At 67.3% G+C, this 40,680-nt stretch carries 29 protein-coding genes, 1 tRNA gene and 6 pseudogenes; 20 read left to right on the top strand and 16 right to left on the bottom strand.

What is annotated here, in order from left to right:
* A pseudogene (locus tag A5712_RS24295) lies at positions 1 to 239 on the bottom strand (acyl-CoA dehydrogenase family protein); the annotation flags it as partial.
* Positions 236 to 1,294 carry an acyl-CoA dehydrogenase family protein gene (locus A5712_RS24290; RefSeq protein WP_068111052.1) on the bottom strand — a complete coding sequence of 353 codons (1,059 nt, stop codon included), beginning with the start codon at positions 1,292 to 1,294 and terminating at the stop codon, positions 236 to 238. The gene A5712_RS24290 and the pseudogene A5712_RS24295, both read right to left, overlap by 4 nt.
* A 70-nt stretch (positions 1,295 to 1,364) precedes the next feature.
* On the opposite strand from A5712_RS24290, the gene A5712_RS24285 reads away from it, so the two are divergent.
* Positions 1,365 to 2,231: an LLM class flavin-dependent oxidoreductase gene (locus tag A5712_RS24285; protein WP_068111049.1), complete on the top strand. Its 867-nt coding sequence runs from the start codon at positions 1,365 to 1,367 to the stop codon at positions 2,229 to 2,231.
* On the opposite strand, the gene A5712_RS24280 is transcribed toward A5712_RS24285, so the two are convergent.
* Together A5712_RS24280 and A5712_RS24275 are read right to left on the bottom strand one after the other, a co-directional pair.
* Positions 2,194 to 2,913: an SDR family oxidoreductase gene (locus A5712_RS24280; RefSeq protein WP_068111045.1), complete on the bottom strand. Its 720-nt coding sequence runs from the start codon at positions 2,911 to 2,913 to the stop codon at positions 2,194 to 2,196. The two genes, A5712_RS24285 and A5712_RS24280, sit on opposite strands and share 38 nt — an antisense overlap.
* A 5-nt stretch (positions 2,914 to 2,918) precedes the next feature.
* Positions 2,919 to 3,740 (bottom strand): FadR/GntR family transcriptional regulator, encoded by an 822-nt coding sequence (locus A5712_RS24275; protein ID WP_068111042.1) that lies wholly within the window; start codon positions 3,738 to 3,740, stop codon positions 2,919 to 2,921.
* A 61-nt stretch (positions 3,741 to 3,801) separates the two neighbouring features.
* Between A5712_RS24275 and A5712_RS24270 the strand changes: the two genes are divergently transcribed.
* Together A5712_RS24270 and A5712_RS24265 are read left to right on the top strand one after the other, a co-directional pair.
* Positions 3,802 to 6,192 (top strand): CaiB/BaiF CoA-transferase family protein, encoded by a 2,391-nt coding sequence (locus tag A5712_RS24270; RefSeq protein WP_068111038.1) that lies wholly within the window; start codon positions 3,802 to 3,804, stop codon positions 6,190 to 6,192.
* Between the two features lie 18 nt (positions 6,193 to 6,210).
* The gene (locus A5712_RS24265; protein WP_046185638.1) at positions 6,211 to 6,402 is read left to right on the top strand and encodes a ferredoxin; all 192 of its coding nucleotides are present in this window, start codon (positions 6,211 to 6,213) and stop codon (positions 6,400 to 6,402) included.
* Positions 6,403 to 6,672: 270 nt separating this feature from the next.
* Here the strand turns inward: A5712_RS24265 and A5712_RS24260 are convergent, their stop codons facing one another.
* The 3 genes from A5712_RS24260 to A5712_RS24250 form a co-directional block, all read right to left on the bottom strand.
* Complete coding sequence (locus A5712_RS24260) at positions 6,673 to 7,260, bottom strand: PE family protein (RefSeq protein ID WP_068111035.1); 588 nt, start codon at positions 7,258 to 7,260, stop codon at positions 6,673 to 6,675.
* A 332-nt stretch (positions 7,261 to 7,592) separates the two neighbouring features.
* Positions 7,593 to 8,117 (bottom strand): PE family protein, encoded by a 525-nt coding sequence (locus tag A5712_RS24255; RefSeq protein ID WP_068111032.1) that lies wholly within the window; start codon positions 8,115 to 8,117, stop codon positions 7,593 to 7,595.
* A 442-nt stretch (positions 8,118 to 8,559) separates the two neighbouring features.
* Positions 8,560 to 9,837 carry a cytochrome P450 gene (locus A5712_RS24250; protein WP_068111029.1) on the bottom strand — a complete coding sequence of 426 codons (1,278 nt, stop codon included), beginning with the start codon at positions 9,835 to 9,837 and terminating at the stop codon, positions 8,560 to 8,562.
* Between the two features lie 107 nt (positions 9,838 to 9,944).
* Between A5712_RS24250 and A5712_RS24245 the strand changes: the two genes are divergently transcribed.
* From A5712_RS24245 to A5712_RS24220, 6 genes are all read left to right on the top strand, one after another.
* Positions 9,945 to 11,072: a Rieske 2Fe-2S domain-containing protein gene (locus A5712_RS24245; protein ID WP_152531247.1), complete on the top strand. Its 1,128-nt coding sequence runs from the start codon at positions 9,945 to 9,947 to the stop codon at positions 11,070 to 11,072.
* Positions 11,072 to 12,637: an AMP-binding protein gene (locus tag A5712_RS24240; protein WP_068111024.1), complete on the top strand. Its 1,566-nt coding sequence runs from the start codon at positions 11,072 to 11,074 to the stop codon at positions 12,635 to 12,637. Before A5712_RS24245 ends, A5712_RS24240 begins: the two co-directional genes overlap by 1 nt.
* Before the next feature lie 91 nt (positions 12,638 to 12,728).
* Positions 12,729 to 13,154, top strand: a complete 426-nt coding sequence (locus tag A5712_RS24235; RefSeq protein WP_068111022.1) for a nuclear transport factor 2 family protein — start codon at positions 12,729 to 12,731, stop codon at positions 13,152 to 13,154.
* 59 nt (positions 13,155 to 13,213) lie between these two features.
* Positions 13,214 to 13,687: a MaoC family dehydratase N-terminal domain-containing protein gene (locus tag A5712_RS24230; RefSeq protein ID WP_068111058.1), complete on the top strand. Its 474-nt coding sequence runs from the start codon at positions 13,214 to 13,216 to the stop codon at positions 13,685 to 13,687.
* Positions 13,684 to 14,133, top strand: a complete 450-nt coding sequence (locus tag A5712_RS24225) for a MaoC family dehydratase (RefSeq protein ID WP_068111019.1) — start codon at positions 13,684 to 13,686, stop codon at positions 14,131 to 14,133. The genes A5712_RS24230 and A5712_RS24225 overlap by 4 nt, the downstream gene beginning before the upstream one ends.
* On the top strand, positions 14,120 to 14,656 hold the full coding sequence (locus A5712_RS24220; protein WP_231982225.1) for a maleylpyruvate isomerase family mycothiol-dependent enzyme: 537 nt from the start codon (positions 14,120 to 14,122) through the stop codon (positions 14,654 to 14,656). The genes A5712_RS24225 and A5712_RS24220 overlap by 14 nt, the downstream gene beginning before the upstream one ends.
* Here A5712_RS24220 and A5712_RS24215 read toward each other — a convergent pair.
* Positions 14,651 to 16,117 carry an aldehyde dehydrogenase gene (locus tag A5712_RS24215; RefSeq protein ID WP_068111017.1) on the bottom strand — a complete coding sequence of 489 codons (1,467 nt, stop codon included), beginning with the start codon at positions 16,115 to 16,117 and terminating at the stop codon, positions 14,651 to 14,653. The two genes, A5712_RS24220 and A5712_RS24215, sit on opposite strands and share 6 nt — an antisense overlap.
* Before the next feature lie 97 nt (positions 16,118 to 16,214).
* On the opposite strand from A5712_RS24215, the gene A5712_RS24210 reads away from it, so the two are divergent.
* Positions 16,215 to 17,561, top strand: coding sequence for a secreted hydrolase (locus A5712_RS24210; protein ID WP_068111055.1), 1,347 nt, complete (start codon positions 16,215 to 16,217; stop codon positions 17,559 to 17,561).
* 58 nt (positions 17,562 to 17,619) lie between these two features.
* On the opposite strand, the pseudogene A5712_RS32760 reads toward A5712_RS24210, so the two are convergent.
* Both A5712_RS32760 and A5712_RS32755 read right to left on the bottom strand, forming a co-directional pair.
* Positions 17,620 to 18,348 (bottom strand): annotated as a pseudogene (locus A5712_RS32760) (SRPBCC family protein); the annotation flags it as partial.
* A 114-nt stretch (positions 18,349 to 18,462) separates the two neighbouring features.
* A pseudogene (locus A5712_RS32755) lies at positions 18,463 to 18,876 on the bottom strand (aromatic ring-hydroxylating dioxygenase subunit alpha); the annotation flags it as partial.
* A 40-nt stretch (positions 18,877 to 18,916) separates the two neighbouring features.
* Between A5712_RS32755 and A5712_RS24200 the strand changes: the two are divergent.
* The 5 genes and pseudogenes from A5712_RS24200 to A5712_RS24180 all read left to right on the top strand — a co-directional run bounded on the left by A5712_RS24200 (position 18,917) and on the right by A5712_RS24180 (position 32,150).
* A complete protein-coding gene (locus A5712_RS24200; RefSeq protein WP_068111010.1) occupies positions 18,917 to 19,789 on the top strand; it encodes a MerR family transcriptional regulator in 873 nt (290 codons plus the stop codon).
* A 69-nt stretch (positions 19,790 to 19,858) separates the two neighbouring features.
* Entirely contained in the window at positions 19,859 to 20,578 is a 720-nt protein-coding gene (locus A5712_RS24195) for a DUF1906 domain-containing protein (RefSeq protein WP_068111007.1), read from the top strand.
* 496 nt (positions 20,579 to 21,074) lie between these two features.
* On the top strand, positions 21,075 to 30,302 hold the full coding sequence (locus A5712_RS24190; RefSeq protein ID WP_068111005.1) for a type I polyketide synthase: 9,228 nt from the start codon (positions 21,075 to 21,077) through the stop codon (positions 30,300 to 30,302).
* Between the two features lie 28 nt (positions 30,303 to 30,330).
* Positions 30,331 to 30,723, top strand: a complete 393-nt coding sequence (locus A5712_RS24185; RefSeq protein ID WP_068111001.1) for a holo-ACP synthase — start codon at positions 30,331 to 30,333, stop codon at positions 30,721 to 30,723.
* Between the two features lie 30 nt (positions 30,724 to 30,753).
* Positions 30,754 to 32,150, top strand: a pseudogene (locus tag A5712_RS24180) (dipeptidase).
* A gap of 3 nt (positions 32,151 to 32,153) precedes the next feature.
* Here A5712_RS24180 and A5712_RS24175 read toward each other — a convergent pair.
* Positions 32,154 to 32,681, bottom strand: coding sequence for a DUF3060 domain-containing protein (locus tag A5712_RS24175; protein ID WP_197519485.1), 528 nt, complete (start codon positions 32,679 to 32,681; stop codon positions 32,154 to 32,156).
* Positions 32,682 to 32,846: 165 nt separating this feature from the next.
* Between A5712_RS24175 and A5712_RS24170 the strand changes: the two genes are divergently transcribed.
* Positions 32,847 to 33,206 (top strand): MmpS family transport accessory protein, encoded by a 360-nt coding sequence (locus tag A5712_RS24170; RefSeq protein WP_082973637.1) that lies wholly within the window; start codon positions 32,847 to 32,849, stop codon positions 33,204 to 33,206.
* Between the two features lie 27 nt (positions 33,207 to 33,233).
* Here the strand turns inward: A5712_RS24170 and bcp are convergent, their stop codons facing one another.
* Entirely contained in the window at positions 33,234 to 33,713 is a 480-nt protein-coding gene (bcp, locus tag A5712_RS24165; protein ID WP_068110988.1) for a thioredoxin-dependent thiol peroxidase, read from the bottom strand.
* Between the two features lie 104 nt (positions 33,714 to 33,817).
* On the opposite strand from bcp, the gene A5712_RS24160 reads away from it, so the two are divergent.
* Positions 33,818 to 34,045 carry a DUF3618 domain-containing protein gene (locus A5712_RS24160; protein ID WP_068110985.1) on the top strand — a complete coding sequence of 76 codons (228 nt, stop codon included), beginning with the start codon at positions 33,818 to 33,820 and terminating at the stop codon, positions 34,043 to 34,045.
* A 41-nt stretch (positions 34,046 to 34,086) separates the two neighbouring features.
* Here A5712_RS24160 and A5712_RS30480 read toward each other — a convergent pair whose 3' ends face one another.
* On the bottom strand, positions 34,087 to 34,305 hold the full coding sequence (locus tag A5712_RS30480; RefSeq protein WP_082973636.1) for a ferric uptake regulation protein: 219 nt from the start codon (positions 34,303 to 34,305) through the stop codon (positions 34,087 to 34,089).
* A gap of 503 nt (positions 34,306 to 34,808) precedes the next feature.
* Here A5712_RS30480 and A5712_RS24155 point away from each other — a divergent pair.
* Positions 34,809 to 35,231, top strand: coding sequence for an MmpS family transport accessory protein (locus A5712_RS24155; protein ID WP_197519484.1), 423 nt, complete (start codon positions 34,809 to 34,811; stop codon positions 35,229 to 35,231).
* Positions 35,228 to 38,185, top strand: a complete 2,958-nt coding sequence (locus tag A5712_RS24150; protein WP_068110978.1) for an RND family transporter — start codon at positions 35,228 to 35,230, stop codon at positions 38,183 to 38,185. The genes A5712_RS24155 and A5712_RS24150 overlap by 4 nt, the downstream gene beginning before the upstream one ends.
* Before the next feature lie 28 nt (positions 38,186 to 38,213).
* Here the strand turns inward: A5712_RS24150 and A5712_RS24145 are convergent.
* Positions 38,214 to 38,286: transfer RNA gene (locus A5712_RS24145), tRNA-Lys, on the bottom strand.
* A 145-nt stretch (positions 38,287 to 38,431) separates the two neighbouring features.
* Positions 38,432 to 39,670: a GNAT family N-acetyltransferase gene (locus A5712_RS24140; RefSeq protein ID WP_068110974.1), complete on the bottom strand. Its 1,239-nt coding sequence runs from the start codon at positions 39,668 to 39,670 to the stop codon at positions 38,432 to 38,434.
* Between the two features lie 174 nt (positions 39,671 to 39,844).
* On the opposite strand from A5712_RS24140, the pseudogene A5712_RS24135 reads away from it, so the two are divergent.
* Positions 39,845 to 40,516, top strand: a pseudogene (locus A5712_RS24135) (MMPL family transporter); the annotation flags it as partial.
* 29 nt (positions 40,517 to 40,545) lie between these two features.
* Here the strand turns inward: A5712_RS24135 and A5712_RS32750 are convergent.
* Positions 40,546 to 40,623: pseudogene (locus tag A5712_RS32750) on the bottom strand (hypothetical protein); the annotation flags it as partial.
* Positions 40,624 to 40,680 lie beyond the last annotated feature (57 nt).

Here is a 40,680-nt window from a genome sequence, read left to right as displayed (position 1 = left end):
GCGGATCGCAGCGCCGCCTCGATCCGAACCTCCATCGCCTCACGCAAGCCGAGCGAGCGGCCACCGTGTTCGCGGGGCCAGGTCGGCTGTATCCAGCCGGCCTCGAAGGCGGCCCGCTGGTAGTCCCGCCGCAGCGGCAGGTCCCAGCGGTATGCGCGGTACTTCTCGTAGTAGTCCTTCGGCAGGAATTCCGAGAGCCACGCGCCGAATTCGTCGACTATGGATTCCACGGCGGTCATCCGCTGCTCCCCGCGAACCGGCGGCCCACCTCGTGGTAGAGCGCGCGGCTGTCGCCCAGCATCGCCGCCCCCTGCCAGGCGTGCCGGACGTAGAGGTGGATGTCGTGCTCCCAGGTCTGCCCGAGGGCGCCGTGCACCTGCACCGCGGTCCGCGCGCAATTGACCGCCGCTTCGCCGGCCGCCGCCTTGGCCAGCGCGGCGGCGGTCCAGGCGTCACCCGGGTCGGGATCGGCGAGCCGCGCCGCGGCGGCGTAGGTGAGGCTGCGCGCCCGCTCCAGGCCGACGTGGTTGTCGGCCAGCGCGTGTTTGATGCCTTGGAACGCACCGATCGGCGTGCCGAACTGCCGCCGCGTCTTCGCGTGCTCGACCGCGCGGTGCAGGGCGGCGCCGGCCACGCCGACCAGGTCGGCGGCCGCGGCCACCAGCGGCGTGGTCAGCGCGGATTCGAGGTCCACCGGGGCGGCGGCCAACGGCTCGGCGTCGACCTCGACGTCGGCCACCGGTTGCGCGGGGTCCGTCGACTCGCCCGCCAGCACGGTCACCCCGTCACCACAGCGCGCGACGACCGCCATGACCTCGTTGTCCGCGTGGGCCAGCGTGACGAGCAGTTCGGCGCGCGACAGGTTGGGGACCGCGACCGCCCGCCCGCGCAGCCGTCCCCCGCGCAACGTCATGGGTGCGCCGGGCAGCCGAGACCCTTTCGAGTGGACCGCCAGGGTGGCGACGGCGCCGCCGGCGATGTCGGCGAGCACCGAGTCGAGGCCGCTGGCCCGCAACGCGCCCGCGGCGAGCCCGACGCTGCTGAGCAAGGGGATCGGCGCGATCGCGGCGCCGCATTCCTCGAGGACGACGGCCAGCTCGACGGGCCCGTAGTCGGTAGCTTCGGGGGCCGCGAGCTCCGTCCAGCCGAGGTCGACCACCGTCTTCCACGGGGCGCGCCAGCGCTCGGGATCTACCATCGCCTGACGGGCGGCATCGGGCGGACACTCGGTGCGCAGGATGCCGCGCACGGTGTCGCGCAGCGACAGCTGCTCCGAAGTCAGACCGACATCCATAAGACCCCTAACATAATAAAAATAGTAAACTAGCGCCGCTGTTGCAATCGGCGCGAGCATAGGTGGGCGCATGGTCGACTGGTATCTGTTCCTGCCCCAAGTACGGTTGTCGGCCGCCGACATCACGGAGCGGACGCTTCATGCCGAGGCCTGCGGTTTCGACGGAGTGGCGTTCATCGATCACCTCGAGGCGCCCGGCTTGCCCGACGAAACCATTTGGGAGGCAATGGGCATAGCCACCTGGGTGGCCGCCAAGACGGAGCGGCTGCGGATCGGCCACCTGGTGCTGTGCGACGCGTTCCGGCATCCGGCCGTGCTCGCCAAACAAGCCGTCACCCTCTCGGACGCGTCGAACGGCAGGTTCGACCTCGGCCTCGGCGCGGGCTCCTGGCCCGCCGAATTCACCAGATTCGATGTGGGTGAGCCGGATTCGAAGGCCAGGGTCGCACAGCTCGGGCGCCATATCGAGCTGATCCGGCAGTACTGGGGCGACGTGCCGGGGGAGGCCGCGCAGGTCCCGCGCAGGTCCCACCCGATACCGCTGCTGCTGGGCGGCACCGGACCCCGGATGATGGAACTCGTTCGTAAATACGCGGATTGGTGGAATCTGCCGGCCAACCATCTCGACAAATTGCCCAAGCTGGCCCCCGCCGCGGGCACGGCGCGCGTGTCGATGCAGCAGATGGTGGGATTTGTCCGGACAGGCAGCGATCCGGACAAGGTGCGCGAGGTGAGCACCCGGCGATTCGGCAACCTGGGCTCGGGACTGGTCTGCGGTGATGCCGACGAGCTGATCGCGCACTTCGGCGGTCTGGCCGCCCAGGGCGTCGAGCGGTTCTACGTGTGGTTCGCCGATTTCGCCGCGCCGGAATCCCTGCGCGAGTTCGGCGAGTCGGTGATCAAGGGGTTCGTTGGCGCCGGCGGCGGGCTTCCGTAGGCACGACCGGCGGCCGCGCGTACGGACCGCGCTGCACGGCCGACAGCCGGATCTCCGGCAGGTCGACCGACGGGTCGACGGTGTCCAGCCAGGCGACCGCCTCGGCGACGTCGGACACCTGGATCGCGTACATCTCGAAGGGAACGTCCTGCAGCATCTCGGTTTCCACCGGGCCGGGCGTGACGATGTGCACGGCGATCCCGTCACGGTCCACCTCGAGCGCGAGGGCGCGGGCGAACGCGTTCATGCCGGCTTTCGACGCGGAGTAGGCGGTGCGGGCCATCATCGGCTCATGCGCCGCCGACGACGAGATGAACACGAACCGTGAGCCCGCGCGCATCCGGGGCAGGGCGGCGGCCGTCACCACGAAGCAGGAATCCAGGTTGGCCGAGATGATGTCGCGCCACTGATCGAATGTCTGCTTGCGGGCGTACGTTCCGCCGAGGGTGCCGGCCGCATGCACGACGAGGTCGATCCGCTCCAAACCGCTAATGGCAGAAGCGAATCCGTCGGGATCGGACGCGTCGGCGACGATGTGGCGCGCACCGAGCTCGTCAGCGGCCGCGCGGAGCGGGGCCTCGCGCCGCGCCGAAAGCACCACGTCGTAACCGAGCTCGCTGAGCTTGCGGGCGCATCCCTTCCCGATCCCGCCGCTGCCGCCGGTGACTAGTGCGGTTCGCATCGACGTCAGGGGCGCCGGACGTCCCGCGGGCGCGCCAATGCCTGCGGCGACAGCGCATGGATGCGTTGATCCGGCCGGCCCGACAGCACGTAGGTCTGCGCGTCGGCGAGATGGCGGCCCGCGATGCGGCGGGCGCGGTCGACGTCACCCTCCGCGATGGTGTCGGTCAGCTTGATGTGGGTGGCTAGCACGGCGCGGCGCTGCGTCAGCGAGGGGTAGGTGCCGCGCGCCGAGCTTTCGTCGGCCCACTGCTGCTCGTGGCTGGTCCACAGCGTCTCCAGGCTGCCGACCACCGCGATGATGGTGTGATTTCCGCAGCCGCGGACCACGAGATCGTGGAATTCACGGCCGATTTCGGTGAAGAGCCGCCCGTCGTCGAGGTTCTCCGCCATCGAGTCGTTGACCCGCTTGAGCTCCGGCACCAGCGTGTCCGCGCGGTCGGGGCGCTGGGCGGCCAGCGCGGCGCAGGCGGGTTCGAGTTCCCGCAGCGCGAAGCCCAGGTCGGCCACCTGGACGGACTCGCTCTGCAGCAACAGGCCGAGCATGTAGGCCGCGCTGGTCTTCGCGGGCGCGTGCACCACGGCGCCGCCGCGGTTGCCCCGCCGGACCGAAACCAGGCCCTCGGTTTCCAGGATCCGCAGCGCCTCGCGCAGCGAGACCAGGCTGACGTTGAACTGCTCGACGAGCACCTCCTGGCGCGGCAGCAGATCGCCGTCGGCGAGCTCACCGTCGATGATCTGACGGCGCAACTCGTCGGCTACGATTTCGGCGATCCGCGGCGCCGACAGTCGGCGACGGGCGTCTTGGCCAATTCCCAGGGCGGTCATCCAATCCTCGCGCGTGCTCGACTGGCTTAGCTATTTTAGCAGTAATGGTATAAATAGCCGCGTGAGGCGCGAGCCCGACAGCCGGCCGACCCCGCTCGACGGATTGCGTGTCGTCGAGGTCAGCGACCGGATAGCCGGCGACTACTGCGGCAAGCTGCTCGTCGACGCCGGGGCGCAGGTGCGCAAAATCGAACCGCCGCAAGGGGATTGGCTGCGGCGGTACTCGGCCAGCTGTTCGCCCGTGCCGGACGGCGAGCCGTCCCCGTTCTTCAGCTACCTCAACGCCGGCAAGCGCAGCCTGACCGTCGCGGCGGACTCCGAACGCTATCGCGCCGAGCTGGCCGGTGCCGACGTCGTGGTGGTCACCGCGGGCCGGTTAGGGGCCGCGGCGCTGGGCATCGACCCGCAGCGGCTACTGGCCGATTCGCCGCGGGCGATCGTCGTCACGATCTCCGACTTCGGTTGGACCGGACCCTATGCCGAACGCGCCGCGAGCGAATTCACGTTGCAGGCGTGGGCCGGCTCGCCCGGCTTTCGCGGCGACCCGGACGGGCCACCGATTGCGATCGGCGGTGACCTGGGGGAGTACATGGGCGGCGTCTACGCCGCGTTCGGCGCGCTGGCCCTGCGTCGGCGAGTCGAGCGTGGCGGCACTGGCGAGCATCTCGACCTGTCGATGCTCGAGGCGATGACCGCGATGCAGAGCAGCGAATGGTTGCATTCACAGCTGCTGCGCGTTCCGCCCGTCCGCCGCACGTTGGAAGTGCCCTCGATCGAACCGGCCAAGGACGGCTACGTCGGCATCACCATGGTCACCGGGCAGCAATGGCTGGACTTTTGCGCGATGGTGGAGTGCCCCCAGCTGGAGGAGATCGAACAGCTGCGGTTTCAGATCGGCCGGTGGGCCTACCGCGACCTGATCCGCGAACACATCGGACCGTGGCTGGCCGAACGCACCGTGGCGGAGATCGTCGAACTCGGTCAGCTGTTCCGGTTGCCGATCGCGGCGTTGGGCAACGGCTCCACCATTCGCGACCTGGAGTACGTGCGGGAGCGCGGGGTGTTTACGCCCAACCCGGCCGGCTTTCACCAGCCGCGCCCGCCGTGGCTGATGGCGGCGTGCGCGCCCGCGCCGCTGGGTGCCACCCCGGCGCCGGGTGAGGCCAACGACGAACCGGCCTGGGAGAGAAGCGAATCCGATCCCGTGCCCACTTCACGGGGTCTGCCGCTGGAGGGCCTGCGGATTGTCGACCTGACGGCGTTCTGGGCCGGGCCGGCCGCGACCCACCTGCTGGCCGCGTTCGGCGCCGACGTGGTCAAGGTGGAGTCGATCCAGCGGCCCGACGGCATTCGCTACTCGGGCGGGATGCGCACCGATGTGGACGACTGGTGGGAGTACGGCTGGGTGTTTCACGCGATGAACACCAACAAACGTTCCGTCACACTGGATTTGGGCTCGGATCGCGGACGCGAGCTGTTTCTGGATCTGGTAACCGGCGCCGACGTGGTGATCGAGAACTTCTCACCGCGGGTGATGGACCAGTTCGGCCTCACCTCGGACGTGCTGCTTAAGGTCAACTCGAAACTCGTCGTCGCCCGGATGCCGGCGTTCGGCCTGGACGGTCCGTGGCGTGAACGCGTCGGATTCGCCCCGACCATGGAGCAGATCGCCGGCCTGGCCTGGGTGACCGGGTTGCCGGAGGCCCCGCCGGTGACGCCGCGCGGGGCCTGCGATCCGCTGGCCGGCGTGCACGCCGCGTTCGCCGTGCTGGCCGCCCTGGATTTCGCCCAACGCACCGGCACCGGCCAGCTGCTCGAGCTGCCGATGCTGGAGACGGTGCTCAACGCCACCGCGATACAGGCGATCGAAGCCGAGGTGTTCGGGGTGACGCTGGGTCGGCGCGGCAATCGTGGTCACGGGGAGGCGATCCAGAACATCTACCGGTGCGCCGGCGACGACGACTGGATCGCCGTCACGGTGCGCGACGATCCGCAGTGGCAAGCCCTGGTCGACGTGATGGATCGTCCGGCCTGGTGCGACGAAAACCTGGCGACCGTGGCGGGGCGGCGGGAGCGGGCCGACGACATCGATCGCCGGCTGCGGGAGTGGTTCGCCGCGCAACCGCTGGAACCGACGGTGGAGCGGTTGGCCGGGGCGGGCGTTCCCGCCGCGCCAGTCGTATCGCCGTCGTTGGTGACCGAGAACCCCCAACTGCGCGACCGGGGATTCCTGGAGGCCCTGAACCATCCGAGCACCGGGCCGGGCCTGTATCCGTGTCCGCCGTTCGCGAAGCTGGCCGGCCAGGACAAGTGGCTGCTACGCCCGCCGCCGCGGCTAGGCGAGCACAATGGGGAGGTACTGCGCGATCTGTGTGGACTGACCGACGACGAGCTGGCAAACCTGGCCAGCGACAAAGTGATCGGGACCCGCCCGGCGGGCCTCAAAAGATAACGGTGAGGAGGTCGCCTGATGCGCGTTACGGTCGACGAGAACCTGTGTGAGGCCAACGGCTTTTGCGAATCGCTCGCCCCGGAGGTGTTCGAGCTGGGCGACGAGGACGTGGTGCAGATCGCGGACGGTCCGGTGCCGCCGCGGCTGGAGATCGATGTGCGCGCCGCGGTGGACCAGTGCCCCAAGGCCGCGCTGCGTCTGATCGACTGACGGGCTCGCCGCCGCGGCACTGAGCGGATTGGTCGACGGGACCGACTTCTTCGACATGCGCGCCGAGGATGTGGTGGTCGAGTACGTCATCACCGTCCCGGATTACCCGCGCCGCATCGGGTTTTCCATGTGAATACGCCTTTTTCCCGGCGCCCTCGCCCGACTGCCCCGCAAAGACACTTGGGCTCGCACCCTATTCATTTGCCCCTGTAAGGGCATTTTGAATGCTGGTCGGTCACGATCCGGGACAGCGTATCGAAAGACGTCCCGCTAGATGCCGAACGATGCCAATATCTGAGGAACGTAGGACAACAGTAGCTGAGGAACGAAGGGCAATATCTGAGGAAGGGCGTATAGGAAGATCAAAAATTCAAAAAATAGAATGAACCCGAGGAAGGCGCCGATGATCAGGAAGGGCGCGACAAATTGCACCACTGCGGCGCCCAGCATTGCCAACGACGGTGGGAGCGCCACGTTGATGGCCAGCACTAGCTGGTCGACGGCGTAAAGGCCGCTGCGCAGCAGGTGCAGACCCGTGGCGATGGCGGCATCGATGACGGGTCGCAAGGCCGCGGCGATAGCGCCCTCAATGTCGGCATAGGAGGACGCACCGGCAGTCAAGTGCTGCACAAACTGCTCCTGAAACGCCGCAGCCTGACCGGCCAGCGCCTGATAGTTCGCGGCGTGCTGGGAGAACAGGTGCGCGATACTCGTCGAGACCTCGTCGGCGGCGGCGGGTATCACCGCGACGGTCGGGGTCGCCGCGACCATGTGGGCCGCGTTGACGTTTGAGGCGATGGTTGCCAGGTCCCCTGCCGCCGCCGTCATTAGCTCCGGGTCCGCGATCACGTATGCCATCTCGCACCTCCTGGCCGCCCCCAGGATGCGCTCGACCTCAGAGATCGGTATCCGTAGTGAACTACTGCTTTTGGCATCTGGCGGTACTGCTTTTGGACGTGGACGCCTTCGGTGGGCCTGGTGAAAGCTGATCGCGCGCCTATTCATGCTGGGCGCAGCCCGGTCAGAAACGGTTCGTTTCGCCACTGGGTTAGCCCGTAGCGCCACGAACTCAGCCTCCGGGATATATGTCCATACAAATAAGTGCCGTGGCTCAACGCCCCGTCGCTTAGCCGAAGTTGGAGTCGCGGATCGACGTGTCGAAAGGTGGTCAGAAGTTCGCGGTGAGTCCCCTAAAGTCCCCACGCGGCGAGGGCGGAAAATATCATATTGTTAACGTACGGCAAATACTGGACCAGCAGGATTATCAGAATCAACCACGCGAGAAAGAAGAGGGCAAAGGATAAAAAGGCAACGGGAGTCAAACCGTTAATTATCAGCTGGGTCAAAAAGGCTATTGGCGAATTAAGGAATTGGCTGAGTAATGCGGTCGCATTGCTGGTAAACGAGCCCACGATCGGCTGCAACTCCACGGCATTGGCGGCCTCCGCGGCCACATACGCGCCCGCGCTTGCAATCAAGTGCTGCACGAACTGGTCGTTAAACGCCGCCGCCTGACCGGCCAGCGCCTGATACCGAGCAGCGTGCTCCGAGAAGGCGCGGGTGATTGCCGCCGACACCTCATCAGCCGCTGCGGGCACCAGGGCGGTGGTCGGAGCAGCCGCCACCATATGGGCCGCGTTGACGTTCGAGCCGAGGGCTGCCCAATCTGTTGCAGCCGCCGTCATCATCTCCGGCGCCGCGATCACATACGCCATGTCTGTCCTCCCACTTGGTCGTCTGCAGAAACCCTCGTGGCTAGGCGAAAGTATCGCGCCACTTCTCAGGTCACTCCTGAGTAGTCACCTACTCGATTAGCACTCGATTAGTGGGTTTCCTCCCGGCATCGCCGAGAACAGGCCGGCCCCGAGGAGAGCAGGGGCGGCCCGGTGATGGCGGAGGCCCACCTGGCCGGCAGGCTCCGCAATACCGCTCCGGTGATGAAGACGAGGTCAGGTGCAAATACCTGGACCCGCTGGCGGTGTTCGCCGCGTTCGGTGACGCGTCCGCGACTGAACGGGATGAGAAAGCCTCCAATTGATAGCGCATGCGCTATCAAATCCGGAGTAGGTCACATGCCCTGGACAGAGCCGCGCTCGATTTGGGGATGAGTGACTCACGAACCGATCGCGCCGGTGCTATCAAATCCGGCGTGGGCGATTATTCGCCTCGCGGCAGGCACTCCCGGCCGGAGCGCTCTCCCAGCGAGATCGCCATCTCGTCATAGATCGACATGTTGGTGAGCAGGTTCGGATGGGCCACCTTGGCCGGACCGAGGGCGATGTCGTCGCAGCGCAGCAGCAGTTCGTCGAAGACCGCGCGGAGTTCCGCGCGCGCCAGCATGGCGCCCAGGCAGTGGTGCGGTCCGCCGCCCCCGAACGCCACGTGCGGGTTGGGCTGACGCCCGATGTCGAAGGTGAACGGTGAGGGGAACGCCTCCTCGTCGCGGTTGGCCGAGCGCAGCATGGACACCACCCGCTCGCCCTTCGCGATGTGCTGGCCGTCCATCTCGACGTCGACCTTGGCGGTGCGCGTCCAGTAGGCAACCGGTGACGCCCAACGCAACACCTCCTCGACGGCGCTCGGCCGCAGCTCCTCCCGCGCCCGGTACCGCTCGATCTGCTCGGGGTTCTCGGCGAACGCCTGCAGCCCAAGCGCCAACGCGTTCTTGGTGGTGTCGCTGCCGGCGAATGTCAGCACGAAGAAAAAGAACTCGAGTTCGTTGGCGGGCAAGCTGAATTCCTCGCCGTCCTCGCCGGTGATCACGGCGGAGGCCAGTGTGCTCCAGATGTCATCGGTGGGATGGCGCCGCTTTTCCGCGGTGAGCTCCATCGCGTACCCGAAGATGGTGGCGTAGAGATCGGTGTAGTCCTGAAAGGTCGGCCGGGCCCCGGGCGCATTGGCTTTCAGGATGCCGTCCAGGCAATCGAAGATTCGCGGCCGGTCTTCTTCCGGTATGCCGATGATGTCGCCGATGACCGTCATCGGCAGCGCGTCGGCGACGTCCTCGATCCAATCGCCGCCGCCCTCGGCGAGTAGGCGGTCAATCATCCGCGCGGCGCGCGCCCGGATGCCGTCCTCGAGTTTGGCGATCGCCCGCGGGTTGAACGCGCCTGCGATCAGCTTGCGGCGCTTGTTCAGATCCGGCGGGTCCATGTTGATGATCGTCGGGTACGACGAGAACATTCCGACCGGCTGGATGAGCGGGCCGTCGACCGCGGTGAAGGAATCGGTATCACGATGCAGGCGCACCGCGTGCCGATGCTTGGTGGCCACCCAGAATTCACGGTGGACCGTCTTGGAAAAGAGCTGAGTGACGCCCGGGGTCATCTCGTGCCGGAACAGCGGACGGGAGCGTCGCAATTCGGCGAACAGCTCGTCGGGAAAACCGTTGCGCCACAAGGCAAGATCGGATAGATCCACCGCCGCAGCCGTCATCTGAACCCCGCTTCTAGCGCAATGCGGGACCTTAACGGCGCCGCGTTGACGTTCAATGCTTAAGATAGTAAAAATAGAGCCTATCGTCGAACCCGCTGGGAGGGGTCGTGACGGATACAATTTCGGACTCGGCATCAGAGTCGGCCGCAGATCCTTCGGAGCGTGAGTTCGGGCAGGCCGGCATCGCGCTGTCTACCTACCGGTTCCCGACGGGCTGGTTCATCGTCGCGTTCGGCTCGGACCTGCCTCCCGGGGAGGTCAAGCGCGCGCACTACTTCGGCGAGGAGTTGGTGCTCTTCCGCACCGAATCCGGCCAGGTGCACGTGATGGACGCTTACTGCCAGCACCTCGGCGCCAACCTCGGCGTCGGCGGCACCGTCGAGGGCGAGAACATCGTCTGTCCCTGGCACGGCTGGCGGTGGCGCGGCGACGGCACCAACGCCTTGATCCCCTACAGCAAGATCGGCTGCAAGAACAACGTCCGCATCCGCACCTACCCGAGCATGGAGTGGTACGGGTTCATCCTCGCGTGGCACGAGCGGCACGGGCGCGCGCCATATTGGCAGCCGCCGGTGCTGCCCGAGCTGGAGACCAACGAGTACTACCCGCTGCACCCGCACACGCAGATGCTCAACCGGGTCAAGGTGCACCCGCAGATGATCATCGAGAACGCCGCCGATCCCTACCACGTGCAGTACGTGCACAAGGCCGCCAATCCCGCCACCACCTCGTCGTTCGAGGTCTCCGGATACCACCTGCACGCCACCGTCAACGCCCATTTCGGCGGCGGCCGCGCCTCGACCTGGCTGACCCCGAACGGGCCGGTCGACGCCAAGATCATTTACGACAACTACTCGTTGGGATTGGGCCTGGTTCGCTTCCCCAGCGAGCTGGTGGCCACCGTGCAGGTGACCGGGCAGACGCCGGTCGACGAGGACTACACCGACTACTTCTACACGCAGGCTTCGATCCGCGAGCCCGGCGACACCGGCGACGCACCCACCGGCCGCGCCGCCAAGTTCCTGGCATTGCAGCAAGAGGTCATCAAGCAAGACTTCTTCACCTGGGAGAACATGAAATACCTCGAAAAGCCCAACCTGGCACCCGAAGAGGCGCACGACTATGCCGCCCTTCGCCGCTGGGCGCACCGCTTCTACCCGGGCCCGCAGCCCTCGCCGTCCGACTTCGGCTACACGGCCGACGGCGAACCCGACCCGGCGGCCGCGAAAGCCTGATGCCGGGACCGTCGGATTTCGGCGTCGACAGCTTCACCGTGCCGGCCGTCCTGGATCGGCGAGCGGAACAGCACCCCGACCGAGTGATGATGTCGATCGCCGGCGTGGACGTGACGTTCGAGCAGATGCGCCGGCGATCCCGCGCGGCGGCGCACGTGTTGGCCGGTTTAGGCGTCGGACCCGGCGATTGCGTGGCGCTGTTCACCGCCACCTGCCTGGAATGGGTGTACTTCTGGCTGGGCGCGGCGCGCATCGGCGCGGTCAGTGCCGCGGTGAACGCCGCGAACAAGGGCGATTTCCTGCTGCACACGCTGCGGTTGTCGCGGGCCAGGGTGATTCTCACCGACGCCGAGCGCCGGCCCCGGGTCGACGAGGTCGTCGGGCAGCTGGACACGGTGACCGGCGTTGTGGTGCAGGACGATTCGCTCACCGCCACGTTGCACCTCGACGCCGACGTTCCGGTGACCGAAAGCCCCCTCGGCCCGGCCGACGTGGGCGTGTTGTTTTTCACCTCCGGCACCACAGGGCCGTCGAAAGCGGTTGCCACGACGTGGCATTACCTGTTCTCGGTCGCCGCTACCGCCGCCGCCGCGTGGGAATTCGGCCCGGGGGAGGTGCTGTGGACGGCGATGCCGCTCTTCCACCTGAGCGCGGCGCCCAGCGTGCTGGCACCGATGCTGGTCGGCGGAACGACCGTGTTGGCCAAGGCGTTTCATCCCGGCGAGGTCTGGGACGACATCCGCGCCCGCGGGGCCAGCGGTTTCGCCGGTGCCGGCGCCATGGTGTCGATGCTGCAGAACCTGCCCCCGGATCCTCGTGACGCGCAGCTCCCGCTGCGGTTCATCTCCGCCGCACCCATCGACGCGGATGCCTACCACGAGATCGAAAAGCGTTACGGCTGCCGCATCGTCACGATGTACGGCATGACCGAGGCCTTTCCGGTCGCCGTCAAGGGCGTGTCCGACGAAGGCGTGCCCGGGACCTCGGGCCGGCCCAATCCGAATTTCGAGGTGCGCATCGTCGATGAGCGCGGCGACCCGCTGCCGCCCGGCGCAGTCGGAGAGATCACCTGCCGTCCCAGACACCCGCATGTGATGAGCGAGGGCTACGTGGGCGAGGGCTCGCGGGTGGAGCCGCACCCGGAGTGGTTTCGCACCGGCGATTTGGGCCGACTCGACGCCGACCGAAACCTGACATACGTCGACCGCATCAAAGACTCGTTGCGCCGGCGAGGCGAAAACATCTCCTCGGTCGAAGTGGAGGCCGTCGTCATGCGCCATCCCGCGGTGGCCGAAGCCGCAGCGGTCGGGGTGCCCAGCGACTTGGGCGAAGACGACATCCTGTTGATCGTGACGCTGCGCCCCGGGGCGGGCCTGGACTACGCGGAGTTGCTTGACTTCTGCACCACCCGGATGCCGTACTTCTGCGTCCCGCGATTCGTCGAGGCGGTGGATGAACTGCCCAAGAACGTCATCGGACGAGTGCGTAAAGACGTGTTGCGCGCTCGCGGACTGGGTCCGGGCGCCTGGGATCGTGAGAAAGCGGGGTATATCGTTCGCCGGTAAGTTACGTTAATGTTACGTAATCGTCGGTAAGTTAATTTATTGTTACGTAACTACCCCTTATTGGGCGTCGTCCAGAGAGGCTGCACAGCACATGACCATGACCTATCAGGAACAGCAGATGCTCCAGGCCGCCACAGCCCGCGCTGCCATCCTGGATCTGACCGCCCGGCACAACAGGGCCTACTCCGACGGTGACCGCGACCGCTGGATCGCCACGTTCCGCCACGCCGGCGCGAGCTACACCCGCGATGGCGACCTGTTCACCGACCTGCGCGCGGCCTTCGACGGCGGCGACGGGCAGCGCCTGGTCACCCTCGACCACGAGATCCGCGTCGACGGCATCAACGCGAGCATGCGTTGCGTCGCGGTGCTGTTCGCCGCGATGTACGGCGACACCACCCTGCGGGCCACCGGAACGTACCGGGACACGCTGATCTACGAGCGCGGCGCCTGGTACTTCACTTCCCGTGCGCTCGAATGGGATTCGGTGCCCAGCCGGCACCCGCTCGTCATGTGAGTGCGGATCACGACCTCAGCTACCAGCTAGCCTTTGGTAGCTACGAAGACGCGCTGCGCATGGTCGGCGCGACGAGCGAACCCCGCACCGCTGCGACCCCGGTCAGCGGCGCACGCATCCAGCTTTTTGCCGCGATGGTCCACGACGGGAACCGATCGTATTGGGATGCGGAGTTTGCCCGGGAGACGTGGGGCGGGCTGCTCGCCCCGCCGGCCCTCCTGATGGGTTGGCTGATCCCGCCGCCCTGGCAGCCGACGGGCAGGCCGCCCGCGGCCTCGGTGGTGCTGCGGGTGCCGCTGCCCGGCACCACGTTCATCAACGCGGCCAACGACGTTGAGTTCCTGCGGCCCATCGTCGAGGGGGACGTGCTCACCGCCGTCGAGGAGCTGGTGTCCGTGTCACCGGAGAAGCGGACCCGGCTGGGGGTCGGTCATTTCGTCGAGACGCTGGAGACCTATACCCGTCAGGACGGCGCCGTGGTGGCCACGTGCCGAAACACCTTGTTCCGGTTCACCCCGGATGGCGCGTCGTGACCGACCTGGACTGGAACACGATCGAGGTCCCCGTTGACTTGCCGGAGGTGGTCGATCACATCAGCTATCAGCGAGTGGTCGAGAACGCCGGGGCGACGTGGGACTATTTCCCGGGGCATTTCGACCCGAGTTACGCCCAAAATCAAAGCAACCCAACGATTTACGTCAACACCATGCACCTCGCGGGGTTCGCCGACCGGGTCGCCACCGACTGGGCGGGCGCGAGCAGCCGCGTGGTGCGCCGCTCGATGCGGCTGGTCGGCTCGGTGTACGCGGGTGACACGATGATCGGGCGCGGGCGGGCGCTGGCCAAGCGGCGGGATGCCTCGGTGGATCCGCCGCGCTGCCTTGTTGACATCGAGATCCAGGTGACCAATCAGCATGGCGCCCTGTGCTGTCCGGTCGAGCTCACGCTGCAGATGCCCGAACGCCGTGGCGATAGATGACGTGGCCGAACTGCACCTCGCGGCGTGCCGGCGGTTCAGCGAGGCGGTCGCCGCGGCGGAGGGCAGGTGGGATCGTCGCTCACCGTGCGATGCCTGGGACGCCCGAGGCGTGCTCGAGCACGTGATCGGCTTTCACGACGTGCTTCTCCTGCGGCCCCTCGGGCTGAAACCCGACCGGCCCCGGGACGATCCGCGGGCGCGTTGGCAATTGACCTATGACTCGCTGACCGGGGCGCTCGAATCCGGTAGCGCGACGCGGCTTGACGCCTACCGGCTGATGCCGAACCTGACCCGCGATGTCGTGGTGCACACCTGGGACCTCGCCCGCGCGGTGGGCGCCGACGATCGGCTGGATCCCGACTGGTGCCAAAGGTTTTACGCCGCCTTGCCGCCGGAGAGCCGGGAGCTGACCGCGTCGGGAATGTTCAAGGCGCCGGTGGCGGTGAATGGCGAAATCGACGTGCAGGCAAGGCTTCTCGCGCAACTGGGCCGCGACCCCGCGTGGCGACTGCCCGGGCTATAGCGGCGGCAGCTTGCCCTTGCACACCAGCGTCTGAAGCTCGACGTACTCGTGCAGGCCCTCGGGTCCGAACTCGCGTCCGATGCCCGATTGCTTGAAGCCGCCGAACGGGGCGCCGATGTCGAGGGTGTACATGTTGATGCCGTAGGTGCCGGTGCGGACCCCGGCCGCGACCTCCAAGCCGTGGGCGATGTCGGAGGTCCACACCGAACCGGCCAGACCGTAGTCGCTCTCGTTGGCGATCCGGATGGCGTCGTCCTCGTCGCGGTAGCGCAGCACGGTCAACACCGGTCCGAAGATCTCCTCCCGGGCGATGCGCATGTCGTTGGTGGCGTCGGCGAACAGCGTCGGCCGCACGTACCAGCCGCGCCCCGACGGACTGTCTTCGCCGCCGAGCACGACGCGGGCCCCCTCGGTCTTGCCGGAGCGGATGTACTCCTGCACCCGACGTTGTTGCCGTTGCGCCACAAGGGGTCCGATGTCCGTGGCCTCGTCGGCCGGATCGCCGACATTGAGCGCCGACATCATCTCGCCCAGCGCGTCGACGACCTCGTCGTGCCGCCGGTCGCTGACCAGGATGCGGGTTTGCGCGACACAGGCCTGGCCGTTGTTCATCAGGCCGGCGGTTTTCAGCCCGGCCACCGTCTTGCCCACGTCGGCGTCGTCGAGAATGATCGCCGCCGACTTGCCGCCCAGCTCCAGGCTGTAGCGCTTCAGCTGCTCGCCGCACAGCGCGGCGATCCGGCGCCCGACGGCGCTGGAACCCGTGAAAGCGATCTTGTCCACACCGGGATGGCGGACCAGCGCCTCGCCGATGTCGGGTCCGCCCGGCAGCACCGAGACCACCCCGTCGGGCAGGTCAAGTTGTTCGATCATCTCGGCCAACCACAAAGCGTCCAAGGGCGTTTCGGGCGCGGGCTTGATAATCACGGTGCAACCGGCGATCAGCGCCGGGATCAGCTTGGGCATGATCAGGAACTGCGGCACGTTCCACGGCACGATCGCCCCGACCACCCCGACGGGTGCCCGGCGCAGGTGCACTTCCCCGAGCACGCCCTGGCGGCGCTCCGTCCAGGGAAAGTCGCGCGCGGCGGCCAGGGAGAGATGGATCAGCGAGGCAGCGGCGGCGCCTTGACCCAGCCGGCTGAAACTGCGCGGAGAACCCATCTCGTCGGTGATCAGGTCGGCCATCTCCTCGATGTGGCCGCCGTAGATCCCGGCGAGCTGCTCGACTTTGGCCATCCGATCGGCGTGGGTCATGCGGGGCCAAGGGCCGCGGTCGAAAGCGCTTCGCGCGGCGGCGACGGCGGCATCGACGTCCTCGGGCCCGGCCACCTGGACGTGGCCGACCGGTTCTTCGGAGTGCGGCGAGATCACGGCAAGCTGCTGTGGGTTGGCGGGCTTGCGCCACTGCCCCCCGATGAAGAGTTCGTTGTAGGAACGATGGCCGGGATTGTCTGTCATCGGGGCACTTCCTCGGGGAATGGGACCGCGACCGCAATTTCGCTATTGACGCTAACATAGTGAAAAAAGCAGGATGGCGCCGTGGCAAGGAAGCGACATGGATAGCGACTGGCGCACTTACCCGTTCCGGTTGGTTCCGGGCGATCCCCAGCTGGACTTCCCCGCCGCCGAAGGCGAACACGCCGATCAGGAGTCGGACACCTGGTTCATCGCCGGGCAGCTCGATGCCGCCGAAAGCGGCCGCTCGTTTGCCTTCCTGACCATCTTCAACAAGAACCGGCCGGGTGGAACGGTCGTCGCGGATTTCTACACGATGGCGCTGTTCGACCTGGACACCGGTGACTACGGCACCTACACGGACTACGACATGCCGCCGGCGAACATGGAGCCGGGGGCCCAGCGCAAGCTGAGCATGGCGCCGGGTTACCTCGACCTGAGCTACCACAGCGGCGCGGGAACCGCGTCGTGGGGCGCCTGCCGCAACGGCGACGGGGAACTGCTGCCGTTCACGTACCGCGTCAGCCTGGTGGGCGAGGACCACGCCGGCCGGCCGATGCGCCTCGACCTTGCCGTAACCCCAACGCGCGCACCGACACCGGTGGGTGCGTCGACCTACAACGGGAAGATCGTGTGCTTCGGCCAAAGCGACACGTACTCGTACTTCCAGACCGGAATGGCGATGACGGGAACGCTGCGCTGGGGAGACGTCGTCGAGCAGGTCTCCGGCAGCGGCGGGCACGTCGACCGGCAGTGGTTCCCGAAGTACGCCGGCGGCGGGGGGAGCGGGGGAGACCCCCGGGCGAGGTCACACGAGTGGCGGACCATCAACTTCGACAATGGCGTGGACCTGAGCATCTGGCGGCAGTTCGACCGCACGAACGGCAATGCGCTGCAACCGTTTACCGGTGTCACGACCAGCTACCCCGACCCGGCCGCGCCGCCCGACTGCGCGGAGGACGTCGAGATCACGATCCACAGCTACGTCCGGTGGCCGAACGTGGTGCGTCCGCTGGTGCGGCCCGTCGCGTCGGCTCGGTACATGCCGGACCGCCACCGGATCCGCTGCGCCACACTGCAACTCGACATTGTCGGGGAGCCGCTGGTGGCGGCTCCGGCGCACGGCCTGCCGATCGAGTACATGGAAGGTCCCTACCGTTACCACGGGACGCTGTGGGGCAAACCGGTGACCGGGTTCGCCTTCAACGAGCGCTCGCTAGCGCTGTATCGCGATTGGGAGTTGGTCGAGGTGCTGGCGACGACCGTCGCGAACGTGGAACCGACCGCCCCGGAGCTGCAGGCGATCGTCGACCGGGTGGTTCCACTGGTCGCCGCCGGCCGTCGCGGCGAGGCGGTCGAACTGCTGAGTGGCGCGGCTCTCGTCGAAAATGACCTGCTGGCAACGATTCTCGAAGATCTGATCGCCGTCTTGTCCGAGCAGAACTGAGGGATTCCACGTCGAGCCTGTAAATTCGCAGGCGTTCACTCGCGCTTTCGCTGCAAATTTACAGGCTGGTCGCGAGCGCTTGTGCCCAAGTGATGTGGCGGTGCTGCAGCCCCGGTTCGTTGCGGCCGAACACCAGGTGATCCCGGGCGCCCGACTCGAGGTTGGCCTGCAGGCCCTCGGCCAGCCGGTAGTCCTCGTCGCGGACCGTGGCGTGGGCGTATTCGAAGACGGCTCGAGCGCCGGCGGCGACGGACTCGTCGGACAGGTCCAGCGGTGTCGAGTTCTGGTGCACGGTGATCGACCGACCGGGCCGGTCGCCCGGATAGATGCGGAAGAGCTCGCCGTTGGCGATCGTCACGGACAGCACGATGTTCGGGAACAGCGCGTAGATCACGACCATGTTGTGGAACGGGTCCCATTGGTCTTCGGGAATATCGTCGAGGCCCAGGATCGTGTTCAGCGGGAAGATCAACCGGTGATGGGGGCCGTAGGAGTCGAACACCGTGCAGTTGCTGCGGGCGATGGTGGCAAAGGTTTGTCGGTGCACGGTGGCGAAATGGTAGTTCTCCGCGAAGGTGTCGGCCGCCAGCTTCCAGTTGATCGGAAAGTCGAGCACCTTCTCGCCCAACGGCGACCACCGGCCGATGCCCCAGGAATCGAGCTCTTCGGCCAGCGGCCCCAGATGCGCGGCGACGTCCAAGGTCGCGCCGGGATCCAAAGCGAGCCAAAGGAATCCGGCATATTCGGCGGCCGGCAGCTCCGTCAAACCATCGGACTTGACGGTCGCCGTCTCCGATGGGCGCCGACCCGCTGCGCCCGGCTTCGCCGCGCTTGCGATCGACGCCTCCGCTGACGGGCGCCGACCCGCTGCGCCCGGCTTCGCCGCGCTTGCGATCGACGCCTCCGGGAACCCCTCATGTCCCGGAAGCGCCACCAAGCGCCCCGTGTTGTCGTACGTCCACGCGTGGTAGGGACACGTGAACCGCTTCGCCATGCCGCACCCCGTTGCGACCTGCGATTGACGGTGCAGGCAGACGTTGTCGAACGCCTTGACCGCACCCGCCGACGTGCGCGTCAGCAGGATCGATCGACCCATCACCGTCTTGGTGCAGTACGCGCCCGGAGCCGGCAGCTCCGAGACGTAGCCGACCAACTGCGGGCTGGCCAGCAGCATGGCCCGATCCCGTTCGTGCCGCTCGACCGACGTGTAATCCCGTGCGTCCACCCGATGCTGCGACGGCGCGAGGTCGGTCGTCTTGTCACGCGCCAGCTTCAACGCACGCCGCGTCAGGTCGACGAGCTGGTCACGCTCCATATGCCCAGTACAGACCTTGTGACAGTTGTAAGGTCAAGCCGTGGCTGAGCAGTTGCTGATCGGCGACGTTGCGGCCCTGACCGGAATCGCAGCGGGCCGCATCCGCCACTACGAGAAAATTGGGTTGCTGCACGCCGAATACCTGAGCAACGGCTACCGCGTCTTCGACGTCGACCAGGTGCTCGAGCTGCTGCGCATCGACCTGATGAGAAGCCTCGGCGTCGGCATCAACGACATCCAGCGCTTGCTCGACGGGGGCCAGACCACCCTGGCCGAGCTGCTCGACGAGCACCGCACCCTGCTGGTGCGCGAGCGCGATCGGCTCGATCAGCTGATCGCGGCGATCGATGCCGCGACCGATACCGGCCCGTCCGGCCTCAACGAAGACATCCTGCGCAGGCTGGCGACGAGGCATCGTGACAGCATCGGCGTCATCGGCAGGCTCACCGCCCCGCTTTCCCCGTCCGTCACCGAGATGTACGCCCAGCTCTTTGACGGGTGGGAGCTGCCGGTTCCTGCTTTGTTCGGGCAGATGGCGTTGCCCCCGGCGGCCAGCACGCTGCTGGAGCAACTGGCCGAGACGCCGGGACATCAAGTGCTCTTCGACCGGCTGCGCAAACTCGCCAACGACGTGGTTGCGTTAGACGAAAGCGATTCCGCGGCAACAGAACTCGCGCGCACCTGGATCGACGCGCAAGTAGCCGATCCGTTGCCCGAAGACGTGGTCGGCGTGCTGCGGCGGGTGCAACCGTTGCTGGTGAACGACCCGGTGATGGTGCAGGGATTCCGGGCCTGGGCCGGATCCATAAGCCCGGCGGCCGCCCATTTCCTTGATGAGATCTCGCGGCAGACCGCCCGCCGCGGCCTGGAGGCCATCATCGTCATCGTGCTGCCTGGCGATGCGCCGAAGTGATGCATATGTGATCTTTGATGCTCAAGTGGTTGATGTGACAAGTGATATTCCTGTCGTACCCTGTGGCATGTGTCGGTCTCGCGCCGTGACGTGCTCAAATTCGCGGCCGCGACCCCGGGCCTGGTCGGGCTGGGCGTCGCGGCGGCATCGTTGCGGGCCGCACCGGCCTCAGCGTCACTGGGCACCCTGCTGGATTACGCGGCGGGGGTGATCCCAGCGAGCCAGATCCGGGCCGCCGGAGCGGTCGGATCCATTCGCTACGTCTCCGACCGCCGGCCGGGCGGCAACTGGATGCTGGGCAAGCCGATCCAGGTGGGTGAAGCCCGTGACCTGAGCAGCAACGGGCTCAAGATCGTCTCGTGCTACCAGTACGGCAAGGGGTCCACCGCCGACTGGCTAGGCGGGGCGGCCGCGGGGCTGCAACACGCGCAGCGCGGGATGCAGTTGCACGCCGCCGCCGGCGGTCCGGCGAACGCCCCGATCTACGCGTCGATCGACGACGACCCGTCGTACGAGCAGTACAAGCAGCAGATAGTCCCGTATCTGCGTTCCTGGGAGTCGGTGATCGGGCACGACCGCACCGGCGTGTACGCCAATTCAAAAACCATCGACTGGGCGCTGCACGACGGCCTCGGCTCGTACTTCTGGCAGCACAACTGGGGCTCGCCGAAGGGCTTCGCCCATCCGGCCGCGAGCCTGCATCAGGTGGAGATCGACAAACGAAGCGTCGGCGGGGTGGGGGTCGACGTCAACGAAATCCTCAAACCGCAATTCGGTCAGTGGGCCTAGGGTCCCCGCGGTCCAACTTCCAGCAAACACTCGTTCGCTCATTTTCAGCCGTCACGGGTCGGGCCGACGGGACTGACGCGGCGTCAACGGCGGTTAAGCGAGCCGATTTTTTTAACATAACGATTACATAACAATCGTGCCTTGATCAGGGCAGTTATAGCTACTCGACCGTAACCACCTGCATGCAGCAGGTTTGTTCGCCGCGCCCGCGCGGCCGGTTCAACCCGGTGTTACCCACGACACGGTTACCCGTGCGTAGAACTCACCAGTAACCGATCAACATGCAAAAAGGGCACTGATCCTTATGACACTCTTAGTACAGCCGATGCCGTCCGCCGCCCCGCTCGACCATTGGGGTGGCCCGCGACAGCACACCGGCCAGCCGTCCTCCGGCTGTGATTCGACGGGGAATCGACGTTATGACAACAGGCCCCCACCGTCGGGAACGGCCGAACGAAACCGAGACGTAAAGACGCATACAGGGGAGAGATAGAAGGTGACGATCCACGAGCACGACCGGGTGTCCGCCGACCGCGACGGGAACAGCCCGCACAGCGCCCATGCTCTGGTCGACCGCCTGACGGCCGGCGAGCCGTACGCCATCGCCTTCGGCGGCCAAGGCAGCGCCTGGCTGGAGACCCTCGAAGAGCTGGTGTCGTCGGCGGGGATCGAGTCCGATCTGGCAACGCTGGTCGGCGAGGTGGAACTGCTGCTCGAGCCGGTGGCCAAAGAGCTGGTCGTAGTACGTCCGATCGGTTTCGAGCCGCTGCGGTGGGTGCGCGCGCTGGCCGCCGAGGACCCGGTCCCGTCGGACAAGCATCTGACGTCGGCCGCGGTGTCGATCCCCGGCGTGCTGCTCACTCAGATCGCGGCGGCGCGTGCGCTGGCCCGGCAGGGCATGGATTGGACCGCCACGCCGCCGGTGGCCGTCGTCGGGCATTCGCAGGGCGTGCTCGCCGTCGAGGCGTTCAACGCCGGGGGCGCCCGTGACATCGAGCTACTGGCGCTGGCCCAGCTGATCGGCGCGGCCGGGACGCTGGTCGCCCGCCGCCGCGGGATCTCCGTGCTGGGGGACCGCCCGCCGATGGTCTCGGTGACCAACGCCGACCCCGAACGCATTCGCCGGCTGCTCGACGAGTTCGCCCAGGATGTGCGGACCGTGCTGCCCCCGGTCCTGTCCATCCGCAACGGCCGCCGCTCGGTCGTCATCACCGGCACCCCCGAGCAGCTCTCGCGCTTCGAACTGTATTGCCAGCAGATCTCCGATAAGGAAGAGGCCGACCGCAAGAACAAGGTCCGCGGCGGCGACGTCTTCGCGCCGGTCTTCGACCCGGTCCGGGTCGAGGTGGGCTTCCACACGCCGCGGCTGGCCGACGGCATCGACATTGTCGGGAGCTGGGCCGAGAAGGTCGGCCTAGACGTCGCGCTGGCCCGGAAACTGACCGAGGCCATCCTGGTGAGCGGCGTCGACTGGGTGGATGAGATCACGAGCGTTCACCAAGCCGGCGCCCGCTGGATTCTCGACCTCGGGCCCGGGGACATCCTGACCCGGCTGACCGCACCGGTGATCCGCGGCCTCGGCGTCGGCATCGTGCCCGCGGCGACCCGCGGCGGCCAGCGCAACCTCTTCACCGTCGGGGCGACCCCCGAGGTCGCCCGGGCCTGGTCGACCTACGCCCCCGGCGTGGTCCGCCTTCCCGACGGCCGGGTCAAGCTCTCGACGAAGTTCACCCGGCTGACCGGACGTTCGCCGATCCTGCTCGCCGGCATGACCCCGACCACCGTCGACGCCAAGATCGTCGCGGCTGCGGCCAACGCCGGGCACTGGGCCGAGCTGGCCGGCGGCGGGCAGGTCACCGAAGAAATCTTCGCCGACCGCATCGAGGAGCTCTCCGGACTGCTCGAGCCCGGCCGCACCTACCAGTTCAACGCCCTGTTCCTCGATCCCTACCTGTGGAAGCTGCAGGTCGGCGGCAAGCGGCTGGTGCAGAAGGCCCGCCAGTCCGGCGCGGCGATCGACGGCCTGGTGATCAGCGCCGGCATCCCGGACCTCGAGGAAGCCGTCGAATTGATCGACGAGCTCAACGACGTCGGCATCAGCCACGTGGTGTTCAAGCCGGGCACGGTCGAGCAGATCCGCTCGGTCATCCGCATCGCGACCGAGGTGCCCACCAAGCCGGTGATCATGCACATCGAGGGCGGCCGCGCCGGCGGGCACCACTCCTGGGAGGACCTGGACGACCTGCTGCTGGCGACCTATTCGGAACTGCGGTCGCGCCCCAACATCACCGTCTGCGTCGGCGGCGGCATCGGCACCCCGGAGCGGGCGGCCGAATACCTGTCCGGGCGCTGGGCCGAGGCCTACGGCTTCCCGTTGATGCCGATCGACGGCATCCTGGTCGGCACCGCGGCGATGGCCACGCTCGAGTCCACCACCTCGCCGTCGGTCAAGCGGATGCTGGTGGAAACCACCGGCACCGACCAGTGGATCAGCGCCGGAAAAGCCCAGGGCGGCATGGCTTCCAGCCGTAGCCAGCTCGGCGCCGACATCCACGAGATCGACAACAGCGCCTCGCGGTGCGGCCGGCTGCTCGACGAGGTCGCCGGTGACGCCGACGCGGTCGCCGAGCGCCGCGACGAGATCATCGCGGCGATGGCCAACACCGCCAAGCCGTATTTCGGCGACGTGGGGGAGATGACCTACCTGCAGTGGTTGCGGCGCTACGTCGAACTGGCCATCGGCGACGGCGATTCGACCGCCGACACCGCGTCCCCCGGCAGCCCCTGGCTGGCCGACACCTGGCGCGATCGTTTCCAGCAGATGCTGCAGCGCGCCGAAGCGCGTTTGCACCCAAAGGATTTCGGGCCGATCGAGACGGCCTTCGCCGACAGCGAGCTGCTGGAGAACCCCGAGGCGGCGATCGAGCTGCTGCTCACCCGCTACCCGGACGCCGAAACCGTGCAGCTGCACCCGGCCGATGTGCCGTTCTTCGTCACGCTGTGCAAGACCCTGGGCAAGCCGGTCAACTTCGTGCCGGTCATCGACAAGGACGTGCGGCGCTGGTGGCGCAGCGACTCGCTGTGGCAGGCCCATGACGCCCGTTACGACGCCGACCAGGTGTGCATCATCCCGGGCACCGCGGCGGTGGCCGGCATCACCCGGATGGACGAGCCCGTCGGCGAGCTCCTGGACCGCTTCGAGCAAGCTGCCATAGATGAAACACTGGCCGCGGGTGCGGAGCCCCGGCCGGTCACGTCGCGCCGGCGCGGCCGCGCGGACGTGACGGGACCGCTGGCCGTCGTGCTCGACGCGCCCGACGTGCAGTGGGCCGGCCGCACCACGACCAACCCTGTTCATCGGATCGCCGACCCGAACGACTGGCTGGTGCATGATGGACCGGAAAGCCAGCGTGCCACCCACTCCTCCACCGGGGCGCGGCTCGAGGTCAACGGCGACGGCGTCGTGCTGAGCGTGCCCGTGTCGGGCGCGTGGGTCGACATCCCATTCCGGTTGCCCCCCAACACCGTTGACGGCGGCGCCCCGGTGGTGTCCACCGAGGATGCCACCGCCGCCATGCGCGCGGTCCTGGCGATCGCCGCGGGCGTCGACGGGCCGGACCTCCTTCCCCCGGTCACCAACGGGACGGCCACCCTGACGGTGGACTGGGATCCCGAGCGGGTTGCCGATCACACCGGCGTCACGGCCGTCTTCGGGGAGCCGCTGGCGCCGAGCCTCACCACCGTGCCCGACGCGCTCGTCGGCCCCTGCTGGCCCGCCGTTTTCGCGGCCATCGGCTCGGCGGTCACCGATTCCGGTGTCCCGGTGGTCGAGGGCCTGCTGAGCCTGGTGCATCTGGACCACGCCGCCCACGTGGTCGGCACGCTCCCCACGGTACGGGCCCAATTGACCGTCACCGCAACGGCTTCGGGCGCCCTCGACACGGACATGGGCCGGGTGGTCCCGGTCTCGGTGTCTATTTCGGACGCCGACGGTGCGGTAATCGCCACGCTCGCGGAGCGTTTCGCGATCCTCGGGCGCACCGGCGCGGCCGAGCTCACCGATCCGGTCCGGGCCGGCGGGGCGGTGTCGGAGAATGCGACCGACACGCCGCGTCGTCGCCGTCGCGACGTCACGCTGACGGCGCCGGTGGACATGCGCCCGTTCGCGGTGGTGTCCGGTGACCACAACCCGATTCACACCGATCGGGCGGCCGCGCTGCTGGCCGGGCTGGAATCGCCGATCGTGCACGGCATGTGGCTGTCGGCTGCGGCGCAGCACGCGGCGACCGCGACCGACGGCAAGGCCCGCCCGCCCGCTCGCCTGGTCGGCTGGACGGCGCGTTTCCTCGGCATGGTGCGCCCCGGTGACGAGGTCGATTTCCGGGTGGATCGCGTCGGAATCGACCGGGGCGCCGAGGTTTTGGAGGTGGCCGCTCGGGTCGGTTCGGACCTGGTGATGTCGGCCACCGCGCGGCTGGGCTCCCCGAGGACCGTCTACGCGTTCCCCGGGCAGGGCATCCAGCACAAGGGCATGGGCATGGAGGTCCGGGCCCGGTCCAAGGCGGCGCGCAAGGTGTGGGACGCCGCCGACAAGTTCACCCGCGACACGCTGGGCTTCTCGGTGCTGCATGTGGTGCGCGACAACCCGACCAGCATCATCGCCAGCGGCGTGCACTACAACCACCCTGAGGGCGTGCTGTACCTGACGCAGTTCACCCAGGTCGCGATGGCGACCGTGGCCGCCGCGCAGGTCGCCGAGATGCGGGAGCAGGGTGCCTTCGTCGAAGGCGCCATCGCGTGCGGCCACTCCGTCGGTGAATACACCGCACTGGCCTGCGTGACCGGCATCTATGAGCTGGAAGCCTTGCTGGAGATGGTGTTTCACCGCGGGTCGAAGATGCACGACATCGTGCCCCGCGACGAGCTGGGTCGCTCCAACTACCGGTTGGCGGCGATCCGGCCCTCGCAGATCGACCTGCCCGACGAGGAGGTTCCGGCGTTCGTCGCCGGGATCGCCGAGAGCACGGGTGAATTCCTTGAGATCGTGAACTTCAATCTGCGTGGCTCGCAGTACGCGATCGCCGGCACCGTGCGCGGCCTGGAGGCGCTGGAGGCCGAGGTCGAGCGTCGGCGCGAGCTCACCGGCGGCCGGCGCTCGTTCATCCTGGTGCCCGGTATCGACGTGCCGTTCCACTCGCGGGTGTTGCGGGTCGGCGTGGCCGACTTCCGGCGCGCGCTGGAGCGGGTCATGCCGCGTGACAAGGATCCCGACATCATCATCGGCCGCTACATCCCGAACCTGGTGCCGCGACCGTTCACCCTCGATCGCGACTTTGTCCAGGAGATCAGGGATTTGGTCCCCGCCGAGCCGCTCGACGAGATCCTCGCCGACTACGACACCTGGCGTCGTGAGCGGCCGGCCGAGCTGGCCCGCAAGGTGTTGATCGAGCTGCTGGCCTGGCAGTTCGCCAGCCCGGTGCGCTGGATCGAGACCCAGGACCTGCTGTTCACCGAGGAGGCCGCGGGCGGTCTCGGCGTGGAGCGGTTCGTCGAGATCGGTGTCAAGTCGGCGCCGACCGTCGCCGGCCTCGCGACCAACACCCTCCAGTTGCCCGAATACGCGCACAGCACCGTCGAAGTGCTCAACGCCGAGCGTGACGCCGCCGTGCTGTTCGCCACCGACACCGACCCGGAGCCGGAGCCCGAGGACGAGGTCGACGCTTCCGCCGCAGCCACCGCGGACGCGGCGGCACCGGAAACCGCTGCGGCCGCACCGGTTTCCGCGCCGGCCGCGCCGTCGGGGGCAGCCCGGCCGGACGACATCACGTTCGACGCCGCCGACGCCACCCTGGCGCTCATCGCGCTGTCGGCCAAGATGCGCATCGACCAGATCGAACAACTGGACTCCATCGAGTCCATCACCGACGGCGCGTCGTCGCGGCGCAACCAGCTGCTGGTGGACCTGGGTTCGGAGCTGAACCTGGGGGCCATCGACGGCGCCGCCGAAGCCGATCTGGCCGGTCTGCGCGCGCAGGTGACCAAGCTGGCGCGCACCTACAAGCCGTACGGCCCGGTGCTTTCCGACGCGATCAACGACCAACTGCGCACGGTGCTGGGGCCGTCGGGCAAGCGGCCGGCCGCGATCGCCGAGCGGGTCAAGAAGACCTGGGAGCTGGGCGAGGGTTGGGCCAAGCACGTCACGGTGGAAGTGGCGCTGGGCACCCGCGAGGGCACCAGCGTTCGTGGCGGCGCGATGGGCCACCTGCACGAGGGTGCGCTGGCCGATGCCGCCTCCGTCGACAAGGTCATCGACGCGGCCGTCACGTCGGTCGCTGCGCGGCACGGCATTTCGGTGGCGCTGCCCTCGGCGGGCGGTGGTGGCGGCGCGACCATCGACGCGGCCGCGCTCTCCGAATTCACCGACCAGATCACCGGTCGCGACGGCGTGCTGGCCTCGGCGGCCCGCCTGGTGCTGGGCCAGCTGGGCCTCGACAATCCGGTGAGCGTGTCGCCGGCGGCCACCGATGCCGAGCTCATCGACTTGGTCACCGCCGAATTGGGCGCGGACTGGCCACGTTTGGTGGCTCCGGTGTTCGACGCCAAGAAGGCCGTCGTATTCGACGACCGCTGGGCCAGCGCCCGCGAGGACCTGGTCAAGCTCTGGCTGACCGACGAGGGCGACATCGACGCCGACTGGCTGCGGCTGTCCGAGCGGTTCGAGGGCGCGGGCCACGTCGTCGCCACCCAGGCCACCTGGTGGCAGGGCAAGTCGCTGGCCGCCGGCCGCCAGATCCACGCGTCGCTGTACGGCCGCATCGCCGCCGGCGCCGAGAACCCGCTGCCGGGTCCGTCCAGCAGCGAGGTCGCGGTGGTGACGGGCGCTTCCAAGGGCTCGATCGCGGCCTCGGTGGTCGCGCGGCTGCTCGACGGTGGCGCCACCGTCATCGCGACCACGTCCAAGCTCGATGACGAGCGGCTGGCGTTCTACCGCGGGCTCTACCGCGACCACGCCCGCTACGGTGCCGCCCTATGGGTGGTGGCGGCCAACATGGCGTCCTACTCTGACATCGACGCCCTGGTCGAGTGGGTCGGCACCGAGCAAACCGAAAGCCTTGGGCCGCAATCCATTCACATCAAGGATGCGCAAACCCCGACGCTGCTGTTCCCGTTCGCGGCCCCGCGTGTCGCCGGCGACCTGTCCGAGGCCGGTTCGCGCTCCGAGATGGAGATGAAGGTCCTGCTGTGGGCCGTGCAGCGGTTAATCGGCGGCCTGTCGAAGATCGGCGCCGAGCGTGACATCGCGTCGCGCCTGCACGTGGTCCTGCCAGGCTCGCCCAACCGCGGCATGTTCGGCGGCGACGGCGCCTACGGCGAGGCCAAGGCGGCGCTGGACGCACTGGTGAGCCGCTGGCACGCGGAGTCGTCGTGGGCGGCCCGAGTCAGCTTGGCGCACGCGCTGATTGGCTGGACTCGCGGCACCGGGCTGATGGGCCACAACGACGCGATCGTCAGCGCGGTCGAGGAGGCCGGCGTCACCACCTATTCCACCGACGAGATGGCCGCGATGCTGCTCGGCCTGTGCGATGTGGAGTCCAAGGTGGCCGCGGCCAGCAAGCCGATCGAGGCGGATCTGACCGGCGGCCTCGCCGACGCCAACCTCGACATGGCCGAACTCGCCGCCAAGGCGCGCGAGGAGATGTCGACCGAGTCCGCCAGCGAGGACGACGATGACGCGGCCGCGGGCACCATTCGCGCGCTGCCGTCCCCGCCGCGCGGCTACCGCCCCGCGCCCCCGCCGGAGTGGGCAGACCTGGACGTCGACCCGGCCGACCTGGTGGTGATCGTCGGCGGCGCCGAGCTCGGACCGTACGGTTCGTCGCGGACCCGGTTCGAGATGGAGGTCGACAACGAGCTGTCGGCGGCCGGTGTGCTGGAGCTGGCGTGGACCACCGGGCTGATCCGCTGGGAAGACGACCCCCAACCCGGTTGGTACGACACCGAATCCGGTGATCTGGTCGATGAGTCCGAGCTGGTGGAGCGCTACCACGACACCGTGGTGGAACGCTGTGGGATTCGCGAGTTCGTCGACGACGGCGCGATCGACCCCGATCACGCGTCCCCGCTGCTGGTGTCGGTGTTCCTGGATAAGGACTTCGCGTTCGTGGTGTCCTCGGAGGCCGACGCGCGCGCGTTCGTCGAGTTCGACCCGGAGCACACGATCATCCGGCCGGTGCCCGACTCGAGTGACTGGCAGGTGATCCGCAAGGCGGGCACCGAGATCCGGGTGCCGCGCAAGACCAAGCTGTCCCGCGTCGTCGGTGGTCAGGTGCCGACCGGGTTTGACCCGACGGTGTGGGGCATCAGCCCCGACATGGCGAGTTCCATTGACCGGCTTGCCGTGTGGAACATCGTGGCGACCGTCGACGCGTTCCTGTCGGCCGGCTTCAGCCCGGCCGAGGTGATGCGCTACGTGCACCCGAGCATGGTGGCCAACACCATGGGTACCGGCATGGGTGGTGGCACGTCGATGCAGACGATGTACCACGGGAACCTGTTGGGCCGTAACAAGCCGAACGACATCTTCCAAGAGGTGCTGCCGAATATCGTTGCCGCACATGTGGTTCAGTCCTACATCGGAAGCTACGGCGCGATGATCCACCCCGTCGCAGCCTGCGCGACCGCCGCCGTGTCGATGGAGGAGGGCCTCGACAAGATCCGGCTGGGCAAGGCCGAGATGGTGGTGGCCGGTGGCATCGACGACCTGACGCTCGAGGGCATCATCGGCTTCGGCGACATGGCCGCCACCGCGGACACCGGCATGATGCGTGGCCGGGGAATCCACGACTCGAAGTTCTCCCGGCCCAACGACCGGCGCCGGCTGGGCTTCGTCGAGGCACAGGGTGGCGGCACGATTCTGCTGGCGCGCGGTGACCTGGCCCTGAAGATGGGCCTGCCGGTGCTCGCGGTGGTCGCCTTCGCGCAGTCGTTCGGCGACGGCGTGCACACCTCGATCCCGGCCCCGGGCCTGGGCGCGCTGGGCGCCGGCCGCGGCGGCAAGGACTCGCCGCTGGCGCGCGCGCTGAACAAGCTGGGCGTCGGCGCCGACGACATCGCCGTGATCTCCAAGCACGACACGTCGACGCTGGCCAACGATCCCAACGAGACCGAGCTGCACGAGCGGCTGGCCGACTCGCTGGGCCGCTCGCCGGGCGCCCCGTTGTTCGTGGTGTCGCAGAAGAGCCTCACCGGTCACGCCAAGGGCGGTGCCGCGGTCTTCCAGACGATGGGCCTGTGCCAGATGCTGCGCGACGGTGTCATCCCGCCCAACCGCAGCCTGGACTGCGTCGACGACGAACTGGCGGGCTCCTCACACTTCGTGTGGGTGCGCGAGACGCTGCGGCTGGGTGAGAAATTCCCGCTCAAGGCGGGAATGTTGACCAGCCTCGGGTTCGGCCACGTGTCCGGGCTCGTCGCGCTGGTGCACCCGCAGGCGTTCATCGCGGCGCTGGACCCGGATCAGCGCGCCGACTATCAGCGGCGTGCGGACGCGCGCTTGCTGGCCGGTCAGCGCCGACTCGTGTCGGCCATCGCCGGCGGCCCGCCGATGTACCAGCGGCCCCCGGACCGTCGCTTCGACCATGACGCGCCGGAGAAGCGGCAGGAGGCGGCGATGCTGCTGAATCCGGCCGCCCGCCTGGGCGATGACGAGGCCTACGTCGGGTGACTTCGGTTATCGGTTAACCTGGCCAGCCATGGGCATTGTCGGTGTGGGGATCGATCTCGTCTCCATCCCTGATTTCGCCGAGCAAGTCGACCAACCGGGCACGGCATTCTCCGAAACGTTCACGCCGGGCGAGCGGCGCGACGCCTCGGACAAGAGTTCGTCGGCGGCGCGTCACCTGGCGGCCCGCTGGGCGGCGAAGGAAGCGGTGATCAAGGCGTGGTCGGTGTCGCGGTTCGCGCAGCGGCCCGTCTTGCCCGAGGACATCCACCGCGACATCGAGGTGGTCACCGACATGTGGGGCCGCCCCCGCGTGCGGCTGACCGGCGACATCGCCAAGCATCTGGCCGATGTGACGATCCACGTGTCGTTGACCCACGAAGGGGACACCGCCGCGGCGGTCGCCATCCTGGAGGCCCCTTGAGCGCGAGCCCTCATCGGCGAGCGTGCGTGTTTGTCCACGACACGCCGGCGTTTGACGGCATTCTGCGCACCCTCACGGGATAAAGGGGAGGCATGAGCGATCTTGTCGAGCGGGTCCGCGAGGTGTTGCCGTCGGTGCGCCGCGACCTCGAGGACCTGGTGCGGATCGAATCGGTGTGGGCCGACCCCGCCCGCCGCGACGAGGTGCACCGCAGCGCGCGGGCCGTGGCGGATCTGTTATCGCAGGCCGGTTTTGGCGACGTGCGCATTGTCAGCGAGGGCGGGGCGCCGGCCGTCATCGCCCGGCATCCGGCGCCGCCCGGAGCGCCCACCGTGTTGCTGTACGCCCACCACGACGTGCAGCCCGAAGGGGACCACAGCCAGTGGGCGTCGCCGCCCTTCGAGCCGACCGAACGCGACGGGCGGCTGTACGGCCGTGGCAGCGCCGACGACAAGGCCGGCGTCGCAACACATTTGGCGGCGTTCCGGGCCCATGGCGGCCAGCCGCCGGTCGGCGTGACGGTCTTCGTCGAGGGCGAGGAGGAATCCGGCTCCCCGTCGCTGGGTCGATTGCTCGCCGCGCACCGCGACGCGCTAGCCGCCGACGTGATCGTGATCGCGGACTCGGACAACTGGAGCACGGACACACCCGCGCTGACGGTTTCGTTGCGCGGGCTGGTCGACTGCGTGGTCGAGGTCGCCACGCTCGACCACGGGCTGCACTCGGGCCTGTGGGGCGGTGTGGTTCCGGACGCGCTGAGTGCCCTGGTGCGGCTGCTGGCCAGCCTGCACGACGACGACGGCAACGTCGCCGTGACCGGCCTGCACGAAACCGACATCAGCTCGCTGAATTACCCCGACTATCCGCCCGAGCGGGTCCGCGCCGATTCGGGTGTGCTGGACGGGGTGTCGGAGATCGGCTCGGGGTCGGTGCCCCAGCGGCTCTGGGCGAAACCGGCGATCACGGTGATCGGCATCGACACGACACCCGTTGCGGCAGCGTCGAATACGCTCATCCCGCGGGCCCGGGCCAAGGTCAGCATGCGGATAGCTCCCGGCGGCGACGCCGAGGCGCACCTGGACGCATTGACCGCGCATCTGCAGCGGCACGCCCCGTGGGGGGCGCGGGTCAGCGTCACGCGCGGCGATAAGGGCGAGCCCTACGCCATCGACGCCAGCGGCCCCGTTTACGACGCGGCGCGAGCGGCCTTCCGGCAGGCCTGGGGCGCAGAGCCGATCGATATGGGCATGGGCGGCTCGATCCCGTTCATCGCCGAGTTCGCCGCCGCGTTCCCGAAGGCGAAGATCCTCGTCACCGGCGTCGAAGACCCGGCGACCCAGGCGCACAGCGTCAACGAGAGCGTGCACCTGGGCGTGCTGGAGCGTGCGGCGATCGCCGAGGCGCTGCTGCTGGCCAACCTGGGCTAGGTGTTAGCGGTTGCGCTGGGAGACGATGTTGTTGTTTCCCGTCCTGTTGATCGTCGGCGCGCCGCCCCGGTAGGTCACCAGGTTGTCGTCGCCGATGATGCCGATGGTGTCGGCGCTGTCGACGGTGACTTTGTTTGCGCTACCTCGGATGTCGAGCCGCAGGCAGTGGCCGGTGACGGTGTAGGTGTTGTTGCCCCCGTCCAGCTCGAGGGTTCCGTTGTTGCAGTCGATCGTGCCCGTCGTACCGGCGTTGATCATGATGAGGTGTCCGTGCACGGTGTCCTTGCTGTAGTGAGTCGCTACGTAACACCCGATCGCGATCAGGGCCGCGACCCCACAGATCAGGAGAAATCTTTTTCGGGGATTCCTCGCCAGCTCGGGCACGCTAGGAAGCCGCCGCCGCAAGGTCTCCCCGGGTACCGCCCCACTTCCCGAGTCGGTCGTGAAGGGCTGGGGCGGCGTCGCGGGTGTCTGGCCGACGCCGCGCTCCAGGTCGCGTATGTACTGCTCGGGGTCTTCTCGGTCCCTCATCGTCGGCTCCTTACGCGTCTCCATCTAGGAACGCGCCATAAGTCTGCCCCATGACGCTTGCGAGATCCTTGCGCGCGACCGGACCGGGCGTTGCGTCCACGAGTTGCTGAAACGCGCGAGCGCGCGCAAAGTACCCGTGAGCGGGGGGGCGAGAAAGGAGCACTGATGAAGTCCTTGTTTGCCCTAGCCCTCGCGCTATCGGTCGGGGCGTCGCTGACGATGGCGCCGGCCGCGGCCGGCGCACCGGGCGATGCGGTGGTGTACACCGTGACGTCGGATGCCCCGTTGGCGGCAGTGTCGTATTACGACGCAACAGGTGTCCTGCAGATTCTGAACAATCAGCCTGTCCCGTGGTCGGTCTCGTTCACCAGCAAGGACACCAGCCCATCGGCGGTGCTGAGCGTTGCCGCGAATCCGACAGGTCAGAAGACGACGTGCACGATCACCGTCAACGGCACGGTGAAGGATACTCAGTCCAAGACCGGGTCCGGCGAAGCCAACCTGGTGCAGTGCAGCGTCGTCTAATCAGGGTTCGGTCAAATTTGCTGCTGCCTAGCCAAGCTGCTGGATGATCTTCGGGATATTCGTCGCCGTGTGCGCCGCCTTGACGTTGTACTGGGCGACGGCGATCTTGCCCTTTTCGTCCACCACGAAGGTTGACCGGATCACCCCGGTGACGGTCTTGCCGTACATCTGCTTCTCGCCGTAGGCGCCCCACGCCGTCAGCACCTTGCGGTCGGGATCGGACAGCAGCGGGAACGTCAGCTTCTCGGCGTCGCGAAACTTCGCCAGCTTCTCGGGCTTGTCCGGCGAGATGCCCACGACGTCCAGGCCGGCGTCGTTGAGCTCGCTCAGGTTGTCGCGAAAGGCGCACGCCTGTTTGGTGCATCCGGGCGTCGAGGCGGCCGGATAGAAGTAGACGATCACTCGTCGTCCCTTGTAGTCGGCGAGCGACACCTTGTTGCCGTCGGCGTCGGGCAGGCTGAAGGCGGGCGCCTTGTCGCCCGGGGCGAGCCGTGTCGTCTCGGTCAAGGTGGGTCCTTTCTCTTCACCGGCGCGATGGGGTTATCGCCGGCTGATCTAGGGTAGTGCGGGCAGGTGTATCACCTGAAGACTGGGACTTGGAGGACAGACACGTGGCGGACCGGGACCCCGAGGCCATCAAGCGGGACATCGACCTCGCCCGCGACCAGCTGGCGGCCACCGTCGACTCACTCGCCGAGCGCGCCAACCCCCGCCGTCTCGCCGATGATCTCAAGGCCCGCGCGGTCGAATTCGTGAAGAAGCCCGTGGTGATCGCCTCGCTCGTGGGGATCTCGTCGGTCGTCGTGATCGTCGTGGTCCGCAGAGTCAGGGACCGCTGACCATCGCAAAAGTGGCGAGTCCGGTATTTGGGGAGCCGTTGTTATCGCGCCGCTTTGGCGGCTTCGCGACGAGCCTTCTCTTTCGCGCGGGTCGAGCAGCAATGTCCCATATCGCAATGGAACCGGTCGGCGCATTCATGCGAACAATAAATTGAGGCGGCCGGAAGCCAGTCCGGATCGGACAGGTCACGCCGTCGATCGTTCGGATCGAACGTATGGCCGCAATGTACGCAGGTCTTGACCTTGACCTTGGTAGCCATGTCGATCAGCGTACGCGCTATTGCCTTAAACCTGTGCTGGTTTCAACCCGTGACAACAATCGACATCTCGTAACGAGTTTGCGCCGGCGAATCGATTATTTCCGGACACTGATTTTCGACACGACCGCGCGGCCATCCCGAGGAGAACGACGGCTGGAGGACGACACCATAAAATCAGTGCCTCAGTGAAATCGCTTGTAGCGCAAGTTGTTCCACGTCTCCGGATCGAACAATCGTCCTCGACGGCCGTTCGGCTGGCAACACGGTCGTGCGTTTCCCTGTTGAGCGCCGCGTATTGCTGTCCGCGCGCGAGTAGCCCGCCTGCCGTTGGGGCGTCGCCCAGGAAACTGGCCAGGTGGAGTACGACGAGCCGTGCGGCTCCGAGGCGACCGCGCACCACGCAGGAATTAACTCGACCGTCATGGCGTTGGCTAGCGATTGCGCGGGCGCCGAGATGCGTAGACGGTGCGCCCGTGGCACATTCCTAGTCGGAGGGGACGGTGTTGAGGCTACTCAAGCGGGCATGGGTTGTGCTGGTCGTCGTCGTGGCAGTGGTCATCGGCGGCGTTGCGGTGCAGCGCCTCAGCGGTGTCTTCCCGGGACCCGGACTGCCCAAGCCGGACCCGCGCGACGCGACCCCGCCTTACGCGGCGAAGACCGCCATCTACGAAATCCTGGGACCACCAGGGACAACCGGCGTCGTCAACTGGATGGATGCCGACGCGCAACCGCAGAAGGCCAACTTCACCACGTTGCCGTGGTCGCAGACGATCGTTGCGGAAATGCCCGGCATCTTCGCGTACGTCGTCGCCCAGGGCGATGGCCCCTCGATCGGCTGCCGGATCACCGTCGATGGCAAATTGGTCGATCAGCAACAAGTCAACACGCGTGATGCGCAGGTCTCCTGCTTGGACAAATCCGCGTGACCGATAACTCGAGCGACACGGACGAGATACCCGTCGCGCAGCGTGCCGAAGTCGAGCACAAGCCGCGTCTGGCCCGCGCCATCCGCGTTCTGGCGTTGCCGATCGTGGTGATCTGGCTGTTGATCGCGGTGGGCGTCAACGTCTTCGTCCCGCAGTTGGAGAAAGTTGCCGAGGATGTCTCGGTGCCGCTCTCGCCATCCGACGCGCCCTCGGTGACCGGGATGAAGCACATCGGGGAGAAGTTCAAGGAGTACGACTCGGACAACCTCGTCCTGGTGACCCTCGTCGGTGACCAGCCGCTCGGCCAGGACGCCCACCGTTATTACGACGATCTGGTCAAGAAGCTGAAGCAGGACACCAAGCACGTCGAGCATGCGCTCGACTTCTGGGGGCAGCGATTCACGGCCTCGGGTGTGGAGAGCTACGACCACAAGTCCGCCTACGTTCAGGTCAACCTGCGCGGTGACCAGGGCGGCGCTGTCGGCGACAAGTCGGTCGACGCGGTTCGCAAGATCGTCGCGGACTCGAAACCCCCTGCGGGGGTGAAGGCCTACGTCGCGGGTCAGGGGGCCCTGACCGACGACACGATCGTCGTGGGTAACGCGAGCCTGTTCAAGATGACGATCATCACCGTCATCATCATCGCGATCATGCTGATGTTCGTCTATCGGTCCATCGGCACCGTGCTGTTGACGATGGTGATTCTGTTCGTCGGACTGGCCACCGGCCGAGGCGTGGTGGCGCTGCTGGGCGACACCGGCATCATGGGGCTTTCGACGTTTGCCGTCAACTTGCTGACGGCACTGGCCATCGCGGCCGGCACCGACTACGCGATCTTCATGGTGGGCCGTTACCAGGAGGGTCGCGAGCGGGGACTCGACCGCGAAGCCGCCTACTACGACACCTTCGCCGGCGTCACGAAGGTGGTGCTGGGCTCGGGTTTGACGATCGTCGGCGCGCTGGCCTGTTTGCATTTCACTCGACTGCCCTACTTCAATTCGCTGGCATACCCGTGCGCAATCGGTCTGTTGGTCGTTGTGGCCGCCGGGGTGACCCTGACGCCGGCGCTGATCGCAGTCGCAAGCGGCTTCGGCCTTTTCGACCCGAAGCGCAAATTCAACTACACCCGGTGGCGCCGCCTGGCGACGGCCATTGTGCGGTGGCCGGCGCCCATCCTCGCGACGTCCGTCATCCTGGCGATCGTCGGCGCCATCGGGCTGATGGGCTTCAACCCGCGCTACAACGACCTCTACTACCTACCCAAGAGCGCTTCCTCAGTTCAGGCATACGACGCGGCCGATCGTCACTTCACGCAGGCCCGGCTGAATCCGGACCTGCTGATGGTCGAATCGGACCACGATCTGCGCAATCCCACCGACATGCTGGTCCTGGACAAGATTGCCGGAGCCATCTTCCGGGTGCCCGGCATCGAACGGGTGCAGAGCATCACCAGACCGCTGGGCCCGCCGATCCAGGATGGGTCGGTCCCGTTCCAGCTCAGCGTGCAAACCGCGCCGATCCGCAGCAACCTGAACTACCTCAAGGACCGCGTCGCCGACATCAAGAAGATCACCGGTTTCCTCGACACTCAGATCGCCCTGTTGGAGCGCCAATACGCGGTCACCCAGAAGCTCGCGGCCGCCGCGGAGGACAGCTCGAAAACCACGGGGGAGACAGCGGCGATCACGGACGAGATCCGGGACCACATCGCTGATTTCGACGACTTCTGGAGACCGATTCGCAGTTACTTCTACTGGGAGAAGCACTGCTACGACATCCCGATCTGCTGGTCACTGCGATCGCTGTTCGACGCGCTGGACGGATTCGATCAGCTGGCCGAAAAGTTCCACGCCCTCACCAGCGATCTCTCCGACACCGCAAAGGCGACGCGCGAGCTGCTGGCGATCATCCCGGAGAATATTGCTGTCAGTAAGGCGATCCGCGACACGACACTGACCATCTACAGCACCTTCGACAACCTCGTCGATCAATTCGATCGGCTGACCGATACGAACGCCGTAATGGGCAAGTCCTTCAACGACTCTCAGATCGAGAGCCTGTTCTACCTGCCGCCCGAGATCTTCAAGAACCCCGACTTCCAGCTGGGGTTGAGCTTGATGATCTCGCCGGACGGCAAGGCTGCCCGCTTCATCATCACCCACGCCGTGGATCCGGCGACGACGAAGGGAATCGCGTCGGTCGAGCAGGAGCGCCAGGCGGCCAAGGAGGCGATCAAACTCACCTCGCTGCAGAACGCCGATATCTACCTCGGCGGTACGGCGGCGACGTTCAACGACATTGCCCATGGCGCCAAGTTCGACCTGATGATCGCCGGGGTGGCCTCAATTGTGCTGATCTTCATCATCATGGTGATCGTCACCCGTGCTCTCGTCGCTGCCGGCGTCATCGTCGGCACGATCGTGTTGTCGCTGGGGGCCGCCTTCGGATTCTCGACGCTCATCTGGCAGCACCTCCTCAATTTCGAGTTGCACTGGGTGGCAACCGAATTCGCGTTGATCGTGCTCTTGGCGGTGGGATCGGACTACAACCTGATGCTCGTGTCGCGAATCGAGGAAGAGATCGGAGCAGGCCTGAAAACGGGTCTCATCCGCGGCATGGGTCTCACCGGCCCGGTGGTGACCGCAGCCGGTCTGGTGTTCGCCGTCACCATGGCCACGATGATCACCAGCGATCTCCGGGCGATAGGCCAGTTCGGCACCACGATCGGGCTCGGCCTGATGTTCGACACCTTCGTCGTGCGATCGCTCATCACGCCGTCGATCATGACGGTGATGGGACGCTGGTTCTGGTGGCCGAAACGGGTGCGGGTTCGCCCGGCCAGCCAGATGCTGCGGTCCGTCGGGCCGCGCCCGCTCGTTCGCGCGCTGTTGTACCAGCCGCGGCACGCGGATGTGGACAGTAGCGCCCGGGACAGCGCGCCGGTTGCAGGTTGAGGCGTCGCCCAGACGCGTCCGGTCAAAGTGCGCCGTCAGGGTTTCGAACCCCGGACCCGCTGATTAAGAGTCAGCTGCTCTACCAACTGAGCTAACGGCGCCGTGTACGGCCGAGACCGCGTAGGCGACAATAACAGGCGTCCTGCCGCCAAGCGAAATCCCGACGTCCTCCCAGGATAGCGGTTGAGTCGCGAGCGGGTGGTCTCTGCCCGGTGGCGTAGGAAAGGTCTTGTTCGCCAAGAACTATCAAAATAGCGTCCCGCAGTAGGGCGCCCGCTCGGTGCTGAATGCGGCGTCCAGGTCGCGGATGGCACCCGGACGCAGTTCGGTGAGGCGGTCCGCTCGCGCCAGTTCGGAGGCGCGATGCGCCCCCATGTAGATGGTCGACAATTCGGCCAGGCCGATTTCGACATCCGCCGGCCCCTCGTGCGGCGTGCATTTGCCGGCGCCGTCACGGGTCTGGAGCTGGAATCGTCCGCCGCCGAGGTTGAGCGGGTCTGTGACTTCCAGCACGAGGTCGGTGTCGGCGGAGTACTCGCGTGCGCCAAGCACTTCGGGCACGTCGTTGATCCGCACCCACAGAAAATCGCTCATCCCCGTGGTCTGGGCGGTGCGCTGGTCGCGCAGTTTGAGCCGAAGCGGATCATCGACCGGCACGTCGATCTCGATGTTGTCGAACATCTCCAAGACCAACAGCGTCTTCAGCAGCTCGGTGTGAGCTTCGTCCGTAATGGGGCAGAAGTCCTCGACGAGCACGGAGCCGAACGGCGGCCGAAAGGCATGTTTGCCCGCACCGACGACGCGGTACGCCAGGAAGCCGTCGGGGTGAACGGTGAAGTTCAGCGCTGAGCCGTTGCCCCGCTGGGTGGGCCTGTCCTCCAAAAAGTCGGCCCACCATGCGTCGTCGCGCTCCACCGCACCATTCGTGACGGCGCACCACCGTTCGTAGATTTCGGGCAACAGTTCCTTCGCCTCCGCGGCGTTGACCTCGCGCGCCCGGTTGCCGTTCGGCGCGTCTCGAAGCTTCGCGAAGCGGCGGTCGATGGAGTAGCAGTGGGCATAGCTCGCCACGCCGGCGCCAAAACCGTCGTACATCGCCGTCTGGGTGGGAACTCCGCAGACGATCGGGTAACCGCGCTCGAGAAGCTTTCCCAGCCCCTGCGCGCTGAGCTGCGCCCAAATTCCCGTTCCCTGGTGCGTCGACGCGACCGCGATCATGGTCAGCCACGCGGCGCGCAGGCTGCCGCCACCCGGCACGGTGAGCCGGGCGCGATAGATGATCGATGTCCCCACCACCGTCGGGTGCTCGGGATCCGAGACATCCTCGGCTACCAGGATGTCTTCGAGTTCGACGCGGCGTTTCCAGGCTTCCACGGCGCGCGGGTCCACCGGATCCCCGAAAGTGCGAGCCTGGTTCTCATAGACCGCCTGCCAGTCATTTTCGGTCGGATGCCTAATTATGATCGCGTCGTCGGTCGTGTTCATCGGTGGTCCAATCCGCTTCTAGCCCAGCCGAATCGGCGCTCCAGACGCCGAATCCCTATACCGGGGGCCCGCTCTCGTTCGATACCCGGGTGTCGGACCGTCAAACGTCAATTGACGCAAGCAACCCACCGCGCGGTGGGTCGGACGGCCCTGGTCTGGGTATAGCCATACCCCATGCTGCAAGGAATCACGCGGCTCGCCATTGCCGCGCCGCGTCGCATCATCGCGGCTACCCTCTTGATCCTGATAGGCGCCGCCATCTTCGGAATACCGGTGGTCAACCGCCTGTCGGGCGGCGGCTTCCAGGACCCGACGTCGGAATCCGCTCGGGCGACCGCGCTGCTCAGGGACCGATTCAACCAAACCGATCAGCAGATGCTGATCGCCGTGACCGACCCCTCGGGCGCCCAAAGCGGCCCGGCGCGCCAGGTCGCCACCGACATCGTCGACCACCTGGAACGGTCGCCGTGGGTGCTGAATGTGTCCTCGGCCTGGACCTCACCGCCGCAGGTCGCTTCCCAGCTGGTCAGCAAGGACAAGTCGTCCGGGCTGATCGTGGCCGGGCTGAAAGGCGGCGAGAACGACGCGCAGGATTACGCCAGCATCCTCGCCCGCGAACTGGTGCACGACCGCGACGGCGTCACGGTGCGCGCCGGCGGCATGGCGGTGGCGTATGCGCAGATCAATGACCAGAACGCGCGCGACCTGGTGTTGATGGAGTCCATCGCGATCCCGCTGAGCTTCGCGGTGTTGGTCTGGGTGCTGGGCGGCGTGGTGGCCGCGGCGCTGCCGATCGGCGTGGGCGGGCTGGTCATCGTCTGCACGATGTCGGTGTTGCGGCTGATGATCAGCAGGTTGTAGTCGATCGCCAGCGCGAGACCCATCGCGATGCTCAGGTCCAGGGCGTACGTCGACACGTCGGTCGCGAAGCTGATCAGCCGCAACACCGACATCGTGCAGACGATGACCAGCCCGCCCACGCCGATCGGCAGCGCCGCGGCCACCACGCC

Source organism: Mycobacterium sp. E2327, assembly GCF_001672675.1.
Lineage (GTDB): Bacteria > Actinomycetota > Actinomycetes > Mycobacteriales > Mycobacteriaceae > Mycobacterium.
The sequence above is the reverse complement of the archived record's forward strand: the minus strand, read 5'-3'. Positions and strand labels throughout refer to the sequence as shown.

Bases quoted from the DNA above. Each gene is read 5' to 3' on its own strand.
- A5712_RS24260 (WP_068111035.1), bottom strand. From the start codon at position 7,260: ATGGCATACGTGATCGCGGACCCGGAGCTAATGACGGCGGCGGCAGGG.
- A5712_RS24285 (WP_068111049.1), top strand. From the start codon at position 1,365: ATGGTCGACTGGTATCTGTTCCTGCCCCAAGTACGGTTGTCGGCCGCC.
- A5712_RS24275 (WP_068111042.1), bottom strand. From the start codon at position 3,740: ATGACCGCCCTGGGAATTGGCCAAGACGCCCGTCGCCGACTGTCGGCG.
- A5712_RS24215 (WP_068111017.1), bottom strand. From the start codon at position 16,117: ATGACAGACAATCCCGGCCATCGTTCCTACAACGAACTCTTCATCGGG.
- A5712_RS24175 (WP_197519485.1), bottom strand. From the start codon at position 32,681: ATGAGGGACCGAGAAGACCCCGAGCAGTACATACGCGACCTGGAGCGC.
- A5712_RS24280 (WP_068111045.1), bottom strand. From the start codon at position 2,913: ATGCGAACCGCACTAGTCACCGGCGGCAGCGGCGGGATCGGGAAGGGA.
- A5712_RS24240 (WP_068111024.1), top strand. From the start codon at position 11,072: ATGCCGGGACCGTCGGATTTCGGCGTCGACAGCTTCACCGTGCCGGCC.
- A5712_RS30480 (WP_082973636.1), bottom strand. From the start codon at position 34,305: ATGGCTACCAAGGTCAAGGTCAAGACCTGCGTACATTGCGGCCATACG.
- A5712_RS24255 (WP_068111032.1), bottom strand. From the start codon at position 8,117: ATGGCGTATGTGATCGCGGCGCCGGAGATGATGACGGCGGCTGCAACA.
- A5712_RS24140 (WP_068110974.1), bottom strand. From the start codon at position 39,670: ATGAACACGACCGACGACGCGATCATAATTAGGCATCCGACCGAAAAT.
- A5712_RS24290 (WP_068111052.1), bottom strand. From the start codon at position 1,294: ATGGATGTCGGTCTGACTTCGGAGCAGCTGTCGCTGCGCGACACCGTG.
- A5712_RS24230 (WP_068111058.1), top strand. From the start codon at position 13,214: ATGGTCGGCGCGACGAGCGAACCCCGCACCGCTGCGACCCCGGTCAGC.
- A5712_RS24210 (WP_068111055.1), top strand. From the start codon at position 16,215: ATGGATAGCGACTGGCGCACTTACCCGTTCCGGTTGGTTCCGGGCGAT.
- A5712_RS24250 (WP_068111029.1), bottom strand. From the start codon at position 9,837: ATGACGGCTGCGGCGGTGGATCTATCCGATCTTGCCTTGTGGCGCAAC.
- A5712_RS24265 (WP_046185638.1), top strand. From the start codon at position 6,211: ATGCGCGTTACGGTCGACGAGAACCTGTGTGAGGCCAACGGCTTTTGC.
- A5712_RS24170 (WP_082973637.1), top strand. From the start codon at position 32,847: ATGAAGTCCTTGTTTGCCCTAGCCCTCGCGCTATCGGTCGGGGCGTCG.
- A5712_RS24235 (WP_068111022.1), top strand. From the start codon at position 12,729: ATGACCATGACCTATCAGGAACAGCAGATGCTCCAGGCCGCCACAGCC.
- A5712_RS24185 (WP_068111001.1), top strand. From the start codon at position 30,331: ATGGGCATTGTCGGTGTGGGGATCGATCTCGTCTCCATCCCTGATTTC.